Source organism: Bradyrhizobium sp. CCBAU 11361 (assembly GCF_028128935.1).
GTDB classification, from domain to species: Bacteria; Pseudomonadota; Alphaproteobacteria; order Rhizobiales; family Xanthobacteraceae; genus Bradyrhizobium; species Bradyrhizobium niftali.
Window position 1 is genome coordinate 57,672 of the sequence record NZ_LBJZ01000181.1, and the last position, 57,671, is coordinate 115,342.

Here is a 57,671-nt window from a genome sequence, read left to right on the forward strand (position 1 = left end):
TGGTCTGCTTCTCGTCGGCGACCTGCACGATGCGCGGCGTCAATCCGGCCTGCTCGAACAGCTTGATCGTGAGGTCATGGCTGTGCGGCCGCGAGCGGCGGTCCGGCACCAGCATGGCCTCGTCGGCGATCTGCGCCAGCGTGACCGACTTGCGATCCGCGAGCGCATGGCGCTGGGGGAACGCCACGATGGCGCTCTCCTGGAGCAGATCGCGGAATTCGAGCCGCTTGTCGGCGCGGTCGGGCGGACGGACGAAGGCAAGATCGAGCGCTCCCGTCAGGATCTTCGGCAGCAGCCGGACGGTCTTGTCCTCCAGAAGCTGCACCGCGATGTCAGGATGCCTGTCGCGGAAATCGCGCAGCAGCGGCGGCAGCAATCCCGCCGCCGCGCTGTCGATGGCGCCGACCCGCAGCCGGCGCGCGGCCCCCGCACGCGAGCGGTTGCGCAAATTATTCTCGACCGCCTCGACCTTGGCGAGGATGGCACGGGCATCGCGCAACAGCGTGGCGCCGTCCTCGGTGAGCGACACCGCACGCGTGGTCCGCGCGAACAGCCGCGTGCCCAAATCCTCTTCCAGCAGCCTGATCTGGCGCCCGAGCGCGGACGGCAGCATCTGGAGCTGCTGCGCCGCATGGCCGAAATGCAGCTGCTCGGCCGCCGCCACGAAGCATCGCAACTGATGCAATTCCATCCCGGATCCCCTCGCCCCGTGCGCTTCACCCAGCGAGGATTATATCATTTTTTTGTATAAACCAGTGCCGATTGAGTATGCCTCCTCCCCCGCCTACGCTCATGGCCGGCGTAGACCTCCGGGTCCGCCGCACAACAACAATCGGAACTCGAGGGGAGGCCAGGGTGGCGAGCGAGATTCAGACGCGCGTGCTGCGCAAGATCACCTGGCGCATCGTTCCCTTCATCATGCTGCTCTACTTCGTGGCCTTCATCGACCGCGTCAATATCGGCTTCGCCTCGCTGACGATGAACAAGGACATCGGCCTGTCGCCCGCGGTCTACGGCTTCGGCGCCGGCATCTTCTTCTGGGGCTATTTCCTGTTCGAGGTGCCCTCCAACATCATCCTGCACAAGATCGGCGCGCGGATCTGGATCGCGCGGGTGATGATCACGTGGGGCCTCGTCTCGGCGGCAATGGCTTTCGTGCAGGGGCCGACCGGCTTCTACATCCTGCGCTTCCTGCTCGGCGTCGCCGAAGCCGGCTTCTTTCCCGGGATCATCCTCTACCTCTCCTACTGGTTCCCGGCGCGCCAGCGCGCCGCGGTGACCGCGCTGTTCATGGCGGCAGCGCCGCTCTCCACCGTGCTGGGATCGCCGATATCGGGCGCGTTGCTGGAGATGGACGGGCTGCTCGGCTTCAAGGGCTGGCAATGGCTGTTCGTGCTGGAGGCGCTGCCGGCCGTGCTGCTCGGCTTCGTCGTGCTGGGCTTCTTGACCGACCGGCCCGAGAAGGCGAAATGGCTCGCTCATGACGAGCGACGCTGGCTGGTCGAGGCCATGAACGCGGAGACCACCAGCAAGGCCGCAACCGCGAGCCACAGCATCTGGCGCGGGCTTGCCGATCCGCGGGTGCTGGCGCTGGCGCTGATCTATTTCGGCACCTCGGCCGGTCTCTACACGCTCGGCGTCTGGGCGCCGCAGATCATCAAGCAGTTCGGCCTGTCCTCGCTCCAGGTCGGCTTCCTCAACGCACTGCCGGCAACCGCCGCGGTGGTCGCCATGATCCTGTGGGCGCGGCATTCGGACCGCACCGGCGAGCGCACCTGGCACGTCGTGTGGGCCTGCCTGATCGCCGCGGCCGGGCTCGCCTATGCCGGCCTTGCGACCGGCGTCGTCGCCGTGCTGGTTGCGCTTGCGCTCGTCAACATCGGCATCTCCTCGGCAAAACCGCCGCTCTGGAGCATGCCGACGCTGTTCCTGTCCGGTCCCGCGGCCGCAGCCGGCATCGCCACCATCAACTCGATCGGCAATCTTGGCGGCTTCGTCGGGCCTGCCATGATCGGTTGGATCAAGGACCAGACCGGCAGTTTTGTCGGTGGACTCTATTTCGTCAGCGGCCTGCTCGTTCTCTCGGCGGTCCTGACCCTGCTATTGTCGCGTGCGCAGTCCGCGCCCGTCGAACCCGTCCCGCAATCCCACTGACATCTCAAACGGAGCATCTTCATGCGCACCCATTCGATCGCAGCAATTCCCGCCGACGGGATCGGCCCCGAGGTCATCTCGGCCGGCGTCCGCGTGCTGGAGGCGCTGGCCAAGCGCAGCGGCGACCTCGCGTTCAACGTCAAGACCTTCGACTGGGGCTCGGACTATTACAAGAAGCACGGCGTGATGATGCCGGCCGACGGCCTCACGGAGCTGAAGAAGTTCGACGCGATCTATTTCGGCGCGGTCGGCGCGCCCGACGTGCCCGATCACATCACGCTGTGGGGCCTGCGGCTGCCGATCTGCCAGGGCTTTGACCAATACGCCAATGTGCGGCCGACCAAGATCCTGCCGGGCGTCGCCTCGCCGCTGCGCAATGTCGGCGTCGGCGATCTCGACTGGGTGATCGTGCGCGAGAACTCCGAAGGCGAATATGCCGGCATGGGCGGCCGCGCCCACAAGGGCCTGCCCGAAGAAGTCGGCACTGAAGTTGCGGTCTTCACCCGCGTCGGCGTGACGCGGATCATGCGCTACGCGTTCCAGCTCGCGCAATCGCGTCCGCGCAAATTCCTGACCGTCGTGACCAAGTCGAATGCGCAGCGCCATGGCATGGTGATGTGGGACGAGATCGCAGCCGAGGTCGCCGGCGAATTCCCCGACGTCACCTGGGACAAGATGCTGGTCGACGCCATGACGGTGCGCATGACCCTGCATCCGAAGAGCCTCGATACCATCGTGGCGACCAACCTGCACGCCGACATCCTCTCCGACCTTGCCGGCGCGCTGGCGGGCAGCCTGGGCGTCGCGCCGACCGGCAACATCGATCCGCAGCGCCGCTTCCCCTCGATGTTCGAGCCGATCCACGGCTCGGCCTTCGACATCACCGGCAAAGGCATCGCCAACCCGGTCGCGACCTTCTGGACCGGCGCGCAGATGCTCGAGCATCTCGGCGAGAAGGACGCCGCGGTGCGGTTGATGACGGCCGTCGAGCGCGTCTGCGCCGCCGGCGTGCTGACACCCGATGTCGGCGGCAAGGCGACGACGAAGGAGGTGACCGACGCCGTGATCGACGCGATCCACGGGTCGAATGTGTGAGGCTGAAGCCCGCGCGGCAGCGCCGGTGCACTCCCTCGCCCCGCTTGCGGGGAGAGGGTTGGGGTGAGGGGGAGTCTCCGCGGGGTCGGTGAACGTTGAGTTCGCGGAGAGTCCCCCTCACCCGGAATCCGCGCGGTGCGCGCATTCCGGCCTCTCCCCGCACGCGGGGAGAGGCGAAGACCCCCTACTTCCGCCCAGCGGGCGGAGGCGGCGGCGTCGCCATCGCTGCCGTCGGCTCCGGCGGCGTCAGATGGCGCGGGACGACGATGGACTGGCCGGGCGTGAGCTGTGCGTTCTCTGCCAGCGAGTTGCTCTGCGCGATCGACCACAGCGGCACGCGATTGGCTGCGGCGATGCTCTCCATGGTGTCGCCGCGGCGTACCGGCACCCGCATGCCGGAGTCCCACAATTCCACCAGGGTATTCGCCGGCACGAGATAGCGCAGCGGCACGGCATCGGCATGGGGCTGCGCGGGGATACGCGGCAGCTGCGTCACCATCTCGACGATCTGGCGATGGATGTCGTCGGACTTCTCGATGTTGATATGCGAGACGCGGCTGTTCTCCTTGAGATCGTAGCTCGCGTAATGGCCGCGATAGCCGGGCACGGCCACGACATCGCCGCCGCCGAGCACGCTGTCGGACAGGAAGATGTTGATGAAGCGCTCGACATTGAGCGGCACGTCGCCGGTCGCATGCGCGGGATCGATGGCGATGACGAGGCTGATCGGGATGTTCTCCTTGGCCGCCATCTCGGAGATGACGATCGAGCACAGCCCGCCCATGGAGTGGCCGATCAGCACGATCGGCGCCGGGCTCTCCTTGTAGCTGGTGATGGCGCGATCGCCGATCCATCGGCAGATGGTGAATTCGTAGACGTCGGCGGAGAAGCCGGCCTTGGTCAGCTTCTCGCTGAGCCGATCCATGCCGGTCGAGAAGAACGGCCCCATGGCGCCGCGGAACAGGTAGATTTTTGGCGGCGGCAGCGGTTCGGCCGGCGGAGGTGGCGGCGGAGCGACGGGTGCGACCGCGGCGGGCTTTGACTTCGCGGGCGAGGCAACGGCCACGCCGGTACTCAAGGCGAGCAGCGCAACCGCTGCCAGCACGAAGATTCGCCTTGGATCAAGCATCAGTCGAGCAGTCCCACCACGGGAGGCCGCAGCCTCCCCCTGGGGCTTAGTGACCACCGATTGGGTGGAATTTGGGGCACGGAACCACGGAAATTGTCGCATCCCGCGGGGCCATGAGCAGCCTCGATGCGCGCGCCGAGCCGGCCGCAGGTCCTCGGCGGACGTGACCAGCCTAGCTGCGCCGCATGTGGCGCTGCCGTCGGTCAGTGCCTGCTCTTGAGCCGGCTGCGGTGCGCAGCCTGCTTGGCCCGGTTGCCGCAGATCGCCATCGAGCACCATCGTCGTGCGCGTCTGCGGGTGTGGTCGGCGAACAGCATCGTGCAGTTATGGCCCTCGCACGCCTTCACGTGTGAAAAGTCCTCGTCGCAGACGAATTTCGCCAGCGCTTCGCCGACCGGCAAGAGCAGGGATTCGGGCGATCGCCAGTGCCGCATTCTTTGCAGCGCAAGCCCGCCCTCACCCTGACGTCGCGCGATCTGTCGGAACGAGTCGTCGCGCGCCAAGAGGCTGTTCAGCGGACCGAGCTCCTGCAGCGCCTTCACGGTGAGCGGCCGGCCTGCATGCTCAACCACAAAGCCGCGAAACCACTCGCGCAAGGCGCGGGCCTGGTCCGCGACCTTGTCCAGCTCGCCAGGCAAGGCACGCGCCTTCATCGCATCGAGCTCGTCGACTGCAACGAGCCTCGCCTGAGCGAGCCAGTCGATCAGCCCATCGCCATCGTCGATCCAATCGACGGGCGTATCGACCGGCGTGGCGATCGAATTGAGAAAATCGAGGCCAAGTGAGTCGGCGACGAACATGGCGGGCGGTCTGCTTGACATGTGGCTCCCAGCCAAAGCGGAACATCCTCACATAACCTGTCAAATTGGTATTGACAAGTTACTCATTGCGTACATAACCTGATATATGTTGTTTTACAGGTTACTAAGGAGGCGGCGATGGCTAGAGGCAGTGTAACGGCGGTCCTGGCTCACGGGGCGTGGGCGGATGGATCGAGCTGGGCACGGGTCATCACCGCGCTCGAGGCCGAGGGGATCAAGGCGCACGCGGCGCCGCTTCCACTGACCTCCCTTGCCGACGATGTCGCGGCACTCAACCGGAGCCTCGATCGCATTGAAGGCCCGGTCGTGATTGCCGGGCACGCCTATGCCGGCGCCGTCATCGCACTTGTGCGTCCGGCGCGCGTGAAGGCGCTGGTCTATGTCGCAGCCCTTGCGCCGGAGGAGGGGGAGAAGGTTGCCGACGTGTTCTATCGCCTTGTCCCCCACCCGCAGGCGCCAAAGCTTGCTCCCGATGACAATGGCCTGATCTGGTTGCCTGAGGATGCCTTTGCAGCGGCCTTCGCACAGAACGCTTCAGCGCAGGATCACACTGTGCTGGCATCCGTGCAGCGGCCTATCTCGCTGAATTGCATAACGGTCCCGGCCGGCCGCCCGCTGTGGAAGGACATTCCGACCTGGTACCTGATCGCCGAGCAGGACCGCATGATCGTGCCCGAGACACAGCGCTTCATGGCGGAACGCATGAAGGCGAATATCCGAACGCTCGCCGTCGATCACACGCCCAGCGTCACGGCGCCCGCGGCTGTTGCCCATATCATTCGCGACGCGGTCCGCGCCGTGAGCGGCAATTAGCGCGTCCGGCGTCCAGCAAACCCACTCACGTCAACAACATCACTTGAACATCACTTGCCAGGAACGGAGACTGCCATGACCTCCACCCGATATCGCACCGCCGACGTCGACGGATTCAAGGTCTTCTATCGCGAGGCCGGGCCTTCGGGGGCGCCGAAGCTTCTGCTCCTGCACGGTTTCCCGAGCGCCGGCCACATGTTCCGCGACTTGATCCCGCTGCTTGCGGACAAGTTTCACATCGTGGCCCCGGACCTTCCCGGCTTCGGCCAGTCCGACATGCCCGCGCGCGAAACATTCAATTACACATTCGACAATATCGCGCGCGTGATCGAGCGGTTCACCGAAGTGATCGGCTTCGATCGCTTCGCCGTTTATGTCTTCGACTACGGCGCGCCGACCGGTTTCCGGCTCGCGTTGCGCCATCCTGAGCGGATCACGGCGATCATCTCGCAGAACGGCAACGCTTATGAGGATGGCCTCAGCGACGGCTGGACACCGATCAAGGCCTATTGGCAGGATCCGTCGCCAGCCAACCGCGATGCGCTGCGCGCTTTCCTCGTGCCGGAGGCGACACGCTGGCAGTACACGCATGGCGTCCCTGATGCGACCATGGTGTCGCCAGACGGCCAGAACCTCGACAACTTCTACCTGGCGCGTCCGGGCTCCGACGATATCCAGCTCGATCTGTTCGGCGACTACAAGAGCAATGTCGCGCTCTATTCGTCATTCCAGGAATATTTTCGCAAGCACAAGCCGCCGTTCCTCGCGGTCTGGGGCAAGAACGATCCGTTCTTCATTCCGCCCGGCGCCGAAGCGTTCAAGCGCGACAATCCCAACGCCGTCGTGCAGTTCTTCGACACCGGTCATTTTGCGCTGGAAACGCATGCAGGCGAGATCGCGGATGCCATTCGCGCCTTCATGAGATGACGAGGGAGCGCGGGATGACGCGCACACGCTCACTGCCGCCCCTCGCGATCTCTGCGCTTGCCGGAAAGATCGCTGCGCGACGGACATCAGCCCGTCGCGCAAACTCGCCCTAGTTCCTGGCCGGCGCCGTCGCTGCCGCCGAGCGCGCCTGCCTGGGTGCGCCGGGTTCGGCAACCGGCGCCGGGGCGCGCGAGCGCATGATCGCGGCGTCGATCTCGGCGATGACGCGGCGCTGGATCGCCTCGTTCTTGTCGATCGAGATGTGGCCGACGCCGGTGCCGCGCACGTCGACATTGTCGAGCTTGCCGCGCAGGCCGGCCGCGGCCCGCACCGGCTCACCGGGACCATCGCCGATATAGATGTTGATGTAGCGTTCGGCGCCGGTCGAGAGCTTGGTCTTGAACACCGAATCGAGGCCGATCGCGAGCTTCACGGGCACGCCGAGCTGGTTGAGCTTGGCGATCATGTCCGGCAGCGCAGTCGCACCCGAGGAATGGCCGACCAGGACGATGGTCTTGATGCGGCCGGCCTTGTAGGCGGTCGCGGCCTCATCGGCAAGCGAGGACCAGGAGACGAAATTGGCAACCGTTACCGGAATGCCCTGCGCCTGGAGCCGGGAGCCGATCGTGTCGAGCCCCATCGAGAAGATGTTGAGCACGCCGCGGAGCAGGTAGACATGCGTGGTCGCGGCCGCGGCCTGGCTCGTCGGCGCCGCCTTCGCGGTGGTCGGGCTCATGGCAACAGCTGACAGCAGGAGCAGGCACATCGCCCACACACGGATGGCGGGCAACTGGCTGGCGCCGGCGGTGTGACGGCCGTTCGGTCTCATCGATGGATTCCCTGGGGACAATACGCTTTGCGATCGGGCGGAATCGTAGCCATGGCCCGCTCGCAGACGCAACAAAGAGCCGCGTGAGCGACAATCTTAGCCGCAGGCCGTGACCATCGCGCAACACTTGCCCGGAACCTGCCACCGAAGGGCCTGTTTTGAGACCATTTTTCTCCAGCCAATTGCGACCCGGCAAGGCCATTCCTATGTCAGGGCACCCGCTGACCTGCCCGCCCGGGCGGGTTCCAGGCTCCCTTCCCCATCCTGCCGGCCATCATGTCATCCATCATTTCCGTCGCCAATCTGTCGAAGACCTATGGGTCCGGCTTCAAGGCGCTCAAGAACGTCAATCTCGATATCAAGCGCGGCGAGATCTTCGCGCTGCTCGGGCCCAATGGCGCCGGCAAGACCACGCTGATCTCGATCATCTGCGGCATCGCCAATCCGAGCGAGGGAAAAGTCCTCGTCGGCGGCGAGGACATCCAGACCTCCTACCGCAAGGCGCGCTCGCTGATCGGCCTCGTGCCGCAGGAACTCCACACCGACGCCTTCGAGAGCGTATGGGCGACCGTGAGCTTCTCCCGCGGCCTGTTCGGCAAGCCGAAGAACCCTGATCATGTCGAGAAGGTGCTCAAGGACCTCTCGCTGTGGGACAAGAAGGACAGCAAGATCATCACGCTCTCCGGCGGCATGAAGCGCCGCGTGATGATCGCCAAGGCGCTCTCGCACGAGCCGCAGATCCTGTTCCTGGACGAGCCCACCGCCGGCGTCGACGTCGAGCTGCGCAAGGGCATGTGGGAGGTGGTGCGCACCCTGCAGCAGTCCGGCGTCACCATCATCCTCACCACGCACTACATCGAGGAAGCCGAGGAGATGGCCGACCGCATCGGCGTCATCAACAAGGGCGAGATCGTGCTGGTCGAGGACAAGGCGACCTTGATGCAGAAGCTCGGCAAGAAGCGGCTGACGCTGCATTTGCAGAACAAGATCACCTCGCTGCCGGAGAGCCTTGGCCATTACGAGCTCGACCTCTGCGATTCCGGCGCGACGCTGGTCTACGACTACGACACCAAGGGCGAGCGCACCGGCATCACCAGCCTGCTCAGCGACCTGCGCACCGCCGGCATCCGCTTCAACGATCTCGACACGACGCAATCGTCGCTCGAGGACATCTTCGTCGATCTCGTGAGGACGTCATGAATCACCGCGCCATCCGCGCCATCTATCTGTTCGAAATGGCACGCACCTGGCGCACGCTGCTGCAAAGCATCGTCTCGCCGGTAGTCTCCACCTCGCTCTATTTCGTGGTGTTCGGCGCCGCGATCGGCTCGCGCATCAGCCAGGTCGAGGGCGTCAGCTACGGCACCTTCATCGTGCCGGGCCTGATCATGCTCTCGGTGCTGACGCAGAGCATCGCCAACGCCTCGTTCGGCATCTACTTCCCGAAATTCACCGGCACGATCTACGAGATCCTGTCGGCGCCGATCTCCTATTTCGAGATCGTGCTCGGCTATGTCGGCGCCGCCGCGACCAAGTCGATCATCCTCGGCCTGATCATCCTCGCCACCGCCGGGCTTTTCGTTCCGTTGCATATTCACCATCCGGTCTGGATGCTGACCTTCCTGGTGCTGACGGCGGTGACGTTCAGCCTGTTCGGCTTCATCATCGGCATCTGGGCCGACGGGTTCGAGAAGCTGCAGATGATCCCGATGCTGGTGGTGACGCCGCTGACCTTCCTCGGCGGCAGCTTCTATTCCATCGACATGCTGCCGCCCACCTGGCGCACGGTGGCGCTGCTCAACCCGGTCGTCTATCTGATCTCCGGCTTCCGCTGGAGCTTCTACGAGATTGCGGACGTGAGCGTATCCGTCAGCATCGGCATGACGACGGCGTTCCTTGTGATCTGCCTGGTCACGATCTGGTGGATTTTCCGCACCGGGTACCGGCTGAAGAATTGACCCCCGCCGTCATTCCGGGGCGCGCGTAGCGCGAACCCGGAATCCATCGTACGACAGAGTTAGTGGATGAATGGATTCTCTGATGCGCAATTGCGCATCAAAGCTCGCGACTTCGTCGCGCTCCGGAATGACCAGCGGCTAGCGATAACAATGGAAACGGTGATAGCCGTCATAATACCCACGGCAATGGCGGTAGTGACGGTGGGGAATGCCGAGCACGCCCTCGACGGCGCCCACGGCGCCGCCGACACCGGCGCCGACCGCTCCTCCGACCACACCGCCCACCGGGCCGGCAATGCGGTTGCCTTCATGGGCGCCTTCCTGGGCACCGCGCACGATGCCCTGGGCATGCCCAGCTTGCGGCAGCGATAACAGTGCGAGCAAGATGGCGGCCGCTGCGAAAAGCAGGCGGACTGGTAAACCGGCCGGCAATGGCGCAGCCGCGATACGGACTTTGTTCATCTTCGATCCCAAGGGAAATGCACGAGGTAAACGGCGGCGAAAACCGCCTGTCAGGCAGGCCATCATCAACGCCCTGAGCGGCCAAATGGTTGCGCCTTTGTGACGAATTGTCGGCGTCGTGAACGCACTTCCGCTCGCGAAAATGTCAATGCCGCCAGAGCCAGCGCGGCACAAAGCGGCCTTGCTTACATCAGGCATCACGTTAACGATGGCTGGGCCGGCTGCTGGAACGAAAGCCGGATTGCAGGCATAGTGCACGCCGGGGGACGGAGAGCCGCGGCGCTTGCGTGAACAGGCCGGAGGCCAGAACTCAAATGCGTTTTCAGATGCGTTCGTTTTTTATTGCTTTCACATCCCTGCTGCTTTTGAGCGCGGGCACCGCGCAGGCCAAGGTCGAGATCACGGTCGACAAGGACAATCAGCAGATGACCGTCGCCGTCGACGGCGTCGCGCGCTATCGCTGGCCGGTGTCGACGGGCATTCCCTCGCGCGAGACGCCGAACGGAGCGTTCCGCGCCTTCCGCATGGAAGAGGATCACTACTCCAAGGAATTCGACGACGCGCCGATGCCGCACGCGATCTTCTTCACCAAGATCGGGCACGCCATCCACGGCACGGACTCGGTCGGCCGTCTCGGCGCGCCGGCCTCCCATGGCTGCGTGCGGCTGTCGCGCCAGAACGCATCGACGCTCTATGCGCTGGTGCAGCAGCAGGGCGTGCTCAACACCACGGTGACGCTGACCGGCTCGGCACAGGTGGCACTGGCGCGCAATCCGCGCGGCCGCACCAACAATGCGGTGGCCCGCGCCCCGCAGCCTGCCGAAGAGCAATACGCCACTTCAGGCGATCCCGTGAGCCTGGCGCCGCCGGCGCAGCCCACCCCCCGCTACATGCCGCAGGACGACAACTACATCTACCCGGCCGACGGCAGCGACACCGGCACGCGCTATCCGGCGCCGCGTTCGGCCAGCCGCCCGCTCTATGACGCGCAGGTTTATCATCAGCCGGCGCAGCAATATTACAATCAGGGCTACGGCCAGCAGGGCTATTATCAGCCGCAGCCCCGGCAGTACTACCAGCCGCGCGGCTACTACTATCAGAACTAATGTGGTGGCCGTCCGCCGTCGCCATCAACGGCCCCTCGCCGGTCAGCACGAACACCCGATCGCCATTCGAGGCACCATGTCATCACGTGCCACGACCGTTCTGACTTTGCTCTGGGTTTTGACAGCGGGACCGGCCATGGCCTTCGATCTCGAGGCGCATCGCGGCGGCCGGGCGCTGTTGTCGGAAAACACCCTGCCGGCCTTCGCCAACGCGCTGTCGATGGGCGTGGATACGCTGGAGCTCGACGTCGGCGTGACCGCCGATGGCGAGGTCATCATCTCGCATGAACGCGGGCTCAATCCCGATCTCGCGCGGGATGCGAACGGCGCCTATGTCGCTCCTCCCGGTACGCCCTTCGTGAAATTGCAGTTCGCCGATGTCAGGACCTATGACGTCGGCCAGATCCGGCCGGACAGTTCTTACGCCAGGCAATTCCCCGAGCAGCGCGCAGTGCCGGGGACACGCATTCCCACCCTGAGGCAGCTGTTCGCACTGGTGCGCAAGTCCGGCAACGATCGCGTGCGCTTCAACATCGAGACCAAGATCGATCCGAACCACCCGGACGAATCCCTCGACCCGCAAGGCTTTGTCGCCAAACTGCTCGGGCTGATCGAGGCCGAGAAGATTTCCGAACGCGTCATGATCCAGTCGTTCGACTGGAGGACCCTGCAGCTCGTCCAGCGGCAGGCCCCGAACATTCCGACCGTATACCTGACGCTGCAGCGCGGCTCGGGCCAGACGATCGCGCTGGACAAGGCCACCAAATGGACTGCGGGTTTCAGTCCGGCCGATCACGGCGGCTCGCTGCCGCGCACCATCAAGGCTGCGGGCGGCGCGATCTGGTCGCCCTATTTCGGCGACGTGACTGCGGCACTCGTCTCGGAAGCTCACGGGCTCGGGCTGCGCGTCGTGGTCTGGACGGTCAACAAGCCTGAGGACATGGCGCGCATGATCGAGATCGGCGTCGACGGGATCATCTCGGACAGGCCCGACCTGTTGCGGCAGGTGGCGGGCGAGAGGGGAATTGCGCTGCCGGCGGGGACACCGGTGCAGCCATAGTTCTCCGATAAACGCTCTATCCGCGTAGCCCGGATGGAGCGCAGCGCAATCCGGGACCAGTGCCCACCACGTGAAAGCGGCCCCGGATTACGCGGAGCCTGTCATCGGGCGGCGCTTCGCGCCGACCCGTTGGCTCCATCCGGGCTACGAAGTTACGAAGCAGCCCTACTCCCCATCCCTCAAACGCCGATACAGCGCACCGAGGATGTTGGAATAATCGTCGGTCCAGACCCGCACCCTGTCGTCGGCTTCGGTCTGCTCCCAGACCTTGGACGAGGCGATCTTCCCGACGTCGGCGTCCTCGCGCGCGGAGATGACGACGTCGGTCGAGAAGATGTAATCGCCATCCCGCCCGGAATCCTCGTTGAAGACCCAGCTCTTGAGATCGTTGGCATCGGCGATGCCAACCACGACGGTTTCGAGATCGAGATGCCGGTTGGAGACGTGCATCACCACGGCCCCCTGGGGCGCGAGCTTGTCCTTGTAGATCTTCATCGCCTCCTCGGTCGCAAGATGGATCGGGATCGCATCCGACGAATAGGCATCGACGATGATCAAGTCATAGGCGCCGTCCGGCTCCTTCGCGAAGGTCAGACGGGCGTCCCCGATCACCGGCTTCAGGTCCGGCAGGCAGCTCGAGATGTAGCGGAAATTCTTCGGGTCGCGCGCCGCGTCGACCATCGACTGGTCGATCTCGAAGAATTTCCAGCTCTCCCCGGGCTCGGCGGCACAGGCCAGCGTACCCGATCCGACGCCGATCGCGGCGACCTTCAACGGCGCCCCCTTGCGCTCGCGGAGCGCGGTGATGGCCTGACCGATGCCGCCGTCCTTGTGATAGTAGGTGATCGGCTCGGGCCGGCCGGTGACCGGCGTGCCGTCATTGTTGCGGAAGCGCTCGGCGCCATGGATCGTGGTGCCGTGCATCAGCACATGGAAATAGCCGCCGGGCGTCTCCACGATCTTGTGGACGCCGAAGAAGCTTCGCACGGTGGTGACGCGGCCCTCGTCCGCCGGATAGACACGGATCAACGCCAGCGCGAGCGCAACCGTGGCAAAGATCTTCCAGCGGCCGGCATTGAGCGCCAGCGTCAGCAGCGCAGCGAGCACGCCGACGGAGCCCGCGACCCAGACGCGGTGGTCCTCGAACCAGATCGAGAGGCTGCCTGTGGTGTAGGACGGCGCAACGAGTGCCACCGCGAGCGCGGCGAGCGCCAGCCAGTACCATTTGACGATGCCGGCAAGACGCTCGTTGGCGGACGGGCGGCACAGCGCCGCGAGCGCGATCAGGATCGGATATTCGGCGATCCACGAGAAGGTGAATGGAGCAACGAGGCCAGCAAAGAGGCCGCCGACCATGCCGCCGAACGACAGCGCGACATAGAAGCCGGTGAGATATTTGGCGGCCGGCCGGGTCCGCGCCAATTCGCCGTGACAGGCCATGGCGATGACGAAGAAGCACAGTTGATGACCGCCGAGCGTCAGCAGCAGATTCTGTTCGCCGCCGAAGGCCAGCAGGAAGACGACGCCCGCGATCGCGACCGGCTGGAGCATCAGCATCCATTTGTGCGGCAGCAGCGGCCGCGACTGGAACACCACCACCCAGGTGAGCAAATACAGCGACAGCGGCAGCACCCACAGAAGCGGCGCCGCCGCGACGTCGGTGGAGATGTGCGCGGTGACGGCGATGAGCAGGCCCGACGGCACCGCGGCGAGGAAGATCCAGCGCAGCCGCGTCACGAGGCCGGGTGCCGGCGCATTGATCTCCTCGGTTCGTGCATCGACCACCGCCAGTTTTGGCGAGCGCAACAACAGCACGCCGCAGGCGGCGATCAGGACGATCAGGAGGCCATAGCCGCCGGTCCAGAAGCGGTTCTGCGTATGCAGCGTGAACACCGGTTCCAGCAGGAACGGATAGGATAACAGCGCGAGAAAGCTGCCGATGTTGGAGGACGCATAGAGGAAATACGGATCGTGCCCGGCGGGATGGCCGGTGCGGACGAACCAGGCCTGCAGCAGCGGATTGTTGGCGGCGAGCGCGAAGAACGGCAGCCCGATCGAGACCACGAACAGGCCGAGCAGCCAGACCGCATAGCCCGACGCGGGCGGCTCACCATAGGCGGTGGCAATGCCGAGCGGCAGCGTAGCAAAGGCCAGGACCAGCAACACCAGATGCACCACCACCGGAACGATCCGGTTCCTCACCTGCATCAAGAGATGCGCATAGGCGTAGCCGGCCAGCAGCAGCGACTGGAAGAACACCATGGCGACCGACCACACCGCCGGCGAGCCGCCGAGCCGCGGCAGCACCATCTTCGTGAACAGCGGCTGCACCGAGAACAGGAGCAGCGCGCTGACGAAGATCGCAGCGGTGTAAACCGCCAGCAACAGCCGGTTGCGCGACGACGACGGCTGCTCCGTGGCGGCGGGTTGCACGATCGAATCCATGGAATCTCCGGCTAAATTCCGGCGGGCGCCGGGCGCGCGCAATGGAGCACACCACGCCTGAACGGGCAATAAAGGGTCTCGTGATGTTGCAGCGAGGAATGCTTGATATAGAGATGTCATTCCGGGCGATGCGAAGCATCGAACCCGGAACCTCGAGATTCCGGATCGCGCTTCGCGCGCCCCGGAATGACGCCAGGGACATCATGACCGAAACCGACGTTGTCATCATCGGCGCTGGCCATAACGGCCTCACCTGCGCGGCCTATCTCGCGATGGCGGGCCTGCGCGTGCGCGTGGTCGAGCGTCGCAAGGTGGTCGGCGGAGCGGCGGTCACGGAGGAGTTTCATCCGGGTTTCCGCAATTCTGTCGCAGCCTACACCGTGAGCCTGCTCAATCCGCAGGTGATCCGCGACCTCAAGCTTGCCGAGCAGGGCCTGCGAATCGTCGAGCGCCGGGCGCAGAATTTTCTGCCCGCGCCGGACGGCAGCTATCTGCTCACCGGCGAGGGACGGACGAAAGCGTCAGTCGCGCGGCTGAGCGCGCGTGATGCGGATGCACACGACGGCTTCTCGCGCGAGCTGGAAGACATCGCCGACGTGCTGCGCCAATTCGTGCTGCGCGCGCCGCCGAACCTGCTCGACGGTTTTGGCACGAACGCGATCCGCGAGGCCGTGAACGCGTTGCAGAGCGCCAACATCCTGCGCGGCCTGACGCTGGAGCAAAGCCGCAGCCTGCTCGATCTCTTCACCCGCTCGGCCGGCGAGATGCTGGACGAGCGGTTCGAGCATGATCTGGTCAAGGCGCTGTTCGGCTTCGATGCCATCGTCGGCAATTATGCCAGCCCCTACGCCGCCGGCTCGGCCTATGTGATGCTGCATCACGCCTTCGGCGAGGTGAACGGCAAGAAGGGCGTCTGGGGCCATGCCATCGGCGGCATGGGCGCGATCACGCAAGCCATGGCGCGCGCCGCGCAGGGTCGGGGCGTCGCGATTGACACGGATGCCGGCGTGCGCGAAGTGATCGTCGAACGCGACCGCGCCGTCGGCGTCGTGCTGGAGAACGGCGCGACGATCCGCGCGAAATATGTCGCGGCCAACGTCAATCCAAAGCTGCTCTATACGCGGCTGATCGCGGCCGACGCCCTGCCGAAGGACTTCCTCGCCCGCATCCGCCACTGGAAGAACGGCTCCGGCACCTTCCGCATGAACGTGGCGCTGGACCGCCTGCCCTCCTTCACGGCGCTGCCGGATGACGGAGATCACCTCACCTCGGGCATCATCCTGGCGCCGAGCCTTCCCTACATGGACCGGGCCTTTCTCGATGCGCGCGCGCTGGGCTGGAGCCGCGAACCCGTGGTCGAGATGCTGATCCCCTCCACGCTCGACGACACGCTGGCGCCCGCAGGCAAGCATGTCGCGAGCCTGTTCTGCCAGCACGTCGCGCCGGAGTTGCCTGAAGGGAAATCCTGGGACGACCATCGCGACGAGGTCGCCGATCTCATGATCGCGACGGTGGACAGCTACGCGCCGGGTTTTGCGTCAAGCGTGCTCGGCCGCCAGATCCTGTCACCGCTCGATCTCGAACGGCAGTTCGGCCTCCTCGGCGGCGACATCTTCCACGGCGCGCTAACGCTGAACCAGCTGTTCTCGGCCCGGCCGATGCTGGGCCATGCCGATTATCGCGGGCCGCTGAAAGGCCTCTATCACTGCGGCTCCGGCGCCCATCCCGGGGGCGGCGTCACCGGAGCTCCCGGCCACAATGCGGCACAGACGATCCTGCGGGATCACCGCTCGCTGTTCGGAAGCCGTGGATAGGTCTGTGGATGGGCTGTGGACAAGCCTGTTGGCAGGTGTTTGCCCAGGAAGGGGATGGCGGCACCAGACCATCGGGACAAGTCTGGGGAACGGCGGTGCAAAACCGCCGGGCAATGACGGGGAAGAGCCGGTGGATAACGCTCTGGCAAATGGCGGACAAGCGGTGGATACCGGCCGGGAATCGCACGCGGGAAAACGACTTCGCCCGCCAGGGGCAATTCCCTGTGCGGGCGATCGTCAAAAAACGGCCTAAGAAGAAAGTAGCCCCCGCTGGAAAATGGGAGGCGGAAATTATTTCAATGAGGTGCTAATCGAAGTGAACTTATCGTTCATCGTGGTACCCAGGCCGTTCACCACGGTGATGATCGCGAGCGCGATGCCGGCCGCGATAAGGCCGTACTCGATTGCGGTCGCACCGGACTCATCGGACCAGAACTTCAAAACCATGCGCGTCAAGACTCGCCTCCGTTTCTATTTCAAGCTGTGTTGGTTCGCCCCAACATCCGCAAATCTACGGGGTGCAACCTGCGGGCGGGTTAATCCCGGAATTGCAAGTTGTGCGAAAAATCGGGAACAAAAGTTCCAAAAATTGAACCTGACGGGACCCTAGCATGCAGCTTTCCCCGACCCATCGCGCCAGTTTTTCGATCGGCAGCGAGACCGCTGCCCGGCGCGTCGTCGACGTGCTCACCGAGGTGTTCTTCGAGGGCGATGCGGCGGTCGCCGCGTTCGAGCGGCCGGACGGACAATGGGACGTCACGCTGCATTTTGCGGATGCGCCGGACCAGGCCTGGCTGCGCGAACTCGTTGTAAATTCGGCAGGAAATGACATCGCCGACACGCTTGCCTTCGATACCGTCGAAGCCAAGGACTGGGTCAAGGCCAGCCTGGAAGATCTCGTCCCGGTGCCGGCCGGACGCTTCGTCGTGCACGGCAGCCATGACCGCGACCGCGTCGCGCCGAACAAGCTCAAGATCGAGATCGAGGCGGCGCTCGCCTTCGGCACCGGCCATCACGGCACCACGCGCGGCTGTTTACTCCTGCTTGACCATGTCCTGAAGAGTTCCCGCCCGAGCAACGTGCTCGACCTCGGCACCGGAACCGGCGTGCTGGCGATCGCGGCCGCGAAGGCGCTGCATCGCGCCGTGCTTGCCTCCGACATCGACCCGCCCTCGGTGCGGGTGGCGGCCGAGAACGGCCGGCTGAACGAAGTCGGTCACCATGTGCGGGTGATCCGCGCCACCGGCTTCGCCGCGCCGGATTTTGCCCGGGCGGGCCAGTTCGACCTGGTTCTGGCCAACATCCTTGCCAATCCGCTGCGGCACCTGGCGAGCCCGATGGCGCGGCACCTTGCGCCCGGGGCGCGCGTCATCCTCTCCGGCCTGCTGACGCACCAGGCCCCCGCCGTGATCGCCGCCTATCGCGCACGTGGCCTCGTGCCGCTGCGGCATTTGCGGATCGAGGGGTGGAGCAGCCTGCTGCTGCGGAAGGTCGGGTGAAGTGCAGCAGTGAACAGCGTAGGGTGGGCAAAGCGAAGCGTGCCCACCGAGTTCACCTGCGATGGTGGGGAGATGGTGGGCACGGCGCTCTGCGCCTTTGCCCACCCTACGACGACATCGCCATCGCCACGCTACTCCGCCGGCTTCTCGTCCCGCCGCATTGCGCGATCACCCTGCAAGACGCGCCTCGCGCGGCGCTCGGCGATACGGTCGATCATCTGGCTGATGAGACCGCGCGGCTTCTTCGGTGTCGTTGCGGCCGGGGCCCGGCGGGCCGGCGGCGAAATCTTCTCAAACGTGAACGCTGGCATCGTGTGTCCCCTCGCCGTTGAGTAGAAACACTTGCTCGAATTTCCCTGTTATCCGGACGGAGCTCAAAGGCTGCATCCCTTTACTCCACTCGACTCAAGCGGAACTTTTTCAAGCACAGTCCATGCCAGATGCGCCGCGAATGCGTCTACATTGCGGAGCGATCCCCATGATCCTAAAGTGATCCACCATGTTCGAAGCACACTTCCAGACATTCGAGGAGCCCGAGGCCGGCGTCGCATTGACGGCGCGCCTTGCCGCGCTCCGCGAAGAACTCGCCCGCCGCAAACTGACCGGCTTCGTCATTCCGCGCGCCGACCAGCAGCAGAACGAATATGTGGCGCCTTCGGAAGAGCGGCTCGCCTGGCTGACCGGCTTTACCGGATCGGCGGGCCTGGCGGTGGTGCTGGCCCACGAGGCCGCATTGTTCGTCGACGGCCGCTACACGATCCAGGCGGCCAAGCAGGTCGACGCAAAGGCCTGGGCGGTGGAATCGCTGATCGACCCTCCGCCGGAGAGCTGGGTGTCGGCGCATCTGAAACCCGGCGACCGCCTCGGATTTGATCCCTGGTTGCACACTTTTGCGGCAGCCGAGCGCCTCGCCGCCGCCTGCACCAAGGCCGGCGCCGAGCTGGTGGCGGTCGACAGCAATCCGGTGGACGCGGTCTGGCACGACCGGCCGCAGCCGCCGGTTGCTCCCGTCGCCGTGCACGGAATGCAACATGCCGGCATCGGCGAGGCCGAGAAGCTGGCGCAGATCAAAAGCGAGATCGCCAAGGTCGGCGCTGACGCGCTGGTGCTGTCGGACAGCCATGCCGTGGCCTGGACTTTCAACATCCGCGGCGCCGACGTCGCGCATACCCCGCTGCCGCTGTCCTACGCGCTGGTACCGAAGGAGGGACGTCCGACCATCTTCATCGACCACCGCAAGCTCTCCAACCTGACGCGCGACCATCTCGAGCAGTCGGCCGACGTGCGCGAGCCCGATGCGATGGCGCCGACGTTGATGGCGCTGGCCAAGAGCGGCGCCGCGATCGCGCTCGACAATGCCACCGCGGCCGATGCGCTGAGCCGGCTGATCGCCGGCGCCGGCGGCAAGCCTGTGCGCGGCGGCGATCCGATTGCGCTGCTCAAGGCGGTCAAGAACGCGACCGAGATCAGGGGCACGCAGACGGCGCATCGCCGCGATGCCGTGGCGCTGGCGCGCTTCCTCGCCTTCATCGATCGCGAAGCGCCCAGCGGCAAGCTCACCGAGATCGACGCGGTGGAAGCGCTGGAGACGTTCCGCCGCGACACCGGCGCGCTGAAGGACGTGTCGTTTCCGACCATATCGGGCACCGGCCCGAACGGCGCCATCGTGCATTATCGCGTCACCCGCAAGAGCAACCGGCGCATCGCGCCCGGCGACCTGCTGCTGATCGATTCCGGTGCGCAATATGAAGACGGCACCACCGACGTGACGCGCACCATGGCGGTCGGCGAGCCCACGAGCGAGATGCGCGACCGCTTCACCCGCGTGTTGCGCGGCCATATCGCGATCGCGCGCGCGATCTTCCCCGACGGCACCAATGGCGCTCAGCTCGACACGCTGGCGCGGCAATATCTCTGGGCCGCCGGCGTCGATTTCGAGCACGGCACCGGCCATGGCGTCGGCAGCTATCTCAGCGTCCATGAAGGGCCGGCGCGGATCTCGAAGCTCGGCACCACGCCGCTGAAGCGCGGCATGATCCTCTCCAACGAGCCCGGCTACTACAAGACCGACGGTTTCGGCATCCGCATCGAGAACCTCGAGCTCGTGGTCGCCGCCGACATCAAGGGCGCCGAGAAGCCGATGAACGCGTTCGAGACGCTGACCCTGGCGCCGATCGACCGCCGGCTGATCGACGTCGCCATGCTGAGCCGCGACGAGCTCGACTGGCTCAATGCCTACCACGCGCGTGTAAGGGCCGCGGTAGGGCCGGCGCTGGACGAGACAACGAAAGCGTGGCTCGATCAGGCGACGGCGGAGCTGAAGGCGTAAGGTCGTCATTCCTCGGCGCATAGCACTACGCGATTTGCGCACGGCTGCTTCCCCACAACAACTGTCATGCCCCGCGAAGGCGGGGCATCCAGTACGCCGCGGCCTCTCCGTATAGAACTGCTGCCGCTGGAATACTGGATTCCCCGCCTTCGCGGGGAATGACACCGCATTTGTGGAACGAGACGCGCGCCCAATCGGTCGCCATCGTGCCCTCATCATAACCGTCCCGGAATCCGTATAGCCGCATTCCGAAACGCCGATATCGGTCTTGCGCGAGCAAGCTACAGTCCGATTCGAACCTGTCAGAGACGGACACGCATGCACGGCATGATCAGCAGGCCGCCGGAAGCGGCAATGAAGACCATCGCGACCTCGCGGGTGGTGCTGCTGCTGCTCGTCGTCATGACCGGCATTGCGCCGATCTCGCTCTACATGCTGGTTCCGGCGCTCCCGGTGCTGGCGACGAACTTCGGCAGCGACATCTCGGTCGCGCAGATGACGGTGTCGCTCTTCATGGTCGGCATCGCCTGCTCGCAGCTGATCATGGGGCCGCTGTCGGACAAGTTCGGGCGGCGCCCGGTGCTGCTCGCAGGGCTCGCGCTGATGGTAGCGGCGAGCGTTGCCTGCATCTTCGCGCAGAACCTGCCGCAGCTGATCGCCGCGCGCTTCTTCCAGGCGCTCGGCGGCGCCACCGGCATGGTGGTGAGCCGCGCCATCATCCGCGACATCTACGAGCGCCAGCGCGTCGCCTCCATGATCAGCCTCGTCGTCGCGGCCCTGATGATCGGACAGATGCTCTCGCCGCTCACCGGCGGCCTGATCGAGACCGCGTTCGGCTGGCGCGCGATCTTCTACGCCATCACCATCGGCGCAGTCGCGGTCGCCGTCGGCATCGCCGTGGCGCTGCCGGAAACGCGGCGCAGCCGCGCCGCCGGCAGCGGCTTTCGCGCCGACATCGGCACCCTGATCAGGAACCGCGCCTTCGTCGGCTACGTGATGTGCCAGGTGCTGGCCTCGCAGATCATCTTCACCTTCGCCGGCGGCGGCCCCTACATCGTGGTGACGCAGATGGGCCGCAGCAGCGCCGAATACGGCGCGTGGTTTGCGACGTCAGGCTTTGCCTATCTCGTCGGCAATCTGCTCTGCGTGCGCTTTGCGCCGCGCCACGCGCTGGAAAAGCTGATCTGGTTCGGGCTCGGCCTTCAGCTCGGCGGCAGCCTTTTGAACCTGTTCTGGAGTTTTGCCGGCTGGAATGAAGCGCCCGCCTGGCTGTTCGGCACGCAGATGATCGTGATGGCCGGCAATGCCTTCGTGATGGCGAATTCCGCCGCGGGTGCGATCAGCATCCGCCCTGAAGCGGCCGGCACCGCGTCGGGCGCGATGGGCTTCCTCCAGCAGGGCATCGGCGCGCTGATGTCGCAATTCGGCGCCTATCTCGGCGGCCACTCCTCGACGACGCTACCGCTGACCTCCGCGGTTCTCGCGATCTCGCTGCTCTGCGCCTGCATGATGATCTTCGTCGTCCCCCGCCGCGAGATCGTGGTGAGCGAGACGCTGATCGAGCAGGCGGAGGAGGAAGAGAGCGGGATGATGTAGCTGTCGCGGTGAGCGACTGCCGTTGCAACACCCTCGGTGTCATCCCCCGCGAAGGCGGGGGATCCAGTATTCCAGAGACGGTGCAGGGATACGGAGAGGCCGCGGCGTACTGGATCGCCCGCCTGCGCGGGCGATGACAGCGGAGCAGGAGGATAAGCCGCCCACCTCACTCCCCGATCAGCTTCAGCCACTCGTCTTCGGTCAACACCTTGACGCCGTGCTTGTTGGCCTCGGCGAGCTTCGAGCCAGCGCCGGGGCCGGCGACGACGAGATCGGTCTTCTTCGACACCGAGCCCGACACCTTGGCCCCTAGACGCTCGGCGGTGGCCTTGGCTTCATCGCGCGTCATCTTCTCCAGCGAACCCGTGAACACCACGGTCTTGCCGGCGACGGCCGAGTTGCTCTTCGGCTTCTCGGCGTCGACGATCTCGACTTCCCTGGTCAGGCGCTCGACGATGCCGCGGTTGTGGCTCTCGCCGAAATAGTCGGCGATGCTCTTGATCACGGTGTCGCCGATCTGGTCGAGCGCATCCATGTCCGCCATCGCCTCCTCGTCGCCCTTGGCGACCTTGAGGCAGGCGTCGTGGAACGCCCCCCACGAGCCGTAGCCGCGTGCCAGCGCGAGCGCGGTGGTTTCGCCGACATGGCGCATGCCGAGCGCATAGACGAAACGCTCCAGCGCAATTCTGCGCCGGCTCTCGATCGCGGCGAAGAGGTTGCGCACGGAGGTGGCGCCGTAGCCCTCGATCTCCTCGAGCTTGAGTTTCGCGTTGCGCTTCTCCAGCGTGAAGATGTCGGCGGGCTCTTTCACAAAGCCTTCGTCGAAGAAGTACTGGAGCTGCTTCTCGCCGAGGCCGTCGATGTCGAAGGCGCGCCGCGACACGAACAGTTTGAGGTGCTCGATCTTCTGATAGGGGCAGGCGAACTCGCCGGTGCAGCGGGCGCGCGAGCCCTCTTCGCCGGCGGCCGTCTCCTCGCGCGTGACGTCGGTGTGCAGCGGGCACGGGCACTTCTTGGGGAAGTGGAATTCCTTGGCACTCTTCGGCCGCTTGTCGAGGACGACGTCGACCACCTGCGGGATGACGTCGCCGGCGCGCTGGATCACGACGGTGTCGCCGATCCTGATGTCGCGGCCCTCGCGCAGCACCTCGCCCTTGTTGCCGATTCCCTTGATGTAATCCTCGTTGTGCAGCGTGACGTTCTGCACGATCACGCCGCCGACGCCGACCGGCTCGAGCTTGCCGACCGGCGTGAACGAGCCGGTGCGGCCGACCTGGATCTCGATGTCGCGCAGCACCGTCATGGCGCGCTCGGCCGGGAATTTGTGTGCGATGCCCCAGCGCGGCGTGCGCGAGACGAAACCGAGCCGCTCCTGCCAGTCGATGCGGTCGACCTTGTAGACGACGCCGTCGATGTCGTAGTCGAGCTCGGCGCGCTCTTCCTCGATCCTCTGATGGAACGCGATCAGCTCCTCGACCGAGTGACACAGCCTGGTCAGCGGATTGGTCTTGAAGCCGCAGCGCTCGAACCAGTGGATCATGCCGCTCTGCGTCCCCTCCGGCATCGCGCTCATCTCGCCCCAGGCGTAGGCGAAGAAGCCCAGGGGGCGCGAGGCGGTGATGGTCGGATCCTTCTGGCGGAGCGAGCCGGCAGCCGAGTTGCGCGGATTGGCGAAGATGGTGCTGCCTTCGGCCTTCTGCCGCTCGTTGAGCGCGAGGAAGGCCTTCTTGGTCATGTAGACCTCGCCGCGCACCTCGCAGATGTCGGGAATATTGCGGCCCTTGAGCTTTTGCGGGACGTCTTCGAGCGTGCGGATGTTGGCGGTGACGTCCTCGCCCTCCGCGCCGTCACCGCGCGTCGCGGCGGTGACGAGCTCGCCGCCCTCATAGCGCAGCGACATCGAGAGACCGTCGATCTTCGGCTCGGCGGAGAAGTCGATCTTGTCGTCGTCGAGCTTCAGGAAGCGCACGATGCGGCCGACGAAGTCGCGCACGTCCTCTTCGGCAAAAGCGTTGTCGAGCGACAGCATGGGAAGGGAATGCCGCACCTTCCTGAAGCGGCCTGACGGCGCCGCGCCGACCTTCTGCGAGGGCGATTCCGAGCTGACGAATTCCGGAAAGCGTTTTTCGATCGCGTTGAAGCGCTGGCGCAACGCGTCGTATTCGGCGTCGGTGACGGTGGGCGCGTCATCCTGATAGTAGCGCTTGTCATGCTCTTCGAGCTCGAGCGCGAGCCGCATGAGCTCGACCTTGGCCTGCGCCTTGGTGAGCTCGGCGACGTCACGGAGCGGTTTGGATTTTGCTGCTCTTGCCATCATACTTAAGATTCTAGCTCGTCGTTCCGGGATGGTCCGAAGGACCAGACCCGGAACCTCGAGATTCCGGGTTCGCACTTCGTGCACCCCGGAATGACGGTGGGGAGGGGCTCATGGCGTATTACGTCTATATCCTAGCAAGCCGCCGCGATGGAGCAATCTATGTCGGCATCACCAACGACCTCGTACGCCGCACCTACGAGCATCGAATCAAGGCCGTTCCCGGATTCACAACGAAATACAATATTACTCGGCTGGTCTGGTTCGAGATTTATGATGATCCGATTTCAGCGATATCGCGTGAGAAGGAGTTGAAGAAGTGGAAGCGAGCCTGGAAGGTTCAGTTGATCGAAACGAACCCGACTTGGGATGATCTGTACGAGTCGATTTGCAACTAAGCCCGTCATTCCACGGTGGCTCGAAGAGCCGAACCCTAAATCTCGAGATTCCGGGTTCGATGCTTCGCATCGCCCCGGAATGACAGTGTCCAACTAAGCCGTCGCCGCCTTGAGCAGCCGGTCCGCGGCCGCCCTCGCCTCGGCGGTGATCTCGGCGCCGGCGAGCATGCGCGCGATCTCCTCGCGGCGGTGGTCGGCGGCCAGCGCATTGACCCGGGTGGCGACGCGCTTGCCCTTGTCGAGGGCGTCCTTGGAGATGAGCAAATGCTGGCCGGCCCGCGCGGCGACCTGCGGGGCGTGGGTCACGGCCATCACCTGCACCTTGCCGGCAAGCCGCGCCAGGCGCCCGCCGATGGCGTCGGCCACTGCGCCGCCGACGCCGGTGTCGATCTCATCGAACACGAGGGTCGGCGCCGAGCCGCGGTCGGACAGCACGACCTTGAGCGCCAGGAGAAAGCGCGACAGCTCGCCGCCGGAGGCGACCTTCATCAGCGGGCCCGGCTTGGTGCCCGGATTGGTCTGCACCCAGAACTCGACGCGGTCGATGCCTTGCGGCCCCGGCGCGGCCTCGTCGGTTTCGACCTGGGTCATGAATTTCGCGCGCTCGAGCTTGAGCGGGGCGAGCTCGGCATTGACGGACTTGTTGAGCTTCTCGGCCGATTTCTGCCGCGCCATCGACAGTTTCTTCGCGGCAGCCGCATAACGCGCATCGGCCTCGATCGCAGCCTGCTCAAGCTTCTTCAGCCGCGAGGCACCGGCATCGATCAGCACGACGTCGGCGGCGTATCTGGCGGCGAGCGCGGCGAGCCCGTCGACCGGCGTCGAATATTTGCGCGAGGCGGCACGCAAGGCGAACAGGCGCTCCTCGATGCGTTCGAGCTCGGCCGGATCGAAGTCGGTTGCGGCTAGCGCGGCCAGGAGATGCTGGTCGGCTTCCTCCAGCGCGTTGATCGCGGCGTCGATCGCCTTGACCGCGGGCTCGACCAGCGCCGGCGAATTGACGCCGCGGCGCTCCAGCCGGCGCACCGCGGCGGACAGCGCCGCGACCGGCGAGTGATTGCCGCCGACGGCCTCCTGCGCCTCGCGCAGGTCGGAGGCGATCTTCTCGCCCTGCATCATCGTGGTCCGGCGGGACGCCAGCGCGGTCTCCTCGCCGTCCTTGGGGGCGAGCTGCTTCAGCTCGTCGGAGGCGTGGCGCAGATAGTCGGCCTCGCGCGCGGCCCGCTCCATGCCGGCGCGATGCTCCTCCAGCTCGGTGTTCGCGGTGCGGCGTGCCTCCCAGAGCGACTCAACGACTGCAACGTCCTTCTCGAGGCCGGCAAAGGCATCGAGCAGGCGACGGTGAGTGGCGGCATCGACCAGCGCACGCTCGTCATGCTGGCCGTGGATCTCGACCAGGGCGGCGCCGACCGCCTTCAGCGTCTGCACGCTGATCGACTGGTCGTTGATGAAGGCGCGGGTACGGCCGTCGGCGAGCTGGACGCGGCGGAGAATCATCTCGCCGGTGTCGTCGAGGCCGTTCTCGGCGAGGATCTTCGTCGCCGGGTGATTCTTGGGGATATCGAAGACGGCCGTGACCTGCCCCTGCTCCGCGCCGTGGCGCACGAGGCCGGCGTCGCCGCGGCCGCCGAGCGCCAGCGCAAAGGCATCGAGGAGGATGGATTTGCCCGCACCGGTCTCGCCGGTCAAAACCGCAAGGCCGGTGGCGAATTCGATATCGAGCCGTTCGATCAGGACGATGTCACGGATCGACAGTCGCGCCAGCATGGAACCAAATTTCCTAGCCGAGACCCATCTTCTTGAAGGTCTTGCTGATCCAGGACCCCTGATTCTCGCTCGGCTCGAGACCGCCGGATTTTACAAGATTATAGGCGTCCTTGTACCAGCGGCTGTCAGGAAAATTGTGGCCAAGTACGGCCGCCGCCGTTTGCGCCTCGCCGACGATGCCGATCGCCATATAGGCCTCGGTGAGCCGGTAGAGCGCTTCCTCGACATGGCGCGTGGTCTGGTACTGCGTGACCACGGCCTTGTAGCGGTTGATCGCGGCCGTGTAGTCGCGCTTCTGCGCGTAATAGCGGCCGACGTTCATTTCCCGGCCGGCGAGCTGGTCGCGCGCGCCCTCGATCTTGGCCTTGGCGGAGGTCGCGTATTCGGACGTCGGATATTTGCGGACCACCTCTTCCAGCGAGGCGATCGCCTTTTCGGTGCGGGTCTGGTCGCGGCTGATGTCCGGAATCTGGTCGTAATGCGAGGCGGCGATCAGGTACTGCGCGTAGGCCGCGTCCGGGCTGCCGGGATGCAGCGTGACATAGCGGGTGGCGGCGCCGATGCAGCTGTCATAGTCGCCGCCCTGGTAGGACGCATAGGCCGACATCAGCAGCGACTTGCGGGCCCAGTCGGAATAAGGATGCTGGCGGTCGACCTCTTCGAACTTCTTGTTCGCCGCCTTCATGTCCTTCTTCTCGTTCATGAGGTACAGGCCCTCATTGTAGATCTTGTCGGCGGGCTCCTCGACGAAGGTGTCGTCCTTGGCGGTGAATTTGTCCCAGAGCGCGCCGGTGCCGCAGCCGGCCAGCGGCAGCGCGAGCATGATGAAGGCAGCGGCCTGAAGCAGCCCGCGGGCGAGAGGCGAGATCAAGAGATATCCGCGCGTCATACGCTGTGCCGACATGAGTTTAAGCCCTGACGCCCTGTGATGCGGTGCCCGCCAGCCCACGAACCTCGTCATGGGCGCGAAATGTAGCCGTGGTGCCTGCCATGCGACCACGCCGATGTATCCGAAAAACGATCGTTAACCTACCGTATGGGCAGGCATTTCGCCCGGATTAAGGCGAACGTGCCGCAATGCTAGCCGATCATGGTTACCAGGAGTTTCCCGGGGACAGCCGCCGCAGATGCCCGCGGCCACAGTTCTCTTCAGGACACGTCCGGCCCGTAGGCCGCGGCGATCCGGCCGCCGACGATACCGCGACCGGTTTCGACCACGGGACGCGTGGTGCGGCGCACCGCCTCGCCCTCGACCACCCGCCAGGCGGAACGGTCGGCAAGCAGCGCGGTCAGGACGGCGTGGTTGAGCTTGTGGCCGCCGCGCACCGAGCGGTAGGCGCCAAGCAGCGGCAAGCCGGCCAGCGCGAGGTCGCCGATCACGTCCAGCACCTTGTGGCGCGCACATTCGTCAGCGTAGCGCAGGCCCTCGGTGTTGAGCAGCCGCTCGTCGTCGAACACGACGGTGTTGTCGAAGGAGGCGCCGAGCGCGTAACCCGCACCCCAGAGCCGGGCGACGTCGCACATCAGGCCGAAAGTCCGGGCGCGGCCGACTTCGCGGCGGAAGCGTTCCGGGCTGAGGTCGAAGGCGTAGCTCTGCCGGCCAATGACGGGATTGGTGAAGTCGATCTCGACCTCGACGCGGAACCCGTTGGCGTGGGGCCGGATCTCGCCGAAGGAGTCGCCGATCTTGACCGAGACCGGCTTCAAAACCTGGATGAAGCGGCGCTGCGCCGGCTGGGTGACGATGCCGGCCTGGTCGATCGCCGCAATGAAGGCCGCGGCGCTGCCGTCCATGATCGGCACTTCCGGCCCGTCGATCTCGATCGTGGCGTTGTCAACGCCCATGCCCCGCAGCGCAGCAAGCACGTGCTCGGCGGTGGAGACCAGCGGACCGTTGCGATCGCCGAGGACGGTGGCGAGGTCGGTCGCGATCACCTGCTCGGCGGTCGCCTGAACTTCGCGGTCACTTCCTTCAAGGCCGGTGCGGACAAAAACAAAACCTGCATCGACGGGCGCAGGTCCAAGCGTGAGGTTGACGGGAAGACCGGAATGAACGCCGACGCCGACCACGGTGGCTTGCGCACAAAGCGTTGTTTGCCGGCTAAATTTCATCAGGAACCCGCCCCACTACGACCCACTGCGACTTATACTTAACCCGACCGACCGGCCAAGGCCGCCGTCCGAATCCGTATCCCCAAGTCACGACAAACCATAGTCACAGCCCCAAACAGCGCCAACTCACGCTTTTTTACCGATTGTTACCCCAAACCTGCCGTATTCGCGCCAAGGCTTAACCAAATTGCGCCGAGGTTTTGGGCCGCTGCCGGCGGTTTTACTGAACCACCGAATACGTAATTAATGATTTAAAATCAGTTGCTTGGCCATGCAGGCCAGGCATGCCCGGTCAAAAAGAAAAGGCCCCGGCAGGCTTCCTGCCGGGACCTTTTTTCGTCTGCCTTATTGTAACAATCCTCAGGTCGCCTGCCGCCGCAGGAAGGCCGGGATATCAAGATGGTCGTCTCCCTGTGGCGCCGGCGCAACAGGTGCGGAACGGCCATGCATGTCGAGGCCCTGCGGCGCGGGACGGCGGGCATACTCCGATACCGGCTCGCTGGCCGCGATCTGCTGCGCCACGCTCTTCTGCGGACGGCGCTCCGGCAGCGGCGGCATCGCCGGACCCGTGGTGCGGGCGGCAACCGGCGGCTCACTCTCCTCGTCGCGGCGGCCAAGGCCGACATTGGCAAGGCGCTGGAGCAGCGACAGGCGGCTCTTCTGCGGGGTCTCTTCTTCAACCTCGCCGCGGGCCTGACGAATCTCGGCCTGGGCCGGCATCGGCAGTTCATCGAGGCGCGGCATCCGCGGCGCACGCACCGGCGCACGCTCGGCCTGCGGCGGGATGAAGTTTTCGGGCGTCATCGGCTCCTGCATCGCGACCGGGGCCATGTCGGGCTCCGGGAACAAGGTCGGCTTCTGCGCGATCGGGCGCACGGTGACGTCGCCGTAGGTCTGCATCGGCGCGGGCGCCTGCGGGACGTCGGCAACGGCAGCCGCGATGGCGGCGAGCGCAGCGCGCTCGACGTTCGCACGCGGCGCCATCGGCGCGGCCGCGGCCGGCGCGGAGGCGGACGCCGGGCCCTGCGTTTCCAGCTTCTGGGCACGTTCGGCCAGGCGCTGGTTGTCGGCACGCAGACGCGCGGTCAGATCGGCGAGACGGCTCTCGGCCACGGCGGCCGGAGCTGCGGGAGCCTGGTGCGCCTGCGGCGCTGCATTCGCAACCGGGGCGCTGGTGGCCTGGCTGTTGCGGGCGATCGTGGCCTGCTCGATGCCGGTGGCGACGACGGAAACGCGGATCAGGCCATCGAGCGCTTCATCGAAGGTGGCGCCGACGATGATGTTGGCGTCCTGGTCGACCTCCTCGCGGATGCGGGTCGCGGCTTCGTCGACCTCGAACAGCGTGAGGTCCTTGCCGCCGGTGATGGAGATGAGAAGGCCCTTGGCACCCTTCATCGAGCTGTCGTCGATCAGCGGGTTGGCGATCGCAGCTTCAGCGGCGGTCAGCGCGCGCTTGTCGCCGGAGGCCTCGCCCGTGCCCATCATCGCCTTGCCCATTTCGCGCATGACGGCGCGGACGTCGGCGAAGTCGAGGTTGATCAGGCCTTCCTTGACCATCAGGTCGGTGATGCAGGCGACACCCGAATAGAGCACCTGGTCGGCCATCGCGAAGGCATCGGCGAAGGTGGTCTTCTCGTTGGCGACCCGGAACAGGTTCTGGTTCGGGATGATCAGCAGCGTATCGACCACCTTGTGCAGCTCGGCGATGCCGGATTCGGCAGTGCGCATGCGGCGGGCGCCCTCGAAGTGGAACGGCTTGGTCACGACGCCGACGGTGAGGATGCCCATGTCGCGCGCGGTCTTGGCGATGACGGGAGCAGCACCGGTGCCGGTGCCGCCGCCCATGCCGGCGGTGACGAACACCATGTTGGCGCCCGAGAGATGGTCGCGCAGCTCGTCGATCACCTCTTCGGCCGCCGCGGCGCCGACGTTCGGCTGCGAACCGGCGCCGAGGCCTTGCGTGACCGCCGTGCCCATCTGCACGATGCGCTGCGCCTTCGACATCGTCAGCGCCTGTGCGTCGGTGTTGGCGACCACGAAGTCGACGCCCTGGAGGCCCGCCGTGATCATGTTGTTGACGGCGTTGCCACCGGCGCCGCCGACGCCGAACACGGTGATCCGGGGCTTCAGTTCGTGAATATCAGGAACATTGATGCTGATGGTCATGGTTGCTGCCTCTCGATCACGCGCGCGTGGGTTCGCCCCGGCCGGCGGCCGCGGGAGTTAGTGAAAATCGGGAATTACGGAAAGGAATCATCAGAAGCCCTCGCGTAGCCATCGTCCAACCTTTCCGAAATAACCGCCGGTCCCTGTCCTGACCTGCTGCCGCGTATGCCGCGGTTCGACATGTTCCTGGTGAACATATTGCGGGTAGACGAGGAGTCCGGCCGGCACCGCGAACGCGGCGTTCTTCGCCTCGTTGGGCAGCCGGCCGAAGCCGAGCGGACGTCCGACCCGCACGGGCCGGCCGAGAATCTGTGTTCCGAGTTCGACGAGACCGGTCAGCTGCGAGGCGCCGCCCGAGAGCACGACGCGGCCGTTGGGCTCTGACGCGAAGGGCGAATCCTTGAGCCGGTCCCGGACCATTTCGAAGATTTCCTCGGCACGGTGCTTGACGATGTTGGCGATGGTGGCGCGGGAGACGATCTGCGGCAGATCCTGCTCGTCACCGGCTGTCGGCACAGACATCAGCTCACGCGAGTCCGATCCGCCGGTGATGACGGTCCCGTATAACGTCTTGATTCGCTCGGCATCGGCAATGGTCGCGGAGAGTCCGCGCGCGAGATCCATCGTGATGTGTTGCCCGCCGACAGCAAAACCCGCCGCGTGCACGAAGCGGCCGCCGGCATAGACCGCGATCGTGGTGGTGCCGGCGCCCATCTCGACGACGGCAGCGCCGAGATCGGCCTCGTCGTCGGTCAGCACCGACAGGCCGGCGACATAGGGGCTCGCCGCCATGGCTTCGACATTGATGTGGCAGCGCTCCACCGCGAGCATCAGGTTCCGCGCCACGGTGGCGTCACAGGTGACGACGTTCATGTCGACACCGAACTGATGCGCGACCATGCCGCGGGGATCGCGGATGCCCTTGACGCCGTCGAGCGTGTAGCCGACCGGCAGCGCGTGCAGAACGGTGCGGCCCTCGCCGGTGGCGTGGCGCATGCCGGTGGAGGTGACGCGGCTGACGTCGGCCGGGGTCACGGCCCCGCCGCGGATGTCGGCGGCGGCTTCGACCAGCTGGCCGGAGAGCCGGCCGCCGGAGACCGAGAGCAGCACGGACTCGACCCGCACCTTGGCCATCTTCTCCGCAAGCCCGACGGCCTGGCGCACCGCCTGCTCGCATTCACCGAGATCGACCACCGCGCCGGCCTTCATGCCGCGCGACTGGATCTGGCTGTAACCGATCAGTTCCACCGCGTGGGTGCGGCCGCGCAACGCATCGCTCGGCGCCGACGGCTTCAGCCGCGCGATCATGCAGGCGATCTTGCTGGTGCCGATGTCGAGGCAGGCGACGATGCCGCCGCGCTTGTGCGGCATCTGGCGCGTCTTCGGCGTCTGGGTGCGATCGAGACCGGTCATGCAGCGTCCCCGGCCTTCTTTTTCTTCTTGTCCTTGAACTGGTCTTCGCGCGCCTTGGCGGCGTCCTCGGACAGCTGCACCACCAGGCGATCGGGCAGGCGCATGTCGACGGCGACGATGTCGCGGGAGAACAGCTTGTCTTCCTTGTCGAGCCTGGACAGCATCGCAAGCGCGTTGCCGACGTCCTGCTCGGGCAGGCGGATATCGAGGCCGTCCTTGAGCCTCAGGTTCCAGCGCCGCTCGCCGACGTAGATCGCGGCCTTGGTGATCGAGTTGACCTGCGGATAGCGCGCCAGCAGCGCGAGGAAATCACGGGCCTGCGTGTCGGCGCCCTTGCCGACCACGAGCGGCAGCGCCAGGAACCGGCGCGAGACATAGGGCTCGAGCACCGCGCCGTCGTCGGCGATGACGGAGAGGCGGCCGGCCTCCTGCCACAGCGCGAACGCCTTGCGCTCGGTGAGCTCGATCATGAGCTGGCCCGGATAGAGCTTCAGCACGGTCGCATCCGCGATCCAGGGATTGGCCTTGAGCTTGTCGCGCACGGCGTCGGCGTCGAGGAACAGGAGCGAGGAACGGCCGCTGACGCCGCCGATCGCGAGGATCTCGTCCTGGGTGAGCTGCTTGCGGCCGTTGATCACGACGGAGGTGATGCGGAAGCCGGCGGAATTGGCCATCGCGTTGCGGGCGTCGCTGACCGCCGTGACGAAATCCTGGAGATGGCCGCCCTTGACGATGCCGAAGCCGCAGCTTCCGATCAGCAGCAGCACGGTCATGCTGATCCCGACCCGGCGCGGCAGATAGCGCTCGACCAGCGCGACCACGCGCGGCGGCGGCTCGCGCTCGACCACGGCCTTGGCCTTGATCTTGTCCTTGGCGGCAGCGCGGACCTCGACGCGCTTGTCCTGCACCCACTCGCGCAGAAGCACGACCGCTCCGATAGCGGCCGCCTTCAGATCAGCTTGGGGCCTCAGCGATCTCAGAAGCGACCGGGTGAGGCTTCCTGCACCATCCATTGCACGAGCTCGTCAACAGTTTGCCCGCGACATCGCGCGGGTCCTGGCGAACATGACGTCTCGGACTTGCCGGGCCGGATCAGCAGACGAAGCCTCTCCCATCAAAGCGTTCGCTGGAGGTGACCTCACCCGCAACAGCTCACGCGCCGGCAGCCAAAGCGCCATATGCGCCGCCAGCGTTAACCTTCGGATGTCCTGGTAAACAAAAGGTAAACTTCGTTAACGCCGGACGCTTTTTGCCCAGCCCTGTGAGGCATTTATGCCGCGATGTCCGGCATTTTACCGGATTTGGGGCCCAAAGCGGGCCGTTTCGCCCGTTTGGCCGTTAACCAGTCCTAACTATTTCCGCACACCCCGCCCGGCGAGCTCGACCAGGCCGTGCAGGAAGTCGACGAACGCGATGCCCTCGGCCTTCAGCGCCTTGGGGTAGAGCGAGGACTTGGTCAGCCCGGGGAGCGTGTTGGTTTCGAGATAGATGAGGCCCTTGGCCGAGACGATGAAGTCCGAGCGGGAATAGCCGGTGCAGGACATCGCCCGGTGCGCCAGCATCGCCTGCTGCTTCAGCGCGGCGGTGATCTCGGGCGTGAAACGGCCGGGGCAGATCTCCTGGGTCGATTTCAGAAGGTATTTCGCGGCGTAGTCGAAATTGCCCTCGCCCGGAATGATCTCGATCGGCGGCAGCGAGACGATTGAGCCGTCGGTGCGCTCCAGCACGCCGCAGGTTGCCTCGACGCCGGCGACATAGGGCTCGATCACATACTCCTCGTGCTTCGCGGCATTGCGGACGGCGACGAGGTCCTGCCTGGCGTTGACGAAAATCAGGCCGTAGCTCGAGCCGTCCCGCGCCGGCTTTGCGATCAGCCGGCCGTATTCGGCGAAGGCCTCGTCGATATCATCCAGTGCAATGTTTTCCGGCGGCGTCACGCCGCCGAGTGCGGCGAAGCGCTTCGCCGCGATCTTATCGAAGGCGAGATGCGAGGAGGCCGAGCCCGAGCCGGTGAACGGCACGCCGCGCGCCTCGCACATCACCTGCAATTCGCCGTTCTCGGCACGTCCGCCATGCAGGCCGAGCACCAGCACGCGGTTCTCCGCCTTGGCCTGGTCGAGCGCCTGCGCCAGCGCAATGCCTGATGTGCCGGGCTTGAACTCGTCTTCGAAGGGGCGAGCATGTTCGAGCAGCTGCTTCGACTGCACCACATGCACCTTGTCCTCGACGTCCCACCACCAGAGATCGGCCTCGGGCAGCGCCTGATGCAGCGCCTGGGCCGAGGCAACCGAGACAAGACGCTCCCGGTTGGAGCCGCCGAAGAGGATGGTGATGCGCATGTCTTCCGTTACCTATCCAGTCGTCATTCCGGGATGCGCCGCAAGGCGCAGGCCCGGAATCCATACTCCCGATCGTGGTTATGGATTCCGGGCTCTCGCTTCGCGAGCCCCGGAATGACGGTGATCATGAAACCCCGATCCGCTTGATTTCCCAGTGCAGCTCAATTCCGGAATTGGCCTTCACGCGCTCGCGCACGGTCTCGCCCAGCGTCTCGATGTCGTGCGCGGTGGCATCGCCCGTGTTGATCAGGAAATTGCAGTGCATCTCCGAGACCTGCGCGCCGCCGACGCGCAAGCCGCGGCAGCCGGCGGCGTCCACCAGCTTCCAGGCGGAATGGCCGGGCGGATTCTTGAAGGTCGATCCGCCGGTCTTTTCGCGGATCGGCTGCGCGGTCTCGCGATGGCTCTGTACCTCCGCCATGCGCGCGCGGATCGCGTCCGCATCCTTGACCTCACCGCGAAAGCGCGCAGACGTGAAGATGATAGACGGATCGACGCCGCTGTTGCGATAGACGAACTTCATGTCGGCATTGGCGAAGACGTGCTTCGTGCCGTCGCGCCCGACGCCTCGCGCCTCGATCAGCACGTCCTTGGTCTCGCCGCCATTGGCGCCCGCATTCATGCGCAGCGCACCGCCGATGGTGCCGGGAATGCCGAAATAGAATTCGAGCCCGCCGATATTGGCGGATGCCGCCACCTCCGCCACGCGCTTGTCGAGCGCAGCCGCGCCGGCAGTGACGATGTCACCGCTCGCGGTCGCCTCGCCAAAGGTGCGCGGCGCCAGACGTATCACCACGCCCGCAATGCCGCCGTCGCGCACGATCAGGTTGGAGCCGACGCCGACGACATAGACCGGGATGTCGGAAGCGAGATGCGCGAGGAAATAGGCGAGATCGTCCTCGTCCGCCGGCGTGAACAGCACCTGCGCCGGACCGCCGACGCGAAACCAGGTCACCTCGGCCAGCGACTGGTTGGCCAGCAGCCGGCCGCGCAGATCAGGCATCGCGGCTTTGAGCGAGGGGGTGATGTCGGGAAAACCCACCGGCCTCACCCCAGCGCCTTCAATTCGCCGGGCAGTGCATACGCCCATTGCGTGATGTTGCCGGCGCCAAGGCACACGACGAGATCGCCCGATGTCGCGAGCCCCTTGACGATGCCCGCCAGCTCCGGCGCCGCCGGCAGCGGGACCACCTCGCGGTGGCCATGGGCGCGCAGGCCGGCGACGAAATGATCGCGGTCGATGCCATCGATCGGCGCTTCGCCGGCGGCATAGACATCGGCGACAACAACCGCGTCCGCATCGTTGAAGCAGGTGCAGAATTCCTCGAACAGCGATTGCAGGCGGGTGTAGCGGTGCGGCTGCACCACGGCGACGATCTTGCCGTTGGTGGATTCCCGCGCCGCCTTCAGCACTGCTGCGATCTCCACGGGATGATGGCCATAATCGTCGATGACGGTGACGCCGTTCCACTCGCCGGTCTTGGTGAAGCGACGCTTGACGCCGCCGAAGCCGGCGATCGCCTTGCGGATCGCATCGTCCGTAACGCCGAGCTCGCGTGCGACGGCAATCGCGGCCGTCGCATTCGAGGCGTTGTGCCGGCCTGGCATCGGCAGCATGAGATCGGCGATCTCGTGCACGACGCCGGTCTTGCGATCGCGGAACGCGACCTTGAATTTCGATCCGCCACCCATCGGGGTGAGATCGACCAGTCGCACATCGGCCTGCGGATTCTCGCCATAGGTGATGATGCGGCGATCCTCGATCTTGCCGACGAGACTCTGCACCACGGGATGATCGATGCACATCACGGCAAAGCCGTAGAACGGCAGGTTCTCGACGAAATGACGGAAGGCGTCCTGCACCGCCTCGAAGGTCTTGAAGTGATCGAGATGCTCGGGGTCGACATTGGTGACGATCGCGACATCGGTCGGCAGTTTCAGGAACGTGCCGTCGCTCTCGTCGGCTTCCACCACCATCCAGTCGCCGGCGCCGAGACGTGCGTTGGAGCCGTAGGCGTTGATGATGCCGCCGTTGATCACGGTGGGATCGAGCCCGCCGGCATCGAGCAGCGTTGCAACCATTGTCGTCGTCGTGGTCTTGCCATGGGTGCCGGCGATCGCGACGCAGCTCTTCAGCCGCATCAGCTCGGCCAGCATCTCGGCGCGGCGGACCACGGGAATGCGCCGCTCGCGTGCCGCCATCAATTCCGGATTGTCGCGCTTGATCGCGGTGGACACGACGACGACCTCGGCGCCGTCGACATTCTCCGCCTTGTGGCCGACCGAGACCTTGGCGCCCTTCTTGCGCAGACGGTCGAGATTGTAATTGTCGGAGGCGTCCGAGCCCTGCACGGCGTAGCCGAGATTGACCAGCACCTCGGCGATCCCGCTCATGCCGATCCCGCCGATCCCGACGAAGTGGATGGGTCCGATCTCGCGCGGCAGTCTCATGCTCTATCCCGTCGTTCCGTCGTCATGCCCGGGCTCGTCCCGGGCATCCACGAATCCTAGCGTCTTTCTTGCAAGACGCGGATGCATAGGCACTCGGTATACCGAGTGCCGTCTCTTTTGAAAGTACCAAGTCGGATAAATCCGACTTGGTGTGACAAGCCCGGCCATGACGAGTAACATTCAAAAGTCGGCCCTTTTTCGTCATTCCGGGGCGCTCGCAGCGCGAGCGAACCCGGAATCTCGAGATTCCGGATCGGTCCGCTTTGCGGCCCGTCCGGAATGACGAGTGCTAAAGGCCCGCGACCTTGACCACCAGATCGGCCAGCCGCTCGGCGGCATCGAGCCGCCCTGCCCCCTTCGCAGCCGCAGCCATGGCGGCAAGGCGCGCCGGCTCGGCGGCGAAGGCGGAGATTTCGGAAGCCAACCGATCCGAGGTGAACTCGGTCTGCGGAATGCGGATCGCGCCATCGACCTTGGCCAGCACGCCGGCATTGGCGAACTGGTCCTGGTCGATCGAGCCCGGCAGCGGCACCAGGATCGACGGCCGGCCGATGGCGGCGAGCTCGGCGACGGTGCCGGCGCCGGAGCGCGACACCACCAAATGGTTGGAGGCGAGCCGCGCCGGCAGATCGGTAAAGAACGGCGCGAGCTCGGCATTGATCTTGAGCCTGTCGTAGACCGCGCGCACGCGATTCATGTCCTCGTCGCGCACCTGCTGTGTGAGGATGAGCCGGCCCCACAGCGCAGGCTCGAGCCGCTCGATCGCGCCTGGCACGATGTCGGCCATGATACGCGCGCCCTGGCTGCCGCCGACGACGAGCAGGCGCAGCGGGCCGTTCGCCTCGGGCGCGGCATAGGCCACGGCGGCTGCGGCGAGGATCGCCGGTCGCATCGGCGTGCCGACGGTCGTGGTCTTGCCTGATAGCGCCGGGTCGCGGTCGAGCACGCCCGGCAACGACGTCGCGATGGCGCGGACGCGGCTCGACAGAAACCGGTTGGCGCGGCCGAGCACCGCGTTGGCGTCATGGATGATGCCGGGCACGCCGGCGAATTTTGCCGCGACCAGCGGCGGCAGCGTCGGATAGCCGCCGAAGCCGACGACGGCGACGGGCTTCAATCGCTTGATCAGGCTGTAGGCCGACAGCGTGCCGGCGGCGAGCGTGAGACCGGCATAGGCGAGCTGGAGCGGATTGCGGCCGCGCGCAGTCTCGCTCGAGACGACGTCGATCATGTCCTTGCTGAACAGCCCGCTGTAGCGCAGCGCCCGTTCGTCCGTGACGAGACGCACGCGAAAGCCGCGCCGGATCAATTCGACGCCGAGCGCCTCGGCCGGAAACAGATGGCCGCCGGTGCCGCCCGCGGCGAGAAGAATCAGGGGGGAGGTGTCCATGAAGACGCCTTTTACTAGGTCTTTCCCGTCATTGCGAGCCAAGCGAAGCAATCCAGAATCCCTCCGCGGGGACAGTCTGGATTGCTTCGCGGAGCCTGTCATCGGGCCGCGCTTCGCGCGGACCCGTTCGCTCGCAATGACGAAGGATCACGCGTAGCTGCGCATCGCCTCGGCGTGGCCGCTGGCCTCGACCTCGGTGCGCGGGCGCAGCCGCGTCAGCGCCAGCATCATGCCGACGCCATAGGCGAGCGATACGATCGAGGAGCCGCCATAGGAGATGAAGGGCAGCGTCATGCCCTTCGCCGGGATGAGCTGGAGGTTGACCGACATGTTGATCGCCGCCTGCACGCCGAACAGGATCGCAAGGCCGGAGGCCGCAAAGCGCGAGAACATGTCCTCATTGGCATAGGCCCGCGACAGCGTTCGGACGACGACGAAGGCGAACAGCGCCAGCATGGCAAGGCACAGGATGATGCCGAACTCTTCGGCGGCAACGGCGAACACGAAGTCGGTATGACTGTCCGGCAGGCTGCGCTTGGCGATGCCCTCGCCCGGTCCGAGCCCGAACCAGCCGCCGTTGTAGAAGGCCTCCATGGCGGTATCGACCTGGAAGGTGTCGCCCGAGGCGGGATTCATGAAGCGCCTGATGCGGCCGGCGACGTGCGGGACGAACAGATAGGCGCTGAACAGCCCGGCGGCGCCGAGGCCGGCGAGCCCGAACACCCAGATCATGCGCATGCCCGCGATGAAGAACAGCGAGCCCCACACCATCAGGACCAGCATGGTCTGGCCGAAATCTGGCTCCATCACCAGCAGCGAGACCAGCATCAGCAGCAGCACCAGCGCCATCGAGGTCGCCGGCATCTCCGGCCGCCTGGTCGATTCCGCGAACAGCCACGCGGCGATGACGACGAACGATGGTTTTGCGATTTCGGAGGCCTGGATGTTGACGCCGAGCAGCGTGATCCAGCGCCGCGAGCCCTTCACTTCCGGGCCGATCGCGAGCGTCACCACGATCAGGATGATGCTGACCGCGAAGATGAGCAGCGCGCTTCGCCGGATCGCGCGCGGCGACAGGAAGGAGACCCCGAGCAGCACCAGGCAGGACGGCGCCAGGAACATCACGTGCCGGCTGAAGAAATGGAAGGGATCGAGCCCGATGCGGGTCGCAACTGGCGGGCTCGCCGCCAGCGACAGGATCACGCCGGTCAGCATCAGCGCCAGGATGGCGCCCATCAGTGGCTTGTCGACGGTCCACCACCACTCGGAAAAGGGGGTGCGTTCTTCACGGGAGAGCATGGGCGGCCGCTTTCGGACAGAGGTCAGTCCATTGGTCGCCGAGGTTGGTTACCGGGGGGTTAAGGAAAAGCGGATGTTTGGAGATGATCCCCGCCGCCGCCACGCAACTCACTGTCATGCTCCGGCTTGACCGGGGCATCCAGTACGCCGCGGCCTCTCGGTTCAATCACCACCGCCTCTCGAATACTGGATCGCCGCCTTCGCGGGCGATGACAGCGGAGTATGGCGAACGAGCGCCCTCACACCACCGGCTTCACACCCGGCAGCGCCTGCACCAGCTCGCGGAACTTGGTGCCGCGGATCTCGAAGTTGCGGTACTGATCGAAGGACGCGCAGGCGGGCGAGAGCAGCACGACCGCGTCGGTGAGCCCCGAGGCCTCCGCATCGCGCGCGGCGTGCTCGACGGCAACGTCAAGCGTCTGGCTGATCTCGTGCGCGACCGAGCCCAGCGTTCCCGAAAACTCCTGCGCGGCCTCGCCGATCAGATAGGCTTTTCGGATGCGCGGGAAGTAGCCCGTCAGGCTCGTGATACCACCCGCCTTGGGCTTGCCGCCGGCGATCCAGAAGATTTCCGAAAAGGACGACAGCGCATGCGCGGTGGCATCCGCGTTGGTGCCCTTGGAGTCGTTGACGAACAGCACGTTGCCGCGGCGGCCGACCTGCTCCATGCGATGCGCGAGGCCCGGAAAGCTGCGCAGGCCGTTCTGCAGCACATCCAGGCTGATGCCCATCGCAAGCGCGGCCGCGGCGGCGCAGGCCGCGTTCTGGGCGTTGTGCAGGCCGCGCAGCGAACCGATGCCGCCGAGCCTGGCGACCTCGCTGCGGGCGCCGCCGGCGGTGCGCACGATGGTGCCGTGCTCGACATGGATGCCGCTCGCCAGCGGGTTCTTGACGGAAATGCGCACCACGTTCTTGCCGGCGCGGTCGAGCCGGTCGGCGATGTCGCGGCAAAAACCGTCATCGACGCCGACGATCGAGGTGCCGCCCGCCTGCACGCTGGCGACGAGACGTTCCTTCACCGCGGCGTAGTGCGCGATGGTGCCATGACGGTCGATGTGGTCTTCGCTGACATTGAGCAGGATGCCGACGGAGGGATCGAGCGAGGGGGTGAGGTCGATCTGGTAGGACGACATCTCGATGACGTGGACGCGGCCCGTGCGCGGCGGCTCCAGCGACAGGATCGCGGTGCCGATATTGCCACCCATCTGGGTGTCGTAGCCGGCGACTTTGGTGAGATGCGCAATCAGCGCCGTCGTGGTCGACTTGCCGTTGGTGCCGGTGATGGCGACGAACGGCGCATCCGGCGCATGGCGCCGCCGCTCGCGGCAGAACAGCTCGATGTCGCCGATCACCTCGACGCCGGCCTCGCGCGCCTTCAGCACGCTCCAGTGCGGCACGGGATGGGTCAGCGGCACGCCGGGCGCGAGCACCAGCGCTGCGAAATTCGCCCAGGAGACGTCGCGCAAATCCGCGGTGATGAAGCCGGCCTGCGCGGCCTTGGCGACGTTCTCGGCATTGTCGTCGGCGGCGATCACCTCGGCGCCGCCGGCCTTCAGCGCGTGACAGGACGCCAGCCCCGAGCCGCCGAGGCCGAATACCGCGACTGTCTTGCCGGCGAAGGAGGTGACCGGGATCATGGCCTCAACCCCGTCATTCCGGGGCTCGCGAAGCGAGAACCCGGAATCTCGAGATTCCGGATCGCCGCTTCGCGTCGTCCGGAATGACAGCGAAAATCGACCACCATAGAAGTCACCGCAGCTTCAGCGTCGAGAGGCCGGCGAGCGCCAGCATCACCGAGATGATCCAGAAGCGGATCACGATCTGCGGCTCGGTCCAGCCGAGCTGCTCGAAATGGTGGTGGATCGGCGCCATGCGGAAGATGCGTTTTCCGGTGAGCTTGAACGACACCACCTGCACGATGACGGAGACCGCCTCCAGCACGAACAGGCCACCGATCACCGCGAGCACGATCTCGTGCTTCACCGCGACCGCGATGGCGCCGAGCATGCCGCCGAGCGCGAGCGAGCCGGTGTCGCCCATGAAGATCGAGGCCGGCGGCGCGTTGAACCAGAGGAAGCCGAGGCCGGCGCCCAGCAGCGCGCCGCAGAGCACCGCGAGTTCGCCGGTACCGGCGACATATTTGATCTGGAGGTAGTCGGCGAACACCGCGTTGCCGGCGAGATAGGCGATCATCGCAAAGCTCGCGGTCGCGATCATCACGGGCACGATGGCGAGGCCGTCGAGACCATCGGTGAGGTTCACCGCATTGCCGGCGCCGACGATGACGAAGGCGCCGAACACGACGAAGAACCAGCCGAAATGCAGCACGGTGTCCTTCAGGAACGGAATCGTCAGCGCGGTCGACGCGGGATCGCGGTTCAGGCGCACCAGCGCGTAGCAGGCCACCAGCGCGATGGCCGCCTCGATCAGCAGGCGAAGCTTGCTGCCAAACCCGGTCGTGGTCTGCTTGGTCACCTTGAGGTAGTCGTCGTAGAAGCCGACGAAGCCGAAGCCGAGCGTCACCGCCAGCACGATCCAGACATAGGGATTGAGCGGGTTGGCCCACAGCACCGTGCCGACCGTGAGGCCGGACAGGATCATCAGCCCGCCCATGGTGGGCGTGCCTTTCTTGGCGAGATGCGATTGCGGTCCATCGGTCCGGATCGGCTGACCCTTGCCCTGGCGGATGCGCAAATGATCGATGATCCAGGGCCCGAACAGGAACACGAACAGCGCGCCGGTGACCACCGCGCCGCCGGTGCGGAAGGTGATGTAGCGGAAGACGTTCAGGAAGGTGCGAAAGGCACCGAAGCCCGGAAATGTGTTGGAGAGCTCGATCAGCCAGTAAAACATTCAGTCGGTCCTATGGCGCCTTCGCACGGGCCTTGGTTTTAATCTTGGCCTCAGCGTGCCTCACGCGCATTCGCTGGTCTTCATCATGGGGTCGGGCGACCTCTGGGAAAACGCTTCGCGCCGCAAAGGGTGGGATTCGGGAACAGCGCCTTCCAAGCAGTTTACGCCTTTGCCTGCAAGGCGGCCACTAGGCCCGGCACAAACTTGTTGACCCAGAACATCTTCTTGCTGCCCTTGACAACCACGACGTCGCCTGCCCTCAGCAGGCTTGCGACCTCGCCCGGCTTCAGCGTGGCGGGATCGTCGTGCCAGCCAAGGCCCTTGCCGGCCGGCAGCACGTCGAAGAGGTGGCGCATCAGCGGCCCGACGCAATAGACACCATCGATGCCTTCGAGATGCTTGGTGAGGCCGGTGTGGTAGCTCGGTGCGTCACCGCCCAGTTCCAGCATATCGCCGAGCACCGCAATGCGGCGGCCACCAGTCACGTTGCGCGCCTGCAGGCTTTGCAGCGCAGCAGCCACGCTGGCCGGATTGCCGTTGAAGCTGTCGTCGATCACGGTGACGCCGCCGACCGCCTGCTCGACGCCTCGGCCGGTCATGATGCCGACGCGGTCGAGCTTGATCGCGAGCGTCGCGGCATCGAGGTTCGCCGCGCGGATCGAAGCAAGCGCGGCGAGCGAATTCTGCACGCGGTGCGGCGCGCCCGGCGTCAGGCTGAAGGCGATCTGCTTCTTGCCGATCATCGCCACGATCTGCCAGCTCTCGCCATGCGGCGCGTGCGTGACCTCGTGCACCTCGGCATGCTCGCCGAAGCGCACCACCTTGCCCTTCCATTCGGATGCCTTGAGCCCGGCGGGCAGCACCAGCACGCCATTCTCCGGCAGGCCGAGCGCGATCGAGACCTTCTCGCGCCGGATGGCCTCGAGCGAGCCGAGCTTTTCCAGATGCACCGGCTGGACGTTGACGACGAGCGCGACGGTCGGTCGCGTCAGCTCGCTGAGCCGCGCGATCTCGCCGGTCTGGTTCATGCCCATCTCGACGACCCAGAGGCTGGCATCGGGCCGCGCATTGCACAGCGTCAGCGGCACGCCCCAGAAATTGTTGAAGCTCGACGGGCTCGCATAGGCGCTCGGATAAGCCGCCAGAAATTCCTTGGTGCTGGTCTTGCCCGCGCTGCCGGTGAGCCCGATCACCGGCCCGTTGAAGCGCGCGCGTGCAGCGCGCGCGAGGCCCCAGAGGCCGTCGATCAGCGTGTCCTTCACGACGATCTGCGGGATGCGGATGCCCGCGATCTCGTGCGGCACGATCATCGCGACCGCGCCCGAGGCTTCCGCCTTGTCGGCGAACTCCCAGCCGTCGCGCGCGCTGGCGAAGGCCGAGATGAAGCCGCCGCTCGGCGTGCCGCTGAGCGCGACGAACAGGCTGCCCGGCTTCACCAGGCGGCTGTCCTGCGTCACGAAGTCGATCGGCGTATCCGGGAATGATCCGGCAGCGCCCAGCGCCCGCGCCACCTCCGCAACCGTCCATATTGGCGCGCTCATGCAACCCTCGACGCTAGTGCGGCGGCAACCGCCTCGTGATCACTGAAGGGCAGCACCTCGCCGCCGACGATCTGCCCGGTCTCGTGGCCCTTGCCGGCGATGAGCAGCGCATCGCCCTCTTCCAGTTCCTCGATCGCGGCGCGGATCGCCGCGGCACGGTCGCCGATCTCGCGGGCGCCCTTCGCAGTGGCGAGGATCGCGGCGCGGATCGCTTCGGGCTGCTCGCTGCGCGGATTGTCGTCGGTGATGATGACGCCGTCGGCATTGTCCGCGGCGATCTCACCCATGATCGGACGCTTGCCGGCATCGCGGTCGCCGCCGGCGCCGAACACGACGACCAGCCTGCGCTTCGCGTAAGGCCGCAGCGCCTGCAACGCCTTCGCCAGCGCGTCGGGCTTGTGCGCATAGTCGACGAAGATCGGCGCGCCGTTGCGCTCGCCGACACGCTCGAGCCGGCCCTTGGCGCCTTCGAGATGTTCGAGGCTCGCGAACACGTTTGCCGGATCGCTGCCGGTGCCGATGGCAAGACCGGCCGACACCAGCGCATTCTCGATCTGGAATTCACCGACCAGCGGCAACCGGATCGCGTATCGCTTGCCGCGATGCTCGACCGTGAGCTTTTGCGAAAAGCCCTCGACCTCGGCCTCGGTGAGGCGAATGCCCTCGCCCAACCCGTCGCCGTGACGGCCGACCGCCATCACGCGCAGGCCGCGCGCCTTCGCCGCATCGATTGCTTCGGCCGAGCAATCATGATCGGCCGAAATCACGGCCGCGCCACCAGGCGGGACCAGATCGCGGAACAGCCGGAGTTTCGCCGCAAGATAATGCGCGACGGTCGGGTGGTAATCCATGTGATCGCGCGAGAGATTGGTGAAGCCGCCGGCGGAGACGCGCACGCCGTCGAGGCGATATTGATCGAGCCCGTGCGAGGACGCTTCGAAGGCGAGATGCGTGACGCCCTCGCGCGCGATCTCGTCCAATTGCCGGTGCAGCGCGATCGGGTCCGGCGTCGTCAGCGAGCCGTAGACGGTGCGCCTGGGCGAGACCAGACCGATGGTGCCGATGCTGGCGGAGGCGTGGCCCAGCCGCTCCCAGATCTGGCGCGTGAACGCCGCGACCGAGGTCTTGCCGCTGGTGCCGGTCACCGCGGCGATGGTCGCGGGCTGCGACGGGAAAAATCTGGCGGCGGCCAGCGCCAGCGCGCGGCGCGGATTGGCCACCGGGACGAACGGCACCTTGCAAGCGGCCGGCGCATGATCGCCGACGATCGCCACCGCACCTGCGGCGACCGCCGCATCGATGAAGCGTGCGCCGTCGGTCTTGCTGCCTGCGAGCGCGAAGAAGAGATCACCCGGCCTGACCACGCGGCTGTCGAGCGCAAGCCCCGTCACTTCGAGCGCCGCGACAGCGGGCTCGATTGCGGCGTCATTGCCTGAGAGATCGCGCAGTTTCATGGTCGTCCAGTCGACATGCCGGAAAGCCGAATCGCCGGAAACTCCCGACTCAGCACCGGCGATGGCCTACCCGGTTGATTACTGGGTTGTCCTGGATGCTGCAAGAATAAGGCGCTCGGACGGCGGCAGGTCGAACCGCGGCTCGACGCCCAGGAGCGGCGCGATCCGCTCGATCACCTTGCCGCCGGTCGGCACCGCGTTCCAGCCCGAGGTGATGAAACCCTTCGTTTCAGGGATCGCCTGCGGCTCGTCCAGCATGATCAGGATCTGATATTTCGGATCGTCGCAGGGCATGATCGCGGTGAAGGAGTTGAGCACGCGCTTCTTGGCATAGCGGCCGTTGATGACCTTCTCGGACGTGCCGGTCTTGCCGCCGACATAGTAGCCCTTGACGTCCGCGGTCTTGGCGGTGCCGATTTCGGCGTTGAGCCGCATCAGGAACCGCATCTTGTCGCTGGTGTCCTGCTTGATCACGCGCTTGGCCATCGCCGCCGCTTCCGCTTCGCTGCGCTTCATGAAGGTCGGTGGAATCAAATAGCCGCCGTTCACCAGGGCGTTGATGCCCATCACCGCCTGCAGCGGCGCGACCGACAGGCCCTGGCCGAACGCGGCGGTGACCGTGTTCAGCTCGCTCCAGCGGCGCGGGATCAGCGGAGCTGCGCTCTCCGGCAGCTCGGTGCGCAGCCGCGTCAGCTGGCCCATCTTGGCGAGGAACGCCTTGTGCGCCTCGACGCCCTGGCCGAGCGCGATCCGTGCGGCGCCGATGTTGGACGAGAAGGTGAACACTTCCTTGGTGTTGATGAAGCGTCCGAGCGGATGGCTGTCGTGGATGGTGAACTTGCCGTAGTGCAGGTTTCCGCGCGCATCCCACGACGAGTTCAGATTGATCTTTCCGGAATCGAGCGCCATCGCCAGCGTGAACGCCTTGAAGGTCGAGCCCATCTCGTAGACGCCGGTGGTGAGGCGGTTGATGCGATCGGGGTCGTGCGCTTCCTTCGGATTGTTCGGGTCGAAATCCGGAAGCGAGACCATCGCCACGATCTCGCCGGTCTTGACATTCGAGACGATGCCGGAGGCGGCCTTGGTGTGGTACTTTTCCTTGGCCTTCAGCAGTTCGTCGCGCAGCGCGTGCTCGACGCGCAGATCGACCGAGAGCTCGATCGGCTTTTGCAGGCGGTCGGTGGCAAAGCCCGCGCGGTGGAGATCGGCGAGCCCTTGATTGTCGAGCCACTTCTCCATGCCGGCGATGCCCTGGTTGTCGATATTGACGAGACCGATGAGGTGGGCGACCTCGTTGCCGGTCGGGTAGACGCGCTTGTTCTCGCGCAGGAAGCCGATGCCGGGAATGCCGAGCTTGTGGATGTCCTGCTGCTGCTTCGGCGTGATCTCGCGCTTGAGCCAGACGAAGCCCTTGCGTGTCTTCAGGCGCTCGCGCACCTCGGCCTCGTCGAGGTCGGGCACGGTCGCGGTCAGGAGCTCGATCGCCTCGTCCTTGTCGATGATGCGGCGCGGCTCGCCGAACAGGCTCGCCGCCTTGACGTCGGTCGCCAGGATGGCGCCGTTGCGGTCGACGATGTCGGGCCGCGCAGTCGCAACCACCTCCTGCGACGCCGCACGGCGCGCACTGTGGGCGTCGGCACCGATCGCGAACATCACCAGCCGGCCGCCGATCAGGACGTAGACCGAGGCGAAGGCGAGCATCGCAAGTCCAACGCGCGCGCGCGCCTTCGCGGCGCGGTCGACATTGCGCCCGTAGAGCAGGCTGCGGATCAGCCGCTGCCGCCAGGGTTCAGTCGGTTTGGCCGGAGTCACGGCGCTCATTGCTTGTCCTCGGGCTGCGGCACGGAGCCCGTCACGGTGTCGGGGTCGCTCGCGGCTTCGATGGTGTTGAGCATGGCCCCGATCGGGTCGGGCTCGCCGGGCCTGAACATCCGCGGCGGACGCTCGGGCAGGTTCTTCAGCGAGTCATATTGCGTGCCGTTGACCGGCTTGAGCGGCAGGTGCCGCTCGGACAGGCCCTGCAGGCGCAGGGGCGCATCGAGCTTGGCCCATTCGGAGCGGAGCGAGGCGATCGCATCGCGCTGCTCGCGGATCTCCTGATGCAGCCGCAATACCTTCTCCGTGCGCGCGGTGGAGTCCATCTTGATCCGGTAGACATAGGCCGCCGCGAAGATCAGCGCGCCGATGACGAGGAGGTGAATGAAGCGCATGCGCTAGCCTCCCCTCATCACGTCGGAGAGTCTTGGCCAGGACGAGGACTCGTCGTCCTTGTGCGCCGGCGCCGAGGTGCGCTCCGCGGCGCGCAGTTTTGCCGAACGCGCGCGCGGGTTATGCGCAACTTCGTCCTCTCCGGCGACGACAGGCCGCCGCGTCAGGAGCTGAAAGCTCGGCGCGGTTTGCGCGACTTCCGGCAGGTGCCGCGAGCCGCCGCCGGTCTTGGACCGCTCGGCGAGGAAATTCTTGACGATACGGTCTTCCAGCGAATGGAACGAGACGACCACGAGGCGACCGCCGGGCTTGAGCACGCGCTCGGCCGCAGCGAGCGCGGTCTGGAGTTCCTCGAGCTCCTCGTTGACGAAGATGCGCAGGGCCTGGAACGTCCGCGTCGCCGGATGAATGTCGCCGGGCTTGGAGCGAACCACCCTGCCGACGAGGTCGGCGAGCGCGCGCGTGGTCGTGAACGGCGTCTCCTGCCGGTCCGCGACAATGGCGCGGGCGATGCGGCGCGACTGCCGCTCCTCGCCGAAGAGATAGATGATGTCGGCGAGATCGCCTTCCGAGGCGCGCGCGACCACATCGGCCACCGTCGGTCCCGCCTGCCCCATTCGCATGTCGAGCGGACCGTCGAGGCGAAACGAGAAGCCGCGTCCGGCCTGGTCGAGCTGCATCGAGGACACCCCGACGTCCATCACGACGCCGTCCACGGCATCGACGCCGTGCGCCGCGCAGACGTCGGCGAGATTGGAGAAGCGGTCCTCGACCAGTGTCAGCCTACCGGCAGAGCGCTCGACCAGTTCGGCGCCGCCAGCGATTGCCGTGCGGTCGCGGTCAATGGCGATGAGTCGGGTTCCAGCCACGTCGAGGATGGCGCGGCTATAGCCGCCGGCGCCGAAGGTGGCGTCGACATAGATCCCGCCCTCGCGCGGCGCGAGATGATCGACGGCCTCGCGACCGAGCACGGGAATGTGAGGAGCGGAACTCATGCGCCACGCCTGCCGAACAACCAAGCCAGATCCGGGGCGAGCCAGCCCATAACGCCTCGAATGATTCCGCGTCGCGGCGGTTCCACGACCCAACCCTTGTCCAGCATGATTACCGAGCCCGGTCGTCCCGGGCCGCCAACCCAGTGTTCCCAGTGGAATTTGTCGGGCAGCCATGGGATTTCGAGCCAAAATACGCTTTGGCCGCCTCCGGACGCGGGTCGGCACTTCATCTCTCAGTAACGGCCCTTAGCGTTAAGAAAGCGTTGATCGGCCCGTTACAAGTCGAAAAGGTGAAGCGGCAGTGATGCCTCATCCACACACCCGGCCAAAATGCATCCGTTAACCGCGACGCGCGATTGCGCACGGCGGAGGGTAAAGGAATAGTAAAGAGAAGGGCTTGGCCCTCTCCTGTTCCGACTTGAGCTGTTTATGTCGTCCGGTTCGTCCACGCCATCTGGATCTGATTCGAAGCGCCAGCGCGTTCTCCCGGTTCCCAAGGCCGCGGCGAACATGCGGACGTTCGAGCCGGATTCCTCGATCGTCTCCGACATCATCCCCTCGCCGAACCATGGCGAGCGCGCCAAGGGACGGCAGCCGGACATGATCGTGCTGCACTACACCGGCATGCCCGATGTCGAGGGCGCGCTGGCGCGGCTGTGCACTGCGGGGACGGAAGTGTCGGCGCATTACGTCGTGCTCGAGGACGGCCGCATCGTGCAATGCGTGCCCGAGGCGAGGCGCGCCTGGCACGCCGGCGTCTCGTCCTGGGCCGGCGAGGACGACGTCAACTCCTGCTCGATCGGCATCGAGATCGTCAATCGCGGCCACGACTGGGGCTATCCGGAGTTTCCGCTGCGCCAGATCGCCGCCGTGATCGCGCTGTGCCGCGGCATCATGCTCCGCCGCAAGGTGGCGGCGCACCGCGTGCTCGGCCATTCCGACGTCGCGCCCGCGCGCAAGAAGGATCCGGGCGAAAAATTTCCGTGGCATTCGCTGGCCAATTCCGGCGTCGGCCACTGGGTCACGCCCACGCCCGTCGTGCGCGGCGAGAGCCTGATGCTCGGCACCATCAGCGACGAGGTGCTGAGCCTGCAGCAGGCGCTGGCGCGATACGGTTACGGCGTGCCGCTGACCGGCAAATACGATGCCGCGACCATGGAAGTCGTCACCGCCTTCCAGCGCCATTTCCGTCCGGCGCGGCTGGATGGGGTTGCGGATCATTCGACGCTGTCGACCTTGCAGGCGCTGCTGGCGAGCCTGCCGGACGGGACGGCGGTCGCGTCGAAATGACGGCGTAAGTCACACACTCCGTCATTGCGAGCGCAGCGAAGCAATCCAGACTGTCTCCGCGGGAACAGTCTGGATTGCTTCGTCGCAAGTGCTCCTCGCAATGACGGAGGGTGCGGCTACTACTCCATCTCCCTCATCCTTCGCGCATAGAGCCGCCGCAGCGGCTCCAGCTGCGTCGCCTCCGTCGCCGCGACATACGCCTCCACCGCCTCGTCCTTACGCCCGAGCCGTCGCAACAGATCCGCGCGCACCGCGGGCAGCAGCTCGTAGCCGCCAAGCCCGCCGCGCGCGGTGATCGCGTCGACGAGATCGAGCGCGCGCGCCGGGCCGTCGACCATCGAGATTGCGGCGGCGTGGTTGAGCTCGATCACCGGCGAAGGATTGATCCGCAGCAGCACCTCGTAGAGCCCGGCGATCTGCGGCCAGTCGGTCTCTTCAAAGCTCGGCGCGCGCGCATGCAGCGCGGCGATCGCGGCCTGCACCGCATAGGGTTGCGGCCGGCCGGGTATGTGCAGAGCGTCGTCCACGAGGCGCAGCCCTTCGTCGATCTGTGCGCGATCCCAGAGCGTGCGGTCCTGCTCTTCCAACAGCACAATGTCGCCGGCCGCAGTCTCGCGCCCGGCGCGGCGCGCATCGTGCAGCAACATCAACGCGAGCAGACCCTTGATTCCGGCGCGGTCGGGCATCAGCCGGTCGAGCAACCGGCCGAGCCTGATCGCTTCGACCGCGAGATCGGGCCGCATCAAATCCGCGCCCGAGGTCGCAACATAGCCTTCGGTGAAGACGAGATAGATCACGGCGAGCACGCCGTTGAGCCGCGGCGCCAGCGCGGCGTGCTCGGGCACTTCATAAGGAATGCCGGCGAGCCTGATCTTCTGCTTGGCGCGGACGAGGCGCTGCGCCATCGCCTCCTCGCCGACGAGAAAGGCGCGCGCGACCTGCGCGGTCGAGAGCCCGCAGACGGTGCGCAGCGTCAGCGCGACCTGGACCTCGATGGCGAAGGCTGGATGGCAGCACGTGAAGATCAGCCGCAGCATATCGTCATCAAGCGTCGCCGGCGGCTCGTCGGGCGCCTGCGCGTTGAGCTCGAGCTCATGCACGAGCGCCTGCTGCTTGCCGCGGAACACGGCCTGCCGCCGGATGCGGTCGATCGCCTTGTTGCGACCGACATTGACGAGCCAGGCGCGCGGATTATCGGGCACCTCGCCCGCCGACCAGCGTTCGAGCGCGACCGCGAAGGCATCCTGGAGTGCGTCCTCGGCGAGATCGAAATCGCCGACGAGGCGGATCAGCGTGGCAAGCACCCGCCCCGCCTCGTCGCGAAAAATCCGAGCGATGTCGGCAGAAAAGATCACTTGTAGATCATGACCGGCCTGACTTCGATCGAGCCTTCCCTGGCTTCGGGAATCCGCGCCGCCAGCGAAATGGCGGTGTCGAGATCCTTGGCCTCGACCAGATAGTAGCCGCCGAGCTGCTCGCGGGTCTCCGCAAACGGGCCGTCGGTCGTCAGGGTCTTACCCTCGCGCACGCGCACGGTGGTCGCCGTCGTGGTCGGCTGAAGTCCGTCGCCGGCCTTGAAATGGCCGCTCTGGACGATGGACTGGGTGTAGGCGCCGTACTCCGCCGACACTTTCTGACGCTCGGTCGCGTCCATATTGATCAGTTTCTGTTCGTTCCGGTAGATCAGCAGCAGGTACTGCATGGCTTACTCCTGTTGTTCGGCTTGATTGCCGACATCCAGTCGAACGGGGCCAACATCAAACGACATCCTCGGGATAATTATTCGATATCAGCGGACGAGATCATTTGTAGATCATGACGGGCCTGACTTCGATCGATCCGTCCCTGGCTCCGGGAATCCGCGCCGCCATTGCGATCGCGGCGTCGAGGTCTCTCGCTTCGACGAGATAATAGCCGCCGAGTTGCTCGCGGGTCTCGGCGAAGGGACCGTCGGTCGCGAGCATCTTGCCGTCGCGAACGCGAACAGTTGTCGCAGTCGAGGTCGGCTGAAGCCCGTCGCCGGCCTTGAAGTTGCCGCTCTGGACGATGGACTGGGTGTAGGCGGAATACTCCGCCAACAGCTTCTGGTAATCCGCAGGGTCCATCTTGCTCTGTTGAGCTTCGTTCCGGTAGATCAGCAGCAGATACTGCATCGCTTAACTCCTGTTGCTCGGCTGGATCGCCGGCATCCAGTCGAACCGGGCCCACGCCCAACGACATCTTCAGGATAAATTATTTGCAGATCGCGTGCGCGACGATCTCGGCTTGACGAAACCGTCACAAATGCCCATGCCTAGGCCGTCAGTCGGCCGGACGGCCGCTCCGGCAACGGTCGAAAGGCCGCCGGGGAGGAAAGTCCGGGCTCCCTTGACATACGGTGCCGGATAACGTCCGGCGGGGGCAACCCCAGGGAAAGTGCCACAGAGAACGAACCGCCCTGCTTCGCCTTCGGGCTTCGCAGGGTAAGGGTGAAAAGGTGCGGTAAGAGCGCACCGCGGGTCCGGCAACGGAGCCGGCATGGTAAACCCCACCGGGAGCAAAACCGAATAGGGACGGCGAATGCGGGCCGATCGCGCAAGCGATAACGCCGCGGGGCGATGTCAGGCCCGCCGTCCGGGTAGGTTGCTCGAGGCCATGTGCAAACATGGCCCCAGAGGAATGGCCGTCACGTATCGTTCGCGCAAGCGGACGGTGCCCTACAGAACCCGGCTTACAGGCCGGCTGATATTCTAAAGCGTTTTCGAGCGAAGTGGTTTTCCGGTTCGCCTGAAGAAGACGCGTCTTACTAAGACGTGACGAGGGGTTCGATGCTGACCGCATCGGACCCCTCACCATTTTTGCTGCTGTCATTCCGGGACGTGCGCAGCACGAACCCGGAATCCATCGAGCCGCAGAGTTGGTGGAGGAATGGATTCCGGGTTCTCGCTTCGCGAGCCCCGGAATGACGGCTGTGGGTCAGGCGACGATCTCGTTCAACACACCCATCAGCGCCTCCGGCGCCGTCACGTTCGGCGCATGACTCGCGTCGAGCTCGAAATAGCGCCAGCCCTCCTCGTTCTTCGTGCGCTTCGCAAACTGCCCGAACACATCGCCCGGCGGAATGCGTCTGCAATAGATGTAGCTGCGCGGCATGGCCGGCTCACCATGTTCCAGCTTCAACTTCGTCTCGAAGCATTTGATCGGCATGTTGATGCGGCGCGCGTTGAGCCAGTCGAGATCGGCCTGCGGCGTATCCGATGGCGGCGGGTTCGGCGGGATGCGGTAGCCGTCGGCGGTGGCCGCCGCCTTGCGCATCGGCTCGCGCCCGCTCTCGTTGAGATCGAACAGCGACTGGCCGTCACGCGGCACGAAGGCGTCGAGATAGATCAGCTGCGTCACGCATTCGCGCGCGCGGTCGGCAACGCCGGTCGCGACCATGCCGCCATAGCTGTGGCCGAGCAGCACGATGTCGCTGAGGTCCTCGAATTTGATGACGTTGAGGATGTCCTGGATGTGCGTCTCGAGATCGATCGCGGGATTGGCCAGATGCGAGCGCTCGCCGAGCCCGGTGTAGGTCGGCGCGACCAGGCGGTGGCCCGCCCGCGCCATCAGCGGATGCATCTTCTTCCAGGCCCATCCGCCGGACCACGCGCCGTGACAGAGCAGGAAGGTCTTCGCGCGTGCGGCCATTGGCGTTTCCATCGTTCTTGTTTGTACGATGGAGTGTAGCGGCCGCGCGCGCGATGTAAACGCTACCCGCTCACGCCGCGCGCGTATTCACTTTTGCGAGGACGAGCGCACCGGCCTCGCGCCGCAACTTGCCAGCCTCGAAGCCATGCATGCCGAGCTGCCATTGCAGTCCGACGATGGCGCCCTTGGTCGGTTGCAGCAACGCAAGCGAAGCGAACAGCGTCACCGGCAACCACACGGCCAGTTGCAGCCAGACCGGCGGGGCATAGGCGGTCTCGACTGCGAGGATCGCCGGGACCACGAGATGGCCGACCACGACCATGACGAGATAGGCCGGAAAGTCATCGGCGCGCTGATGGAACAGCTCCTCGCCGCAATGGTCGCAAGCCTCCGCCACTTTCAGGAAGCGTCCGAACATATGTCCTTCGCCGCAGTTCGGGCACTTGCCGCGAAAACCGCGCCACATCGCCTTTGCCAGGGAAACTGAACCGGTCGCCATGACGACACCTCTTCCGTTCTGATGATCCATACAATACTATCTTGCATCCATACATTCAAAGGATATGGGCCTAAATTGCATGGATTGGACCCCTACAATCTCGGAGCTGAGCGGGCCGCGTTACCAGCGCATCGTCGATGCCATGGAGGCCGACATCGCAGCCGGCCGGCTGGTGCGTGGCCAGCAGCTGCCGACGCAGCGCGCGCTGGCAAAAGCGCTCGACATCGACCTCACCACGGTGACGCGCGCCTACACCGAGGCGCGGCGCCGCGGCATCCTGGAGGCCCGGGTCGGCCAGGGCTCGTTCGTGTCGGAGACCAGCGCGCGCCGCGCGGTCGATCTGCCGCATCCCGTTGCGATCGATCTCTCGATGAACGTGCCGCCGCATCCGCTGGAGGCGCAGCTCGACGAGCGCATCATCGCCGGGATGGAGGCCATCCGCGCGCAATCGGGGTTGACCGCGTTCCTGAACTACCAACCGCCCGGCGGCAGCGCGCATGAGCGCGAGGTCGCGGCGCGGTGGATGCGCGCGCGCGTTCCGCACGCGCACGCCGACAGGCTCGTGATCTTTCCCGGCACGCAAACCATTCTGTTCAACCTGCTCGCCCATCTCGCGCGGCCCGGCGACGTCGTGCTCACGGAAGCGCTCACCTTCCCCGGCATCAAGGCCGCCGCGGCACGGCTCGGCATCAAGCTCGTCAGCGTCGCCATGGATGACGGCGGCATCCTGCCCGATGCGCTCGCAAAGGCCTGCCGCCCGCACGGACCGAAGGCAGTCTACCTCATCCCGACGCTGCACAATCCGACCACGGCGACACTTTCCGCCGAGCGGCGCGGCGCCATCGCAAGGATCATCCGCGATGCCGACACGACGCTGATCGAGGACGACGCCTACGGACTGCTCGACCGCTCGGCAGCGCCGATCGCCAACCTCATTCCGGAGCGGACCTATCTGGCCACCACGCTGTCAAAATGCATCGCACCGGCACTGCGGGTCGCTTATCTCGCGGCTCCCGACAACGCCGCGCAGCAGGAAATGCGTTCCTATTTGCAGGCCACCGTGCAGATGCCGGCGCCGCTGATGGTTGCGCTGGCGACGCATTGGCTCGAGACCGGCATCGCCGATCGCATCATCACCGCCATTCGCAACGAGGCGGTGGGCCGCCAGCAACTCGCGCAGCGCGCACTGAAAGGCTTTCAATTCCTGGCCAAGCCCGCCGCCCATCATCTGTGGCTGCGTCTGCCGGAGGGCCGCCCCGATGTCGCGGCGCATCTGCTTCGGAATGGTCTCGCGGTCGTGGCCGGCGATGCCTTCACCGTCGACGGGACGCCGCCGCATGCGGCCCGTGTCTCGCTGGGCGCGGCACGCAACAGGGCGGAATTGACCGAAGCACTGCGCATCCTCGTCGGCGCGCTGCACAAGCCCGCCGACATCAGGCAGATCGTCTAGAGCATGATCCGGAAAAGCCCGACGCCGCAGACCACGCCTGCGTGCAGGATGGATTGACCTGCACGGCCGCAGCCGTGCTATGCGGGCGGTGGCGATCGACAATTCGGGATCGCCGGTGGCGACAAGGACAATCCGTTGGAAACCTACGCTTACGCGCTGCTGCCGCTCGGCGCATTGGCCGGCGGCTTCGTCTCGGGCCTGGCCGGGTTCGGCACGGCGCTGATGGCGCTCGGCATCTGGCTCTACGTGCTGCCGCCCTCGCTCGCGGTGCCCCTGGTGCTGATCTGCTCGGTGATCGCGCAGACCTCGACGCTGCCGTCGATGTGGAAGAGTTTTGATCTCTCGCTGGTCTGGCCGTTCCTGATCGGCGGGCTGATCGGCGTGCCGCTGGGGACCATGATGGTCGCCTCGGCAGATCCAAAGGTGTTCAAGCTGAGCATCGGCGTGCTGCTGCTGATCTTCTCGAGCGCGCTCTATCTGAACAAGAGGCCGCTCGCGATCAAGTTCGGCGGCCGCATCGCCGACGGCGCGATCGGCTTTGCCGGCGGCATTCTTGGCGGACTTGCGGGACTGTCCGGACCGCTGCCGATCCTGTGGGCCAACATTCGCGGCTGGAACAAGCACGAGCGGCGCGGCATCTTCCAGCTCTTCAATTTCACCGTGCTCGCGACCGCGCTGGTGTTGCAGACGGCATCGGGCCTCGTCGCGTTCAAGGTGGTCTGGCTCGCGCTGGTCGCGTTTCCCGGCACGTTGATCGGCGCATGGGCCGGCGCACGCGTCTATCACGCGCTGAGCGACAAGCACTTTGGCGATGTCGTGCTCGGTCTGCTGTTCCTGTCGGGGCTCGGCCTCGTCTGGAACAGCCTTGGTGTGCACTGACGCGCGCGCCAACGAACATGCGTCGTTGTCGCGGCAGCATCAGGCTGTCGCTATGCCGGCAAGCGCGCAGGAGGCGCTTCAGGCTCAGCCTCCACCTGCTCCGGAACCCCGGCGTGTCGAAGCGGCGCCAGGCGCTTGCCGAATTCGCGGTGTAGCAACCACACGCTCAACGCCGCCTGAAGCGTCGTTGTCGCGATCGACAAATACCAGACGTGCTCCATCCGAAAGCCCGGCCACGTCGAGAGCCAGATCGACGGCAGGGAATAGGTGAGGACCCGCATTGCCGAGGTCACCAGCACGGGCTTGGTGTTGCCGAGCCCCTGGAACATGCTGGAGGTGGTGAAGATCAGCCCCTGCGCCACCATGTTGAACGAGACGATGCGCAGGAAGAGCGACGCGACCGCCATCGTTTCCCGATCACTCGAGAAGCCGGCAAGCAACAGACCTGGCGCGAGTTGCGCGAGGATCAGAAAGACAATCATCACGGCGGTCGCGACAAGCGCCGCCTTGACAAAGGTCTCCCGCACGCGCGCGCCATTGCCGGCGCCGAAGTTCTGGCCGGCGATGGGCCCCGCAGCCAGCGCAATGGCGAGCGCAGGCATCTGGATCAGGCCGAGCAGACGCGTGCCGATACCAAATCCGGCCTGCGCCGCCGGTCCGAAAACGCTCAGCACATAATAGCCCACGGCCATGATGATGAAGACCATCGCGAACTCGCCGCCGGCCGGCAGGCCAACATTGAGGATTCTCTTCCACTGCCGAAGCTGCGGCCGCCATTGCGCAGGATGAAAGGCGACGTAGCGCTCCAGTTTCAGGAAATACGCGAGCAGCATCAGCACGCCGACGAAGACGGCGATCGAGCTTGCGAGGCCTGCCCCGGCGACACCGAGCGGATGCCCGGTGCCCCAGCCCGAGATCAGGACCGGCGCCAGCGCAATGTTGATGCCCACCGCGAGCGCCTGCACCAGCATGCTCGGCCGCACGATGCCGGTCGCCCGCAATGCGGATGCCATCACTTGCGTCGCGAATTGCAGCGCCAGCGCCGGCATGAACCAGAGCAGATAGACGGTGCCGGCTTCGACCGTTGCCTTGTCGGCCGCGACCGCGCGCATATAGGGACGCGACAGCGCGAAACCCGCAACCAGTG

49 protein-coding genes and 1 other RNA gene (2 of these 50 cut by a window edge) are annotated in these 57,671 nt (G+C 65.7%); 17 read left to right on the plus strand and 33 right to left on the minus strand.

Going from position 1 to position 57,671, the window contains the following annotated elements; all coding sequences use genetic code 11:
* Positions 1-691: the 5' portion of a LysR family transcriptional regulator gene (locus tag XI08_RS23895; RefSeq protein ID WP_271576204.1), read on the minus strand. Its footprint begins 227 nt before the window's first position; 691 of the gene's 918 nt are visible here — the first part of the coding sequence; its start codon is at positions 689-691; its stop codon lies beyond the left edge, outside the window.
* 164 nt (positions 692-855) lie between these two features.
* On the opposite strand from XI08_RS23895, the gene XI08_RS23900 reads away from it, so the two are divergent.
* Together XI08_RS23900 and XI08_RS23905 are read left to right on the plus strand one after the other, a co-directional pair.
* Positions 856-2,154, plus strand: coding sequence for an MFS transporter (locus XI08_RS23900; protein WP_271576205.1), 1,299 nt, complete (start codon positions 856-858; stop codon positions 2,152-2,154).
* Between the two features lie 21 nt (positions 2,155-2,175).
* Positions 2,176-3,249, plus strand: a complete 1,074-nt coding sequence (locus tag XI08_RS23905) for a tartrate dehydrogenase (protein ID WP_271576206.1) — start codon at positions 2,176-2,178, stop codon at positions 3,247-3,249.
* Between the two features lie 184 nt (positions 3,250-3,433).
* On the opposite strand, the gene XI08_RS23910 is transcribed toward XI08_RS23905, so the two are convergent.
* Both XI08_RS23910 and XI08_RS23915 read right to left on the minus strand, forming a co-directional pair.
* Positions 3,434-4,378 (minus strand): LysM peptidoglycan-binding domain-containing protein, encoded by a 945-nt coding sequence (locus XI08_RS23910; protein WP_271576207.1) that lies wholly within the window; start codon positions 4,376-4,378, stop codon positions 3,434-3,436.
* A 203-nt stretch (positions 4,379-4,581) separates the two neighbouring features.
* Positions 4,582-5,199, minus strand: a complete 618-nt coding sequence (locus XI08_RS23915; protein WP_271576208.1) for a CGNR zinc finger domain-containing protein — start codon at positions 5,197-5,199, stop codon at positions 4,582-4,584.
* Between the two features lie 117 nt (positions 5,200-5,316).
* Between XI08_RS23915 and XI08_RS23920 the strand changes: the two genes are divergently transcribed.
* Both XI08_RS23920 and XI08_RS23925 read left to right on the plus strand, forming a co-directional pair.
* Positions 5,317-6,012, plus strand: a complete 696-nt coding sequence (locus XI08_RS23920; protein ID WP_271576209.1) for an alpha/beta fold hydrolase — start codon at positions 5,317-5,319, stop codon at positions 6,010-6,012.
* 75 nt (positions 6,013-6,087) lie between these two features.
* Positions 6,088-6,939 (plus strand): alpha/beta fold hydrolase, encoded by an 852-nt coding sequence (locus XI08_RS23925; RefSeq protein ID WP_271576210.1) that lies wholly within the window; start codon positions 6,088-6,090, stop codon positions 6,937-6,939.
* Between the two features lie 109 nt (positions 6,940-7,048).
* Here the strand turns inward: XI08_RS23925 and XI08_RS23930 are convergent, their stop codons facing one another.
* The gene (locus tag XI08_RS23930) at positions 7,049-7,768 is read right to left on the minus strand and encodes a hypothetical protein (RefSeq protein ID WP_271576211.1); all 720 of its coding nucleotides are present in this window, start codon (positions 7,766-7,768) and stop codon (positions 7,049-7,051) included.
* Positions 7,769-8,044: 276 nt separating this feature from the next.
* Between XI08_RS23930 and XI08_RS23935 the strand changes: the two genes are divergently transcribed.
* Positions 8,045-8,968 (plus strand): ABC transporter ATP-binding protein, encoded by a 924-nt coding sequence (locus XI08_RS23935; protein WP_027544688.1) that lies wholly within the window; start codon positions 8,045-8,047, stop codon positions 8,966-8,968.
* Positions 8,965-9,726, plus strand: a complete 762-nt coding sequence (locus tag XI08_RS23940; protein WP_271576212.1) for an ABC transporter permease — start codon at positions 8,965-8,967, stop codon at positions 9,724-9,726. Before XI08_RS23935 ends, XI08_RS23940 begins: the two co-directional genes overlap by 4 nt.
* Positions 9,727-9,864: 138 nt before the next feature.
* Here the strand turns inward: XI08_RS23940 and XI08_RS23945 are convergent, their stop codons facing one another.
* A complete protein-coding gene (locus XI08_RS23945) occupies positions 9,865-10,188 on the minus strand; it encodes a hypothetical protein (RefSeq protein WP_092186138.1) in 324 nt (107 codons plus the stop codon).
* Positions 10,189-10,514: 326 nt separating this feature from the next.
* Between XI08_RS23945 and XI08_RS23950 the strand changes: the two genes are divergently transcribed.
* Together XI08_RS23950 and XI08_RS23955 are read left to right on the plus strand one after the other, a co-directional pair.
* Positions 10,515-11,294 carry a L,D-transpeptidase gene (locus tag XI08_RS23950; RefSeq protein WP_271576213.1) on the plus strand — a complete coding sequence of 260 codons (780 nt, stop codon included), beginning with the start codon at positions 10,515-10,517 and terminating at the stop codon, positions 11,292-11,294.
* Positions 11,295-11,370: 76 nt separating this feature from the next.
* Positions 11,371-12,354 carry a glycerophosphodiester phosphodiesterase gene (locus XI08_RS23955; protein ID WP_271576214.1) on the plus strand — a complete coding sequence of 328 codons (984 nt, stop codon included), beginning with the start codon at positions 11,371-11,373 and terminating at the stop codon, positions 12,352-12,354.
* A gap of 165 nt (positions 12,355-12,519) precedes the next feature.
* Here XI08_RS23955 and XI08_RS23960 read toward each other — a convergent pair whose 3' ends face one another.
* Entirely contained in the window at positions 12,520-14,799 is a 2,280-nt protein-coding gene (locus XI08_RS23960; RefSeq protein WP_271576215.1) for a spermidine synthase, read from the minus strand.
* 203 nt (positions 14,800-15,002) lie between these two features.
* Here XI08_RS23960 and XI08_RS23965 point away from each other — a divergent pair, with 203 nt between their 5' ends.
* On the plus strand, positions 15,003-16,613 hold the full coding sequence (locus XI08_RS23965; protein ID WP_271576216.1) for a phytoene desaturase family protein: 1,611 nt from the start codon (positions 15,003-15,005) through the stop codon (positions 16,611-16,613).
* Positions 16,614-16,904: 291 nt separating this feature from the next.
* Here the strand turns inward: XI08_RS23965 and XI08_RS23970 are convergent, their stop codons facing one another.
* A complete protein-coding gene (locus XI08_RS23970; RefSeq protein ID WP_049823422.1) occupies positions 16,905-17,060 on the minus strand; it encodes a Flp family type IVb pilin in 156 nt (51 codons plus the stop codon).
* Between the two features lie 164 nt (positions 17,061-17,224).
* On the opposite strand from XI08_RS23970, the gene XI08_RS23975 reads away from it, so the two are divergent.
* Complete coding sequence (locus XI08_RS23975; RefSeq protein ID WP_271576217.1) at positions 17,225-18,112, plus strand: 50S ribosomal protein L11 methyltransferase; 888 nt, start codon at positions 17,225-17,227, stop codon at positions 18,110-18,112.
* Between the two features lie 131 nt (positions 18,113-18,243).
* Here XI08_RS23975 and XI08_RS23980 read toward each other — a convergent pair whose 3' ends face one another.
* A complete protein-coding gene (locus XI08_RS23980; RefSeq protein ID WP_027544679.1) occupies positions 18,244-18,423 on the minus strand; it encodes a hypothetical protein in 180 nt (59 codons plus the stop codon).
* Positions 18,424-18,611: 188 nt separating this feature from the next.
* On the opposite strand from XI08_RS23980, the gene XI08_RS23985 reads away from it, so the two are divergent.
* Both XI08_RS23985 and XI08_RS23990 read left to right on the plus strand, forming a co-directional pair.
* Entirely contained in the window at positions 18,612-20,441 is a 1,830-nt protein-coding gene (locus XI08_RS23985) for an aminopeptidase P family protein (RefSeq protein ID WP_271576218.1), read from the plus strand.
* Between the two features lie 318 nt (positions 20,442-20,759).
* A complete protein-coding gene (locus XI08_RS23990) occupies positions 20,760-22,037 on the plus strand; it encodes a multidrug effflux MFS transporter (protein WP_271576219.1) in 1,278 nt (425 codons plus the stop codon).
* A gap of 166 nt (positions 22,038-22,203) precedes the next feature.
* Here the strand turns inward: XI08_RS23990 and ligA are convergent, their stop codons facing one another.
* Positions 22,204-24,351 carry an NAD-dependent DNA ligase LigA gene (ligA, locus tag XI08_RS23995; RefSeq protein WP_271576252.1) on the minus strand — a complete coding sequence of 716 codons (2,148 nt, stop codon included), beginning with the start codon at positions 24,349-24,351 and terminating at the stop codon, positions 22,204-22,206.
* A gap of 113 nt (positions 24,352-24,464) precedes the next feature.
* On the opposite strand from ligA, the gene XI08_RS24000 reads away from it, so the two are divergent.
* Positions 24,465-24,749 carry a GIY-YIG nuclease family protein gene (locus tag XI08_RS24000; protein ID WP_271576220.1) on the plus strand — a complete coding sequence of 95 codons (285 nt, stop codon included), beginning with the start codon at positions 24,465-24,467 and terminating at the stop codon, positions 24,747-24,749.
* 93 nt (positions 24,750-24,842) lie between these two features.
* Here XI08_RS24000 and recN read toward each other — a convergent pair whose 3' ends face one another.
* From recN to rsmH, 18 genes are all read right to left on the minus strand, one after another.
* Positions 24,843-26,516: a DNA repair protein RecN gene (recN, locus tag XI08_RS24005; RefSeq protein ID WP_027544675.1), complete on the minus strand. Its 1,674-nt coding sequence runs from the start codon at positions 26,514-26,516 to the stop codon at positions 24,843-24,845.
* A gap of 13 nt (positions 26,517-26,529) precedes the next feature.
* Positions 26,530-27,420 carry an outer membrane protein assembly factor BamD gene (locus XI08_RS24010; protein ID WP_027544674.1) on the minus strand — a complete coding sequence of 297 codons (891 nt, stop codon included), beginning with the start codon at positions 27,418-27,420 and terminating at the stop codon, positions 26,530-26,532.
* Positions 27,421-27,665: 245 nt separating this feature from the next.
* Positions 27,666-28,628 (minus strand): UDP-3-O-acyl-N-acetylglucosamine deacetylase, encoded by a 963-nt coding sequence (gene lpxC / locus XI08_RS24015; protein ID WP_027544673.1) that lies wholly within the window; start codon positions 28,626-28,628, stop codon positions 27,666-27,668.
* A gap of 360 nt (positions 28,629-28,988) precedes the next feature.
* Positions 28,989-30,794: a cell division protein FtsZ gene (gene ftsZ / locus XI08_RS24020; RefSeq protein WP_271576221.1), complete on the minus strand. Its 1,806-nt coding sequence runs from the start codon at positions 30,792-30,794 to the stop codon at positions 28,989-28,991.
* 90 nt (positions 30,795-30,884) lie between these two features.
* The gene (gene ftsA, locus XI08_RS24025) at positions 30,885-32,207 is read right to left on the minus strand and encodes a cell division protein FtsA (RefSeq protein ID WP_027544671.1); all 1,323 of its coding nucleotides are present in this window, start codon (positions 32,205-32,207) and stop codon (positions 30,885-30,887) included.
* Positions 32,204-33,220, minus strand: coding sequence for a cell division protein FtsQ/DivIB (locus XI08_RS24030; protein ID WP_271576222.1), 1,017 nt, complete (start codon positions 33,218-33,220; stop codon positions 32,204-32,206). The genes ftsA and XI08_RS24030 overlap by 4 nt, the downstream gene beginning before the upstream one ends.
* A 339-nt stretch (positions 33,221-33,559) precedes the next feature.
* Positions 33,560-34,546 carry a D-alanine--D-alanine ligase family protein gene (locus XI08_RS24035; RefSeq protein ID WP_271576223.1) on the minus strand — a complete coding sequence of 329 codons (987 nt, stop codon included), beginning with the start codon at positions 34,544-34,546 and terminating at the stop codon, positions 33,560-33,562.
* Positions 34,547-34,670: 124 nt separating this feature from the next.
* Entirely contained in the window at positions 34,671-35,588 is a 918-nt protein-coding gene (gene murB, locus XI08_RS24040; protein WP_271576224.1) for a UDP-N-acetylmuramate dehydrogenase, read from the minus strand.
* Positions 35,589-35,593: 5 nt separating this feature from the next.
* Positions 35,594-36,997, minus strand: coding sequence for a UDP-N-acetylmuramate--L-alanine ligase (gene murC, locus XI08_RS24045; protein ID WP_271576225.1), 1,404 nt, complete (start codon positions 36,995-36,997; stop codon positions 35,594-35,596).
* 289 nt (positions 36,998-37,286) lie between these two features.
* Positions 37,287-38,387: an undecaprenyldiphospho-muramoylpentapeptide beta-N-acetylglucosaminyltransferase gene (gene murG, locus XI08_RS24050; protein WP_271576226.1), complete on the minus strand. Its 1,101-nt coding sequence runs from the start codon at positions 38,385-38,387 to the stop codon at positions 37,287-37,289.
* A gap of 147 nt (positions 38,388-38,534) precedes the next feature.
* A complete protein-coding gene (ftsW, locus tag XI08_RS24055) occupies positions 38,535-39,686 on the minus strand; it encodes a putative lipid II flippase FtsW (protein WP_271576227.1) in 1,152 nt (383 codons plus the stop codon).
* A gap of 239 nt (positions 39,687-39,925) precedes the next feature.
* Positions 39,926-41,323, minus strand: coding sequence for a UDP-N-acetylmuramoyl-L-alanine--D-glutamate ligase (gene murD, locus XI08_RS24060; protein WP_271576228.1), 1,398 nt, complete (start codon positions 41,321-41,323; stop codon positions 39,926-39,928).
* Between the two features lie 112 nt (positions 41,324-41,435).
* Complete coding sequence (gene mraY / locus XI08_RS24065; RefSeq protein WP_011089345.1) at positions 41,436-42,539, minus strand: phospho-N-acetylmuramoyl-pentapeptide-transferase; 1,104 nt, start codon at positions 42,537-42,539, stop codon at positions 41,436-41,438.
* A gap of 161 nt (positions 42,540-42,700) precedes the next feature.
* Positions 42,701-44,080 carry a UDP-N-acetylmuramoyl-tripeptide--D-alanyl-D-alanine ligase gene (locus tag XI08_RS24070; protein WP_271576229.1) on the minus strand — a complete coding sequence of 460 codons (1,380 nt, stop codon included), beginning with the start codon at positions 44,078-44,080 and terminating at the stop codon, positions 42,701-42,703.
* Complete coding sequence (locus XI08_RS24075) at positions 44,077-45,534, minus strand: UDP-N-acetylmuramoyl-L-alanyl-D-glutamate--2,6-diaminopimelate ligase (protein ID WP_271576230.1); 1,458 nt, start codon at positions 45,532-45,534, stop codon at positions 44,077-44,079. Before XI08_RS24075 ends, XI08_RS24070 begins: the two co-directional genes overlap by 4 nt.
* A 78-nt stretch (positions 45,535-45,612) precedes the next feature.
* Positions 45,613-47,355: a peptidoglycan D,D-transpeptidase FtsI family protein gene (locus XI08_RS24080; RefSeq protein ID WP_271576231.1), complete on the minus strand. Its 1,743-nt coding sequence runs from the start codon at positions 47,353-47,355 to the stop codon at positions 45,613-45,615.
* Positions 47,352-47,744: a cell division protein FtsL gene (gene ftsL / locus XI08_RS24085; protein WP_271576232.1), complete on the minus strand. Its 393-nt coding sequence runs from the start codon at positions 47,742-47,744 to the stop codon at positions 47,352-47,354. The genes XI08_RS24080 and ftsL overlap by 4 nt, the downstream gene beginning before the upstream one ends.
* 3 nt (positions 47,745-47,747) lie before the next feature.
* Positions 47,748-48,737 (minus strand): 16S rRNA (cytosine(1402)-N(4))-methyltransferase RsmH, encoded by a 990-nt coding sequence (rsmH, locus tag XI08_RS24090; RefSeq protein WP_271576233.1) that lies wholly within the window; start codon positions 48,735-48,737, stop codon positions 47,748-47,750.
* A gap of 510 nt (positions 48,738-49,247) precedes the next feature.
* Between rsmH and XI08_RS24095 the strand changes: the two genes are divergently transcribed.
* On the plus strand, positions 49,248-50,027 hold the full coding sequence (locus tag XI08_RS24095; protein WP_271576234.1) for an N-acetylmuramoyl-L-alanine amidase: 780 nt from the start codon (positions 49,248-49,250) through the stop codon (positions 50,025-50,027).
* Positions 50,028-50,146: 119 nt separating this feature from the next.
* Here the strand turns inward: XI08_RS24095 and XI08_RS24100 are convergent, their stop codons facing one another.
* The 3 genes from XI08_RS24100 to XI08_RS24110 form a co-directional block, all read right to left on the minus strand.
* Positions 50,147-51,382 carry an RNA polymerase sigma factor gene (locus XI08_RS24100; RefSeq protein ID WP_442869856.1) on the minus strand — a complete coding sequence of 412 codons (1,236 nt, stop codon included), beginning with the start codon at positions 51,380-51,382 and terminating at the stop codon, positions 50,147-50,149.
* Entirely contained in the window at positions 51,379-51,729 is a 351-nt protein-coding gene (locus XI08_RS24105) for a YciI family protein (protein ID WP_271576235.1), read from the minus strand. The genes XI08_RS24100 and XI08_RS24105 overlap by 4 nt, the downstream gene beginning before the upstream one ends.
* Positions 51,730-51,829: 100 nt before the next feature.
* On the minus strand, positions 51,830-52,180 hold the full coding sequence (locus tag XI08_RS24110; RefSeq protein WP_271576236.1) for a YciI family protein: 351 nt from the start codon (positions 52,178-52,180) through the stop codon (positions 51,830-51,832).
* A 148-nt stretch (positions 52,181-52,328) separates the two neighbouring features.
* Between XI08_RS24110 and rnpB the strand changes: the two genes are divergently transcribed.
* Positions 52,329-52,756, plus strand: an RNA gene (gene rnpB, locus XI08_RS24115) — RNase P RNA component class A.
* A 226-nt stretch (positions 52,757-52,982) separates the two neighbouring features.
* Here rnpB and XI08_RS24120 read toward each other — a convergent pair.
* Positions 52,983-53,696, minus strand: coding sequence for an alpha/beta fold hydrolase (locus tag XI08_RS24120; RefSeq protein ID WP_271576237.1), 714 nt, complete (start codon positions 53,694-53,696; stop codon positions 52,983-52,985).
* 70 nt (positions 53,697-53,766) lie between these two features.
* Positions 53,767-54,225 (minus strand): DUF983 domain-containing protein, encoded by a 459-nt coding sequence (locus XI08_RS24125; protein ID WP_271576238.1) that lies wholly within the window; start codon positions 54,223-54,225, stop codon positions 53,767-53,769.
* 49 nt (positions 54,226-54,274) lie between these two features.
* Here XI08_RS24125 and XI08_RS24130 point away from each other — a divergent pair, with 49 nt between their 5' ends.
* Positions 54,275-55,645: an aminotransferase-like domain-containing protein gene (locus XI08_RS24130; RefSeq protein ID WP_271576239.1), complete on the plus strand. Its 1,371-nt coding sequence runs from the start codon at positions 54,275-54,277 to the stop codon at positions 55,643-55,645.
* Between the two features lie 135 nt (positions 55,646-55,780).
* Complete coding sequence (locus XI08_RS24135; protein ID WP_271576240.1) at positions 55,781-56,524, plus strand: sulfite exporter TauE/SafE family protein; 744 nt, start codon at positions 55,781-55,783, stop codon at positions 56,522-56,524.
* Positions 56,525-56,574: 50 nt separating this feature from the next.
* On the opposite strand, the gene XI08_RS24140 is transcribed toward XI08_RS24135, so the two are convergent.
* Positions 56,575-57,671, minus strand: partial view of an MATE family efflux transporter gene (locus XI08_RS24140; protein ID WP_271576241.1) — the 3' portion only. It continues 310 nt past the right edge of the window; the window shows 1,097 of its 1,407 coding nt (coding positions 311-1,407); its start codon lies off the right edge, out of view; the stop codon is at positions 56,575-56,577.

Coding starts and splice junctions, on each gene's coding strand:
- XI08_RS23905 (WP_271576206.1), top strand. CDS start 2,176: ATGCGCACCCATTCGATCGCAGCAATTCCCGCCGACGGGATCGGCCCC.
- XI08_RS23910 (WP_271576207.1), bottom strand. CDS start 4,378: ATGCTTGATCCAAGGCGAATCTTCGTGCTGGCAGCGGTTGCGCTGCTC.
- XI08_RS23915 (WP_271576208.1), bottom strand. CDS start 5,199: ATGTCAAGCAGACCGCCCGCCATGTTCGTCGCCGACTCACTTGGCCTC.
- XI08_RS23920 (WP_271576209.1), top strand. CDS start 5,317: ATGGCTAGAGGCAGTGTAACGGCGGTCCTGGCTCACGGGGCGTGGGCG.
- XI08_RS23925 (WP_271576210.1), top strand. CDS start 6,088: ATGACCTCCACCCGATATCGCACCGCCGACGTCGACGGATTCAAGGTC.
- XI08_RS23930 (WP_271576211.1), bottom strand. CDS start 7,768: ATGAGACCGAACGGCCGTCACACCGCCGGCGCCAGCCAGTTGCCCGCC.
- XI08_RS23935 (WP_027544688.1), top strand. CDS start 8,045: ATGTCATCCATCATTTCCGTCGCCAATCTGTCGAAGACCTATGGGTCC.
- XI08_RS23940 (WP_271576212.1), top strand. CDS start 8,965: ATGAATCACCGCGCCATCCGCGCCATCTATCTGTTCGAAATGGCACGC.
- XI08_RS23945 (WP_092186138.1), bottom strand. CDS start 10,188: ATGAACAAAGTCCGTATCGCGGCTGCGCCATTGCCGGCCGGTTTACCA.
- XI08_RS23950 (WP_271576213.1), top strand. CDS start 10,515: ATGCGTTCGTTTTTTATTGCTTTCACATCCCTGCTGCTTTTGAGCGCG.
- XI08_RS23955 (WP_271576214.1), top strand. CDS start 11,371: ATGTCATCACGTGCCACGACCGTTCTGACTTTGCTCTGGGTTTTGACA.
- XI08_RS23960 (WP_271576215.1), bottom strand. CDS start 14,799: ATGGATTCGATCGTGCAACCCGCCGCCACGGAGCAGCCGTCGTCGTCG.
- XI08_RS23965 (WP_271576216.1), top strand. CDS start 15,003: ATGACCGAAACCGACGTTGTCATCATCGGCGCTGGCCATAACGGCCTC.
- XI08_RS23970 (WP_049823422.1), bottom strand. CDS start 17,060: ATGGTTTTGAAGTTCTGGTCCGATGAGTCCGGTGCGACCGCAATCGAG.
- XI08_RS23975 (WP_271576217.1), top strand. CDS start 17,225: ATGCAGCTTTCCCCGACCCATCGCGCCAGTTTTTCGATCGGCAGCGAG.
- XI08_RS23980 (WP_027544679.1), bottom strand. CDS start 18,423: ATGCCAGCGTTCACGTTTGAGAAGATTTCGCCGCCGGCCCGCCGGGCC.
- XI08_RS23985 (WP_271576218.1), top strand. CDS start 18,612: ATGTTCGAAGCACACTTCCAGACATTCGAGGAGCCCGAGGCCGGCGTC.
- XI08_RS23990 (WP_271576219.1), top strand. CDS start 20,760: ATGCACGGCATGATCAGCAGGCCGCCGGAAGCGGCAATGAAGACCATC.
- ligA (WP_271576252.1), bottom strand. CDS start 24,351: ATGGCAAGAGCAGCAAAATCCAAACCGCTCCGTGACGTCGCCGAGCTC.
- XI08_RS24000 (WP_271576220.1), top strand. CDS start 24,465: ATGGCGTATTACGTCTATATCCTAGCAAGCCGCCGCGATGGAGCAATC.
- recN (WP_027544675.1), bottom strand. CDS start 26,516: ATGCTGGCGCGACTGTCGATCCGTGACATCGTCCTGATCGAACGGCTC.
- XI08_RS24010 (WP_027544674.1), bottom strand. CDS start 27,420: ATGTCGGCACAGCGTATGACGCGCGGATATCTCTTGATCTCGCCTCTC.
- lpxC (WP_027544673.1), bottom strand. CDS start 28,628: ATGAAATTTAGCCGGCAAACAACGCTTTGTGCGCAAGCCACCGTGGTC.
- ftsZ (WP_271576221.1), bottom strand. CDS start 30,794: ATGACCATCAGCATCAATGTTCCTGATATTCACGAACTGAAGCCCCGG.
- ftsA (WP_027544671.1), bottom strand. CDS start 32,207: ATGACCGGTCTCGATCGCACCCAGACGCCGAAGACGCGCCAGATGCCG.
- XI08_RS24030 (WP_271576222.1), bottom strand. CDS start 33,220: ATGGATGGTGCAGGAAGCCTCACCCGGTCGCTTCTGAGATCGCTGAGG.
- XI08_RS24035 (WP_271576223.1), bottom strand. CDS start 34,546: ATGCGCATCACCATCCTCTTCGGCGGCTCCAACCGGGAGCGTCTTGTC.
- murC (WP_271576225.1), bottom strand. CDS start 36,997: ATGAGACTGCCGCGCGAGATCGGACCCATCCACTTCGTCGGGATCGGC.
- murG (WP_271576226.1), bottom strand. CDS start 38,387: ATGGACACCTCCCCCCTGATTCTTCTCGCCGCGGGCGGCACCGGCGGC.
- ftsW (WP_271576227.1), bottom strand. CDS start 39,686: ATGCTCTCCCGTGAAGAACGCACCCCCTTTTCCGAGTGGTGGTGGACC.
- murD (WP_271576228.1), bottom strand. CDS start 41,323: ATGATCCCGGTCACCTCCTTCGCCGGCAAGACAGTCGCGGTATTCGGC.
- mraY (WP_011089345.1), bottom strand. CDS start 42,539: ATGTTTTACTGGCTGATCGAGCTCTCCAACACATTTCCGGGCTTCGGT.
- XI08_RS24070 (WP_271576229.1), bottom strand. CDS start 44,080: ATGAGCGCGCCAATATGGACGGTTGCGGAGGTGGCGCGGGCGCTGGGC.
- XI08_RS24075 (WP_271576230.1), bottom strand. CDS start 45,534: ATGAAACTGCGCGATCTCTCAGGCAATGACGCCGCAATCGAGCCCGCT.
- XI08_RS24080 (WP_271576231.1), bottom strand. CDS start 47,355: ATGAGCGCCGTGACTCCGGCCAAACCGACTGAACCCTGGCGGCAGCGG.
- ftsL (WP_271576232.1), bottom strand. CDS start 47,744: ATGCGCTTCATTCACCTCCTCGTCATCGGCGCGCTGATCTTCGCGGCG.
- rsmH (WP_271576233.1), bottom strand. CDS start 48,737: ATGAGTTCCGCTCCTCACATTCCCGTGCTCGGTCGCGAGGCCGTCGAT.
- XI08_RS24095 (WP_271576234.1), top strand. CDS start 49,248: ATGCGGACGTTCGAGCCGGATTCCTCGATCGTCTCCGACATCATCCCC.
- XI08_RS24105 (WP_271576235.1), bottom strand. CDS start 51,729: ATGCAGTACCTGCTGCTGATCTACCGGAACGAACAGAAACTGATCAAT.
- XI08_RS24110 (WP_271576236.1), bottom strand. CDS start 52,180: ATGCAGTATCTGCTGCTGATCTACCGGAACGAAGCTCAACAGAGCAAG.
- XI08_RS24120 (WP_271576237.1), bottom strand. CDS start 53,696: ATGGCCGCACGCGCGAAGACCTTCCTGCTCTGTCACGGCGCGTGGTCC.
- XI08_RS24125 (WP_271576238.1), bottom strand. CDS start 54,225: ATGGATCATCAGAACGGAAGAGGTGTCGTCATGGCGACCGGTTCAGTT.
- XI08_RS24130 (WP_271576239.1), top strand. CDS start 54,275: ATGGATTGGACCCCTACAATCTCGGAGCTGAGCGGGCCGCGTTACCAG.